This window comes from Sinorhizobium sp. KGO-5, from assembly GCF_036245905.1.
GTDB classification, from domain to species: domain Bacteria; phylum Pseudomonadota; class Alphaproteobacteria; order Rhizobiales; family Rhizobiaceae; genus Sinorhizobium; species Sinorhizobium meliloti_A.
This window is the reverse complement of sequence record NZ_BDIZ01000002.1, coordinates 54,768-109,385: the sequence shown is the minus strand read 5'-3', so window position 1 is coordinate 109,385 and position 54,618 is coordinate 54,768. Positions and strand designations below refer to the sequence as shown.

Here is a 54,618-nt window from a genome sequence, read left to right as displayed (position 1 = left end):
TGCCGATATAGTTCTTGACCTTTCCGGCGGCGCTCCCCTGTTTCCTGCCCATGAACTGCGGGCAGGTTATCTGAGAGCAGATCCAGCCGACCGCGCGGGCCTTGCTGCCGCGATCGCCAAGGCAGCCGGCCTTGTGGGGGAATTCGAAAAGCCTCGCTACATCAATTTTTCCGCCGATCTTTGCGCCCATTCGCGTTCGCGCATCACCGGATGCACGCGCTGCATCAACCTTTGTCCTACGGGTGCGATTGCACCCGCTGGCGACCATGTCGCGATCGACGCTGATGTCTGCGCCGGCTGCGGCAGTTGCGCGGCCGCCTGTCCGACCGGTGCCGCCGCCTATGCTTTCCCGGATGCGGCGGCCCTGCTTCGACGCCTGCGCACGCTCCTGCTCACCTATCACAGGGTAGGCGGCAGCGATCCGATCGTGCTGTTTCACGATGAAGGTCATGGAGAGCCGCTTATCGATGCGCTGGCGCGTTTCGGGCAGGGACTGCCCGCGAATGTGCTGCCGGTCGGTGTGAATGAGATAACGCAGCTGGGGGTCGAGGCGTGGACTGCACCGGCCGCCTGGGGAGCGGTGGCGATCAGGGCCCTTTCTTCGGCGAGGGGGAAACATGACCTGATCGGCCTAGCCAGAAACGTCACCATCGCCAATCTTCTTGGACAATCGCTGGGTTATGGAGCCGATCTCTGCGGCGTGATCGAAGCGGACGACCCCGATGATCTGCAAACGGTTCTCGGGCGGATGGTGCCGCAAGCGGATGCGCGAAAGCCGGTGACATTCCTGCCGGTCGGAGGCAAGCGCAGCTTGCTGAAAAGCTCGGTGATCGGCTTGTATGAGGCCGCTCCGACGCCGGTAGAGCGCACGGCATTGCCAGCGGCCGCGCCATTTGGCGGGCTCGACGTCAATGTCGATGCCTGTACGCTGTGCCTGTCATGCGTATCGGCCTGTCCGACGGGCGCGCTCTCCGACAGTGAAGAGCGGCCAGCTTTGTATTTTGCCGAGAGCGCCTGCGTGCAGTGCGGGCTCTGTGCCGCGACTTGTCCAGAAAAGGCAATCGCGTTGGTACCGCAACTGGATTTCCAGGCCTGGAATGGGCCCCGCCGGGTGATCAAACAGGAAGAGCCGTTCCATTGCATTCGATGCGACACGCCATTCGGAACGAAAAGTACCGTCGAACGCATCGTTGACAAGCTGGAGGGCAAGCACTGGATGTTTTCCGGCGAGAATGCCCGACGCCTCGATGTCGTGCGGATGTGCGATAACTGTCGTGTCGAATCCGTCATGAATGAAGGGTTCGATCCTTACGAAGCGTCGGGCCGTCCCGCTCCACGGACGACGGAGGATTACTTGCGGGAGCGCGACGCAACGACAGACAAATCGTTTGAGTTTAGTCGCGGCGGGTCTCAGCCTGCAAAAAGCGGATCAGCGCTGCACGATCCTCGGGATCGTTGATCGTCTGCTCCGGCATCTTGGTCCCTGGCGTATATATGCTTGGCCCCAGTTCGAAGAGCTTCGACACCGTTTCCGGCGTCCAGACGATATCCATCCGCCGGAAAGCGGGGGAGTAGGGATAGCCGGCAAGCGACGCGATCCTGCGGCCGAAGATGCCGTGCAGCGTCGGTCCGGCGCGATTGCCGTCCTCCGGGCCGAGCGTATGGCAGGCGATGCAGGCACGGAAGACTTCGGCGTCCGGATTGCCGGCATATTCGCTCATGAGATCGGCCTGGATCGCGGCTGAGGTTCCAAGCCGCCTGCCGGTTTCAACATCCCATTCGCTTATTATGTTGTCCGCACCGCCGGCCAGCAGCGTCCGGGCACGGCGTGGAAAGGCAAGGGCCCACACCGGCGCAACGCCGGCACTGCCGAGGGTGTGAACCGGCTTCAGGGTGCGGGAGTCGAGCAACACGATGCCCTCCCTGATGGCCGAGGCGGCGATGTATTTCTCATCAGCCGTAGCCGCTAGTGCGATCAGGGGGCCGGAGGACACCCTGACCTCGGCCACAATCGCGCCGCTTCGGTCGAGCTGGCGCAATGTCCCGTCTGCGCCTGCTGCAAGCAGGCGGTCGCCCGGCATCGTCACGAGGGCGTTGAGTGGCCCCGGCATGGATATTCGCATCGGCGCAGCGTCATGTCTCGGCGGCCATAATATGATGGCTGCGTCATAGCCCGCACTTGCAAGCGTTCCGTCGGACAGAAAGGTGACCGCGTTAACATTGCCATGGTGGCCTTTGAGGATGCGCGGCGCAGCGCCGGAAAGCGGCCACAGACGCACGCTCGTATCCCAGGAGGCAGAAGCGAGCGTAGAGCCGTCGGGCGCGACTGCCAGTGCGACAACCGGCCCCTCATGGCCATGCAACACGGATACCGGCGTGCTGCGTCCGGCCTCCCAGATTGCGATACGGCCGTCGGCCCCGGCGCTGGCGTAACGCCCCCGCGGCAAAGCAGCGACGGCATCGACCTGACTTTCGTGAAACAGCAGCACCTGCTGCGCCTCGCCCGTTTCAAGCGACCAGATAATCGCCTTGGTATCGAAACTGCCGGTGATCGCTGTCTGTCCGTCAGGGGCTATGTCGATTGAACGCACCGGGCCTCCATGGCCGCGCAGTTCCGCCCCATGCGCAGTCGCGCCGAAGAGGAAGGAAGCGGCTGCCACCAGGCAGCGTATAGCGAGCATCGCCTTCATTGCACCTCAAACGGATTCATGCTCGATTGGCGATGGTCTCCGTTCCAGGAACGGAAAGTGCCGGATCGACCTTACTGTTCACTCTGTTCGAGGCAATCATATGATCACGAATATGGAAACCGACCCCTTCAACGTCTCCATGCGCAAGTTCCTCAAGCAGGTCGGGGTGACCTCGCAACAGGCGATAGAGAAGGCAGTGGAGCAAAAAGGTCTGAAAGGACAAGGGAAGCTGATCGTCAAGGCCGTCATCACGTCGGAGGCCGCCGGCCTGAATCATGTCGTGGAAGGCGAGATCGATCTGGGATGAGCCAGCGGATGCTGCTTTGCCCTTTCGACCGAAAGTTGCACGCATTTTAACGGTTCCGATGCTCAGTCAAGGTGTTCAAGCATCCTTTGTCCATTCTCTCAAGAACGCGTAAGCGCTCTACCTGAAGAACCGGATCCGACCGGCCGGGCTTGTATCATACCCGGTAAGCTCGACGGCGCGGTCGGTAAAAACCTTTTGTGGCAAGAAACCTAACAGCGCCTGGAAGGAGGGCTGAAAATAGGTTCGCTGCCGCATGAGCAGGTCGAAATTTTCCCACAGCAGCGGCAGGAATTCCAGCCCAGCAGTGCGAGCGGCGGCGCGTGTGGCAATGCCGCAATCCGCCTGGCCGCTCCGCACGGCGGATGCAAGATCGGGACCGGTCAGGCAGGGCGGCTCCAGTCGATTGAGGTCGCTGTGTTTCGCGCCGAAATCTGCCAGCAACTGAGCAAGCAGCATATCCGCTCCGGCACCGCGTTGACGAACGGCCATCCTCGCACCACTCGTCAGGACGTCATTGAGACCGTTCAGCGATTTGGGATTGCCCGGCTCCAGCAATAGGCCTTGCTCGCGGCGGACGAAGCCGACCAGCACCGCATCGCTAAGCCGTGGCATGGCGGCTACCGCATCGACATTTGCATCGGCTACCGTGCCATGGAAATGGATCGCAGCGGCCGCGACCTCTCCGCGCAGCAGCCGCGCGACACCGTCTTCAGTGCCTTCCGCCAATGTGGCAAGCCCCGAGCCTGACTGACGCAGGCTCCATTCCAGCAGGTCATCCTGGCTCCCCCCAACGATAGGTGGCAGTTCGAGCGATATCATTCCCGCCGGCTGCACGAGCCCCGAAAGGACCCAGCGGTCGAGTTCGTGCTGTGGGAATAGCCATTTGCCTGCCACCTTGCTGCACGGGATTCGCTCCTTCGATATCAACTCGTAAATCTTACGCTCTCCCAAGCGAAGATAGTCAGCAGCCTCGGATGTGGTCAGCAGGATCATCCTGCATTTTTATGCATATTTGCGCGATTGTTCAATAATTTGACATCCAGGAAAAAAAAGCCGGAAATTGCGACAAGGGAAGATGCCTCATGTCGGAAACACTCACTGCATGGCAGCTTATCGCATCCGGAGATGCCACCCTATTTGCGATCGTCGGCCTGTCGCTGGCCGTCAGCCTGACGGCTGTCGTAGCTGCGGGGATTATCGGTTTTCCGCTTGGTGCCATTCTCGCGCTGACCCGCTTCCCCGGCCGCACGGCAATGGTCGTGGTGTTGAACGGTTTCATGGGCTTGCCGCCGGTTGTCGTCGGTTTGAGCGTCTACCTGCTGCTATCGCGGTCAGGGCCGCTGGGAGAACTCGGTCTCCTCTTTACGCCGACCGCCATGGTTATCGCGCAGGCATTTCTGGTGCTGCCCATCATTGCCGCGCTGACGCGCCAGACAGTTGAGGATCTTTGGCTCGAATATCGCGAGGAGTTGGGCGCCATGGGGGTCGGCTGGGCTAGCAGGGTTGCGACACTTTTGTGGGACAGCCGCTTCAGCCTCGTTACCGTCTTGCTTGCAGGCTTCGGCAGGGCCGCGGCCGAAGTCGGCACGGTGATGATCGTCGGCGGCAATATCGATGGCTTCACCCGGACTATGACCACCACGATTGCTCTGGAGACCTCAAAGGGAAATATTGCCCTCGCGATCGGGCTTGGCATCATCCTTATTCTCCTCATTCTGCTGGTAAATGCCACTGCCTGGGGCGTGCGGGTATGGGCCGTGGAAAAGGCCGGTTAGAAATGCGCGCTGCTGCAAGCAATCTTCCCCTTATCTTCGATGACGTGTCGCTGAGCGCCGGTGCGACGACCATACTCGACCGAATAAGCCTGACGATCGGGCTGGGAGCGCCGACGTTTGTTCTTGGCCCCAATGGGGCGGGCAAGACCTCGCTGTTGCGGCTGTGCATGGGCTCGCTTGGCCCGTCGCGGGGGGTCGTGAGCTGGGGTGGCCGGATCGATGCCGGCCCCGAACGCCGAGCGATCCTGTTTCAGAAGCCCGTGATGTTGCGGCGCTCGGTTGCCGCGAACGTTGCGTATGGACTTGCTCACGCCGGTTGCCCGCGCGGCCTGCGCGCCCAGCGCACCGAGGAATTGCTCGACAGTGTTGACCTGAGTGCGCTGGCTTCGAGGCCTGCGCGCCGTTTGTCGGGCGGTGAACAGCAAAGACTGGCGCTTGCGCGTGCTCTGGCGCGCCAGCCGGAAATTCTCCTGCTCGATGAACCGACCGCAAGCCTTGATCCGGCGGCGACGCGCTTCGTGGAGGAAATCATCCTTGCGACGGCCCATTCCGGCACCAAGATCATCATGGCTTCACACGATCTGGGCCAGGTGCGCAGACTTGCCGGAGATGTCGTGTTCCTGGCCCAGGGCCGTCTCTTCGAGCATGCCAATGCAAGGGATTTTTTCGATCGTCCAGCCACGCCGCAGGCTGCAGCCTTTATACGCGGGGATCTCGTCCTTTGATCGACAGAACGGAGATTGAAAATGCCGACCCGCCGATTGTTCTCTGTGGGAATTCTTCTGATCCTGGCCGGCGTGACGCCGGCCCAGGCCCAAACCCGGTCGATCGTCGTTGCATCGACGACTTCTACCCAGGACACGGGCCTGTTCGATTATATTCTTCCGCTGTTCGAGAGAGAGACTGGGATCGATGTCAAGGTCGTGGCGCAAGGCACCGGCCAGGCACTCGACACCGGACGCCGTGGCGATGCCGACGTGGTCTTCGTTCACGCCGAGGCACAGGAAGAGAAGTTCATTCAGGAGGGCTTCGGAGTGAAGCGTTCCGACGTGATGTACAATGATTTTGTGTTGATTGGCCCGAAAAGTGATCCCGCCAGCGTCAGTGGAATGACGGATATCGCGGCCGCCCTAGTTTCGATCGAAGTAAAAAAAGCGCTATTTGTCTCACGCGGTGACCGGTCAGGCACCCATTTTATGGAACTCAGGCTATGGAAAGACGCTGGCGTCGATATCGAGGTTGCAAAGGGCCGGTGGTACAAGGACATCGGACAGGGGATGGGAGCCGCGCTCAACACGGCATCTGCCATGAATGCCTACGTCCTTTCCGATCGCGGCACCTGGCTGTCGTTCAGGAACCGCGGTGATCTTGCTATTTCCGTCGAGGGCGACAAGCGGCTGTTCAACCAGTATGGCGTCATGCTGGTGAACCCGGAAAAACACCCCGATGTCAAGGCGGAGCTGGGCCAGATATTCATCGACTGGTTGATTGCGCCTGAGGGCCAGAAGGCGATCGGTGAGTACAAGATCGATGGCCAGCAACTCTTCTTTCCAAATGCGAGCGGGCAGCGCATCTGAGGTCTGTTGCCAAGGTGCCCGCATCTGTCCCATTATCGGGCGATGATGACAGTGCATCCTCCGACGAGCGCCCTGATAAGCCTGGAAGTGGCGCTTGCGGCGCTTCTCAGTGGTTTGATGCCTATCGCTCCCCGGTCGGAGCCGCTTGACCGGGCGCTTGGTCGTGTCGCCGCGGCGATGCCGGCTGCCTTGCCGGCACTGCCGTTGCGAGACATTGCGACAATTGATGGCTGGGCGTGTTGTTCACTCGACCTCGTGGGAGCGTCCGCCTACTCACCTCTGGCGCTTTCGACGGCCCCGGTCCGGGTGGAAGTGGGCGACGTCATGCCGACTGGATCGGACTGTGTGTTGCAAGCCGATCTGATCGATTGCAGCAGCCCAATCGTTTTTGCCGTCGGCGAGGCTGCTCCCGGTCAGGGCGTGCGCCGGGTGGGGGAGGACATGACCGCACATCGACCCGCGGTTCTCGAAGGCGGGATAGTCGGCGCCGCGGACCTGCTGATCGCTCGCAAAGCAGGGTTGAGCCAGATTCCCGTACGCAGCCCGCGCGTGCGTGTGATCGATGTCGCTTCCGTAAACCATGAGACGTTCTCGACGCGCCTCGTTGCCGAATGTGTGATGACCTCGAATGCGACGATCGCCGCGATAGAGACCGCGCACCGTGATGCAGCTTCGATCGCAGCCGCTCTTGCCGGCGAGGTTTGCGATTTGCTTCTCCTGGTCGGAGGCACTGGTGCTGGCCGCCTTGATGCGACTGCCGAGGCCCTGACGCTTTCCAACGCGTTGATTGCGCATCGTATCGCCATGCGGCCTGGCGATACTACGGCGATCGGCCGGCTTGGCAGTACGCCGCTGGTCGCTTTGGCCGGGGCGCCTGATCATGTCTTTGCCGGCTTTCTTGCATTGGTCCAGCCGATCCTGGACCGTTTATCAGGCCGCTCGAAGCGGATTGGTACAACCTTGCCGCTCTCGCGAAAGATTGCGTCGAAGGTCGGGCTCAGTGAGATTGTCCTGCTCGGCAGAGAGCAGGCCATGTGGACGCCGCTTGCCGTTGGCGATTTTTCGCTGGAGGCCATGCGGCTTGCCGATGCCTGGCTGGCAGTGCCGGGTGATAGCGAGGGATATGACGTCGGCACGTCCGTCACAGCTATGCCTCTTCGCAATTTGAACTGAGCAGCCATCATGATGAAGTCTCCTTCTTCGATCCCGCAAAACACCGACCAGAAGCAATTTCTGACGATATTGTCACGTGAGGAGGCCCTGGCCCGTTTCGAAGCAGCGCTGTTTCCCTGGTCGGTGCCGACTGAAAAATGGAGTTTAGCCGAGGCGCTCGGGCTGGCTCTTGCAGAAGACGTCGCGGCGCAGGTCGACATTCCACCTTTCGACCGTTCCAATGTCGATGGGTTTGCGGTACGGGCAGCAGATCTGGTTGCCGCCTCTGACCTACAGCCTGTTCGATTGATGCTGAACAGGGAAACGATTGCCTGCGGCAGCGTCCCGCAACTTGCGGTATTGCCCGGGACCGCCACAGCCATCGCCACGGGGGGGCCTCTGCCACGCGGTGCGGACGCGATCGTCATGGTGGAATATACTCAGCCAGCCGGGGGTGGGGCCATCGAAGTGCGGCGTGCTGTCTCGCCGGGGCAGTTCGTCTCCACCGCCGGATCGGACATGGCGCGAGGAGAGGTCGTGTTGCGGGCTGGGTCGGTGATCGGCGCGCGTGAGATCGGGATACTCGCAGCCTGCGGAACCCCGCAGGTAACGGTGGCCCGCAAACTCCGCGTTGCTGTTCTGTCCACGGGTGATGAGCTCGTGCAACCGGGCGAACCGCTGCAGCCGGCCGGCATTTACGACGCCAATGGGCCGATCGTTAGTGCGGCGGTCACCGAAAACGGGGGCGAGGCCCATTTTTTGGGCGCGTTTCCAGACGACGAAGCCAGGCTCGAGACCGCAATGCGTGAGGCGCTCGCCTCCCATGACGTTCTGATTTTATCTGGAGGTACTTCCAAGGGTGCGGGAGATGTCAGCTACCGTATTATTGGCCGCCTCGGAAAACCGGGCATCATTGCTCATGGTGTTGCGCTTAAGCCTGGAAAGCCGCTCTGTTTGGCGGTATGCGGCGGCAAGCCGGTTATCATCTTGCCAGGATTCCCGACCTCGGCCATGTTCACCTTCCACGATATGGTGGTGCCCATCCTGCGGCGCATGGCGGGGCTGCCGCCGCGCGTTGATGCGCAGACGAGTGCGCAGCTTCCCTTCCGCGTTCCGTCCGAACTGGGGCGCACCGAGTTTGTCATGGTCTCGCTGGTGCAGGGGCGGGACGGACTGATGGCCTATGCGACCGGCAAGGGCTCGGGAGCGATTACCGCCTTCGCCCAGGCTGATGGCTTTATCCGCATTGACGCCTTCGCCGACCATCTGCCAGCGGGCGCACAAGTGCCGGTGACGCTGTTCACGCCGCAGGTCAGGGTGCCCGACCTCGTTGTGATCGGCAGTCACTGCACAGGCCTTGATCTTGTCGTGGGCAAGATCGCGCGCCAAGGGATTTCGGTGCGATCGTTGGCCGTCGGAAGCCTGGGCGGTCTTGCAGCCGCTAAACGCTGTGAGTGCGACCTTGCGCCGATCCATCTTTTCGACCCTCAGACACAAGTCTACAACACGCCGTTCCTTAGCGAGGGTATCGAGCTCGTGCCGGGCTGGCGGCGCATACAAGGCATCGTGTTCCGCCGCGGTGACGCGCGCTTCGAAGGCCGCAATGCGCCGGAGGCGGTGGAGGCTGCTCTGGCTGATCCAGAATGCATGATGGTCAATCGAAACCAGGGTGCCGGTACGCGCATCCTGATCGACCAATTGCTCGGCCAGACGCGCCCCGATGGCTACTGGAACCAGCCTCGCTCACACAATGCAGTCGCCGCCGCCGTCGTACAGAAACGCGCCGACTGGGGCGTCACGATCGGGCCGGTCGCGCGCGCCGCTGGCTTGGGTTTCATACCGCTGACGCAAGAGCACTTTGATTTCGCGCTAGTTACAGACCGGAAGGAGCGGGTGGCAGTTCAGGCATTCCTTGCCGCCCTGCTGTCGCCTGATATGCAGGACGCGCTGGAGCGGGCGGGATTCAGTCGAGCTCGCTGAATTCGTGTCCCTGATCGAGAAGAGGTAACACTGTTTCGCATGGCTGCGCGAAGGCTGGCCCGGCTCGGGTGAAGGCTATAACGTGCCTCATTTCATAATCCTTGATCGTCCGAAACATCATTGATGGACATTGGTGTTTCGCTTGCCTTCCGCGTACTGAGAGCCTTCGACGAAACGCGCGCCAATCTCAGCCTGTCGCAGATCGCCGAGGAGACGGGGCTCGACATGAGCGCCTCCCGCGCTTCACCCACACCCTGCAAAAGCTCGGCTATCTAAGCAAGAACGGTGAAACCAAGCTCCGTCAAGGCGCTCGATTTCGGCTATCACTACAGCCGGGCCAGCAGCAGCCTGGTCGAACGCGGCCCTACCTCATGCATCTCAGTAAGACGACTGAGGAGACCGTCAATCTAGCGGTTCGTGACGACACAGATATCGTCTTCGTGTCACGCTTCATGAGCCGCCACGTCCTCGACAATGACGTGATTATCGGGACGCGCCTGCTGGCTTATTGTACGGCGCCGAAAATCGCGATCCTGTCGTGCCTGCCGTCGGCGGAGGCGCATACGATCCTCTCCAAATCCAACCTGCACCCGTTCACGCTGCACACCACTGGCATCTCGACGCGCTCAGCGCCAAGCTCACGAAGTCGAAGGCGCAAGGCTACGCCACCGCCTTCGAGGAGTATTGCCACGGCGATCTTTCAGTGGCGGCCCCCATCCTCGATGCATGCGGCGCAGCCTTTGGCGCGATCAATATCGGCGTCCCGCGCAACCGGTACACGTCAGAGGAAGCGGAAGAGCGGTTTACCCCCGCTCGTAATTGCTGCCGCCCATTCCATTTCGCTGGTCAGCGGTGCTCGTCGATAAGTAGATTCGATATAATCCTCTTACCCGCACTTCCATACGTATAGGCCCCAGAAGCGGCAGGTTTTGGTTTTGCCGCGTCCGGGCACATCCGTTATGACCTCGACACCTCCGTAGAAGGGCGGAGAAAGGCGTTTACCCGAGCGGGGGTTGGAAGTCTGGGGAACTGGTGGCCCGTCACTGCGTTTGAGACCTACGGCCGCATGGCGCGACGGGGGCACTACGGAAGCGGTCGCGATTTTACTGGTAGAGGACGAGGGGCTGCTTCTGCTCGATTTCGAACAGACGCTTGTCGAGGCGGATTTGCTGTCTTGCTGTAGAGAGTGGCAACAAGGCATTGAAAATCTTGAGCAATGCATCGACCACCACACAAGGGGTCATCACCGACATGCAGTTTCAGCAGGCTCCCGATGGCTGGGATGTCGCGCGTTTCAGCCGAGAGGTCGATCCCGAAATGCCGGTCGTCTACGTGAGTGGAGACAGCGCTCCCGATTGGGCGTCGAAAGGCGTCCCCAATAGCATCATCTCGGGAAGCCGTTCGCTATGGCACAGTTGGTGGTGGCAATCTCTAAGTTGCTCAACGACAGGCATCTAGGGACGGCCGTGGCGAAACCTCCGTCTGGCAGCTAGGTGCTCTCCCGCGCTGCTCTTGTAGCTCTCCAGGTCTCGTGTCTTTGCGCCCTCGGACGCGTGCCTCGCGCAATTTCGGCTGCGCCATCAGCGGCTCGTCGATGTGTGAGACGGCCGGCCGCATACCCAGCATCAAATGCTTCGCGTGTCCGTGCCATGTCGCGGTTGCATCGGGCAACATGTCCAAGCCCTCGCCACCACTCTTCCCAAGCATCCGTCACTTGCATCTGAACCTCCCTGGCGCAGCTCAAAGGACGCCTTCTGTTGGCAGTTGAGCCGACGGGTTCGTCAGCCGAATAGCTGGCGAAATTCCCTATTCGTCGAGTTGTCCGTAAAACGAGTGTAGGTCGTCTCTGGTTGCCGTACGCTACCGGACGAAGTTCAGCTTAGTGGGGCCCATCATGCGTCGGTGTTCTATTTCTGGTTGTCTTTAGGCGGCGCCGGTGAAATCTTAAATGGCAGAAGGGTTTTTGATAATGACGTGGCGATTTCCGCCAGCTCACCGACCTGCGAAGGAGCACCGGCGGCCTGCTCACCCCGATGGAGACGAGCGGGGGTGCCATGGTCGTGGACGGCCCCGACGAGGTGCGTTTGCACGTCCGCGAGCAGTCCATGCAAGGGGTCGTTCTGATCAAACTACGGCGGGCGGCGGGTGTCTTCACCCTTCAGCCCGCTCGACGTCACCACCTTTACCGAGCCAGAATTGCGGGCCGCCGTGGAAATTGCCGAGAATTGGGGCACCTATGTCGCCGCGCACGCTCTCACTCCGGATGCGATCCGGAAGGCTATCGCTGCTGGTGTGAAGTGCATCGAACACGGCTTCCTCATGGACGGGGCCACCGCCAAGCTGATCGCCGAGAAGGACTTCGCCTTTTTCTCGACACCCTGCGGCCCGCGACGGCAGCATTGTTTGTACCAGGGCGGGCTGGATGCGTATTTTTGCGGGTTCAGAAGAGCGCAGTCATAAGTCGATGGTATTCCGCCTCCGGCTTGCCATAGGCGTCCCGGGCGAACTCTTCGAGGGCCTGCCTGTTCCGGATAATGATGTTGCCCCTGTTCGAGCGAATAAAACCGTAGCCTTCAAGGACGTGGAGCGACGTTGTGACGCTTGGACGGCGAACCGCAAGCATCAGCGAAATGAACTCGTGCGTCAGCGGAATCTCGTCGCCTGGTACACGGTCGTGACACATCAGAAGCCATCTGGCCAATCTCTCGTCCACCCCGTGCAACGCGTTCGAAACCGCAGTGTAGGTAAGCTGAATCGAGAAGGCCTCAATGCATCGGATCATCACTCGGGCGAAATTCCGGTTAAGATCCATCCACTTCCGGAATGCGCTGAACTCCATCCGGTAGCCGTCTCCTTCGATCTGCATGATGATGTCGTGGACGCTGAGCTCTACACCCATCGCAGCAGAAGTCGGAATGTAACCTTCACTTCCGAAGATACCCGCCTCCGCTTTGTTACCCTCAGGCGTCGAGGCGACCAGGGAGCCAATCCCGGACGTGAGATAATAAACATGGTCTATGGGGGCGCCGGCTGTAGCGATCAGAGCGCCTCTAGCCACTTTGACATAGTCGAGGTCAGGCGCAACCTGGTTATAGTCAACCTCCGGAAGCAGGTCCAGCAACTGGTTGTTAACCGAAGCTTGGGGTGGAATCGCCATTGCCTTCCCCTCATTGGGAGCCGGAGCACCGCGGCTCTGTCGGCCGCTTTCTGCCAAGGATTGCGGATCGGTGTTACATGACTCTAGCATGCCGGCTGCCCATCGACTATGTGCAAGCCAGCATGGTTCGGAAGGACAGTCTTCTCCAATTCCGCGGTGATTGTACGGTTCCAGACCCTTTGTCCTTGAGGCGCAGTATTGACTCGCCATGTACACCAAGACGCGTAGACTTTCCCCCGGCACCGAGGCGATCGCGAGGCCCGGGAGGAGAGCTAATGAGACACCAACGAGTATGCACCCTTGATCCACTAGGGCCTGACGAGCTCAAGTTGATCGAGGGCATTTTCCGTCGCGAACTGCAATTGCGGGCATTGCCACTGAATTCCGAGGAGGCTGCAATACTCGCAGCGAGGCTGATCGGTGCCTATCAGTCCGGAATACGCGACGCTGCAGGCTTGACCGCGGCGGCGGAACGTATGTGATGGGCAGCACCTCCCGATCACCTTGGAGCGCACCTGCGCGCCTGCGTATTCACAAGCGTTGCAGGTTACCTGTCCTTCGTTCAATCTGTGCAAGTGCTTTTTACGTCCGTTTTCAACGCCCACGGGACATTCCGGTCACTGATGGCCGGATGCCTGCAAGGACTCAAGGGAGCTGTTCTTCACGAGCCAGCGCCTCGACTGCGACGGCAGGGACGGACGCCAGGGCACCCCGACCTCAACGGCTTCGGCGCGGACGGCTGGATGTTCTTGTGGCTTCAAGACGGCGCCGCGTCGCCCGCGCCGTGCAGGTAGGATTCGTTGCCAATTTCGAGGCGATGGTGGCGCTATAAAGCGATAATCTGGATGAGATCACGTCTCACCCTGTTTGTCGCGCTGCAGGGCGCCGCCCATTCTGCTGCGATGGCAGCGGGAGTGCATGAGCTTCACCCTCCGGGCTCTCAGCTCCAGATCCTCGCTACTACGCGGCCCCGGTCACCGACCCCGACGGATACACGCTTGAGTTCGTCTACAGGAGCTGGCAGCACGGAGGTAAGGCATGACCACCAACCAGCCTTATAGACATGTGGTCGAGCCGCTAATCCGCGCTACCAATTCTTTCGACGCCCAGGCGGCACTGCACCTGTTCGCTCACGACGCCGTCATCGACGATCCGTCGACCCGGGAGCGGTTCGAGGGCCACGCAGGCGTTCGTGACTACATGGACCGGTTCTTCGTCGGGTCCCGCACCGCCACTAAGCTTCTTTCGCTTGAAGAATTGAAGGCGGCCGGGATCCGTGCCCGCGTCGATTTCACCGGAGATTTCCGCCCCGAGATCGGTCGGCTCAATGTCCCACCGGCCCCGACGGCCTCATCGCATGCATCGACGCTGATCCCGAGTAATCGGTGGATCCTCAAGACACGGGAACAACATTACGACGAAACTGATGATCTATGCGCCGCCGACTACACGGGCGAGGCGGGGAGGGACGCCGTTCCTCCGCAGCCTCATCACCTTCTCAGGCTGGGTTCCTCCGCCCACGATAGGCCGCAACAGTCAGCGCTATTGCCGAGACCAGGAAGTAGAAGGCGCCGAAAGCGGCATAAGGAGCGACGTCAAGAATGGTCGGCGGCATGGAACCGAGCGACTGCTTGATCATGAAGCCGCCTGCCAGCATTGACTGCGCGCCGCTCAGGATCATCGCCCACTGCGCTCCAACTGACCGCCAGCGCCGGATGCCGGTGTAGAGCTGAAGAAGTCCGGACAGGATCGCCCAGATGCCGAAGGCTGCCAGAACAGCGTACGTGTCTTTCATCACGGCAAAGAGAACGATGATCGCCATGACTGAACTGGCAAAGACGTTGAGCATCTGTGACCTGTTGGCGGCGAGGCCGCCGTGGGCTCTGGCGTCGACGAGGTTCGCGAGCGCATCCCATGCGGGGTAGATGACGAGAAGCAAGGAGGCGACAGGGGACAAGCTTGCTGCCGAAGTGGCCGCGATCACCCAGAAGATCGAGAAGCCAGCACGGGCATAGTAGTAGGAGCGCAGCCACGTCGACTGCGGTTTAGTTTGGTGATGCATTGGATGCTCCTTGAGATCGAACGATCTACCTACTACTTGGTAGGCCCGTGCACGGTCAATTCACGAAGTCGCGATGTATTTGACGATCATCCTACCAGAAGGTAGATACCGAACATGGAGCTCAGTACCTCGGAAAAAATCCTCGATGTCGCGCAGTCTCTTGTCGTCGTCGGGGGATACAACGGATTCAGCTATGCGGACATTTCCGACGCGATCGGGATTCGGAAGGCCAGCATCCACCACCATTTCCCAACCAAGGCGGCGCTCGTCGCCGTCCTAGTCGAACGCTATGTAGGTCGTGCCAAAGACGGGCTGAACTCGCTTCGAAACAATGTCGCGGACCCCGCCAACCAACTCGAAGCCTATCTCGATTACTGGCAGAAGTGCGTCCTCGACGCCTCGCAGCCCTTCTGTGTCTGCGCAATGTTGGCGAGCGAGATGCAGATGCTCCCGGACGAGGTTGCCGGGCTGGTTCGGCGTCACTTTCAGAACCTGATGGAGTGGCTGGCATCGGTTCTAAGCGATGGGGAAAAGCAAGGCTCGTTTCGACTAGACGCTTCGCCGGAGCAGGAGGCCCAAATCATGATGGCCATTGTGCATGGAGCCCTGCTATCGGCCCGCGCCGCCGGGCAGCCTCGAATTTTCTCGTCAATCGTGGGTCCTCATGTGGCTCGCCTCCGCAGCTAGTCGTTCATGGCGAAGGGCGGTGTGCAGGATCGCGTTGTGATACCTGCTCGAGTCTTGGTAGAGCCGGCGCGGCGCGGCCTGTCGGTGGCCCTTATCGAAAGAGGATATGTCGGTTGCGAACAGTCCAGCCGGAACTGGGGCTGGTGCCGTCGGCAGAACCGCGAGGCAAGCCATTGTTTTCATCGCTTGAAAATAGAACATACAACTACAAATTGTAAAATCAGATAACGCATATTATGGAACTTAAGTCATTGATTTACATGTAAATCCCTTAATTCCCCTGTGCGTACTTAGCGAGTTCAGGATCTCGTTGCATGTCTGCAGGTATCCAAACACCCGCCGCTCGATAACCCGGAAGAATATAGATGCTCGTCCGTCGCCGGCGATGAGCGTGGCGACTGCAGCCACAGGGGTAACGGCCTATGCGCCGGCGAAAAAGCCAGCTGCGGCAGGAATCCAGCATGCCGGATCATCACCAGTTAGGCGAGCCCGATGAGCACACCGCCCATCGCGGAAACAAGAACGACGATCCACGGCGGGCATTTCCAGACTATGAGGAGAACGAAGCAGGTCAGCGCCAGCGCAAATTCGTACGGGCCGACGATCGCGCTCGTCCAGACCGGCTGGTAAAGAGCGGCACCAAGGATCCCAACGACGGCTGCATTTGCGCCGCGCATCAGCGCCTGCGCGGTCGGCCGCGCGCGAAACGCGTCCCAAAACGGAAGGACGCCGATCAGCAACAGAAAGCCTGGCAGAAAGACGGCGATCAGGGCAATGGTTGCGCCGAAAAGCCCATTGGGTTCGGGGGCAAGCACTGCGCCGAGATAGGCGGCGAAGGTGAAGAGTGGGCCGGGCACGGCCTGCGCAGCGCCGTAACCCGCCAAGAACTGATCGGCGGTCACCCAACCGGGCTGGATGACCTCGGCTTCCAGCAGTGGCAGCACAACGTGGCCGCCGCCGAAGACGAGCGATCCGGCGCGGAAGAAGGAATCGAAAACCGCCAAGCCCTGCAACGAAGTTGCTGCCACGATGATGGGCAGACCCAAAAGCAGAACAAAGAATAGCGTGAGGGCGATTGCACCCCCAGCACGTGACACGGGAAAGCTGACATGACCCGTGATTGCATCGCTCTTGGACCGGCAAAGCCACAATCCGGCAAGCCCCCCAAAGACGATAGCTGCGACCTGACCGATCGAGCCGGAAGCGAGGATCACAATCAGAACCGCTGCGAGCGCAATACTGGCGCGTTCCTTATCAGGGCAGAGGTTTTTGGCCATACCCAAGACGGCCTGCGCGACGATGGCGACGGCGACCACCTTCAGCCCATGGATGATGCCGGAGCCGATCGGCCCGCCGAAAGCGGCCGCCCCCAGCGCAAACAGTACCAGCAAGAGCGCCGAAGGAAGCGTGAATGCGGTCCATGCGGCCGCGGCCCCTAGCGGGCCACCACGGAGCAGCCCAAGGGCAAAGCCGACCTGGCTCGACGCCGGGCCGGGGAGGAACTGACACAGTGCTACGAGGTCTGCATAGCCTTTATCATCGAGCCAGCGCCGGCGCACGACCAGCTCATCGCGAAAATAGCCGAGATGCGCGATCGGACCACCAAATGAGGTTAGCCCGAGTTTCAGAAAGGCCGCAAAGACTTCACCCGCATTTCCTCTTGAATTACATTTGCGTGCAGCCGCGTCGAGCGTTGTTTCATTCATGGATCATTGCCTCGCCCGTAAATTCCCGAACCCGTTTCTTCGCCAACACCGGTCCCTCACGTCCCAGATCGGTGATGCGGTAGAGCTTGCGCACGGATCGCCCGTGTCGCTCCTCGCGGCAGGTCAGATAGCCGTCGCGCTGCATCTCGTGTAGCATGGGATAGAGCGTGCCCGGCGAAAACCGATAGCCGTGATGGTCCAGCTCTTCGATCATCCACTGCCCATAGATTTCCTGCTCGGACGCATGGTGGAGCACATGCAGCCTCACCAGTCCCGAGAGCAGATCGCGGTGTTCCATCGCTTTTTGCCTGTCGAAAACGTAATGAACTTCGATATCGGCTATAGCGGCAGCTTCCAATAGGAGTATGACGGCGCAGGCGTTAGCCCCCGTCTTCTGCTTTCACAATCATGTGGTCGAACGTGGCGTCCCCCGCCCCTCCACGCGTCGCAAACGCCGCGCACTCTGGTTCTTCTGCTCATAATGGTCGAATGCTATGGCATCCGCGTTCATCAAGAGGCGCCGAACCCGGCGCCTCAACCGATTAGTCGTCTCATCCGGTTAGCCGATAACCGCGTTGCCTTCGCGCTTGATGGCAACGACGGTCGAGCGTGGGAGCTTGCCTGCTCCGTCCGGGAAGGGTGCGTCTGGATGTTGGATGCCGACGAACATGGTGCGTTTGTCGGCTGACCAGGTCAGCCCGGTGACTTCCGCGCCCTTCGGGCCAGTGAGAAAACGTTCAATGCGGCCGGTTGCCGGATCACCGGCCAGCATCTGGTTGTTGCCTTGGCCCGCGAAATCACCTTCGTTGGTGTCCTCACCGTCGGTCTGGATCCAGAGAAGCCCCGTTGAGTCGAAAATCATGCCGTCGGGAGAATTGAACATGTTGCCGGAGTTGATGTTGGATGAGCCGGCGTAGGTATCCTTATGCACGTCGGGGTTGCCGGCCATGCAGAAGAGGTCCCATTTGAACTTGCCGTTTGCGTGATCCTCGTTTTCGGGATACCAGCGAACGATCTGGCCGTACTCGTTCTTCTCGCGTGGGTTGGTGGCGTTCACGCTCATCTCGTCGCCACCGGCATTAGTCTGCAGCTTGCCGTCCTTCACTTCCCCACGGCGGCTGTTATTCGTCAGCGCGCAATAGGCTTCGATAGCGACCGGATTGATGGCAACCCATTCTGGGCGGTCCATGGTGGTCGCGCCAACCTTGGAGGCGGCCTGGCGGGTGAAGACGCAAATCTCGTCCATCTTCATACCGGTCGTTTCCGGCGTCAGTGCCAGCCACTCGCCAGTACCGTCGTCGGAGAACTTAGCGACGTGGAGTGTGCCTTCATCGAGCAGCCTGGAGGTGTCGCCGCCCGGAACATAGATGCCGTTCGAGACATACTTGTAAAGGAATTCGCCGCGCTCGTCGTCTCCCATGTAGACCACGACGCGACCGTCGCGGGCGACAACCACAGCGGCGTTCTCGTGCTTTATGCGGCCCAGCGCGGTGCGCTTGATCGGAGTGGAGTTGGGGTCGGAAGGATCGATTTCGACGACATATCCGGCGCGGCGCGGCTCGTTGGGGTTCTTCGCCACGTCGAAGCGCTCGTCGAATTTCTCATAGGCATAGCGCGTCTCGGCCGCGATCCCATAGCGCTTGTAATCGTCCGGGAGCGTGAAATTCGTGTCCGTGGTGCCGAAATAGCCGTTAAAATTCTCTTCGCAGGTGAGATACGTGCCCCAAGGCGTCTTGCCGGCGCCGCAGTTGTTAAAGGTCCCGAGACAGTCGACACCGCTCGGATCGGCGGCGGTCTTGACGAGGTCGGAACCAGCGGCGGGGCCGGAGAGCTTCATCGGTGTATTGTGGTGGATTCGGCGGTTTAGCGGGCTATCGAGTACGACCTCCCAGCCCGTATCGCTTTCCGCCACTTCCATGACGGTAACGCCCTGCATGTTTTGGAGGATTTTCACGTCGTCGGCGCTTTTCGGCATGCCCTTGTCGTTGTTGGGCAGATTGACTTCCGTGTTCACATATTCGTGATTGACGGCAATGACCTGACGGTCGCCGACGACGAAGAGTTCCATTCCGTCTGTATTCTCACCGAAGACCTTGTCGGAATTCGCAATGCTGACGCCGGTGGCCGCATCAACATCCGGCACGTTCGAGAAGAGCGGCTGGCCCCATTTGACGAGCGGCTTCCATGAATAGCCTTCCGGGACGTGAACCGTGCCGTCCGTCGCGATCGGGACCGGCTTGAAGGGGAAGCGGGACGTCGCTTCCTGCGCCTGCGCCGAGGTGGAGCTGATCAGGTTGCCAAGCGTGCCCATCGCCGCGGCGGCAGAGCCGAATGCCAGCACGCCGCCGATGAACCCGCGGCGTGAGATCGCCGAATCGACGACTCGATCGAAATCGGTTTCGGCCGGTGGCGGGTTGTGAAGTTCGTCCCATTCGTCCCAGGACAGCTTCGTCTTGTCGATATCGCTCATGGCGCCTCTCCATCAATTTTGGACACTTCGAGAAGGCCATGTAGCGTCACCGAATTACATTCAGATGACACAGAAGAGCGTCAATGATTCCAACTGGGTCTTCCCAGACGCGCGGCGGCGGCTGCCACTCATTTATGGTGCCAAGACCTCGCATGCGGACGCCGGCAGGGACCGGGCTCAATGATCGATGGTCACTGCGAATGAAGACGACCCGACACGCGGTAGAAGCATTAATGTATTCACGAACAAACAGGTCACCATTGTGAGCAGCCGCACGTCGCGGGCTGCCCGCCATATCTGCATCGGAGATAGAGCCTCAGAGTGTGGCAGAAGCTCCGGACCATGAGGTAAGAGCTGCAGGAGAGCATTGCTGGCAGGCGATGTCGCCAGACAATCCTATTCCCATCCCCCAGCAGCGAGCCACAACACTCCGCAGGCTGCAACTGTCGCCGGTGCAAGCTTGATGCAGGTGTGGATGGAAGGCAGCAGCCGCACATCCTTGGCGCCGGGAGGGTTGGCAGCGTATAGTCCGAAGGCGGACCACGCCGTCAGGAACACCACCGCGCCCGCCTGCGCACCGACCTCGAGATCGTCAACAGCCCAGATACCCAGAGTAATGGCTGCCATAAGAGCGATCAGACCAGCCGCGCCGACGATCACGCCTCCCTCTTCACCTCGCCTCGGATCTAGATCCCTCCTCCGGCGCATTCCTTTCGGAAGCCAGTTCATCCGTTCCTCCTTCGGACCAGATCGCTTGCTTGCGCAGTTTCCTCACCGCAGTCGTCACCTTTAACTTGGTCCGGCATGGCGTTTTCGTGTTCCATATGTCGAGAATACTGGAAATGTAGACAGCGGCAAGTCCCGGTGCTAACTCTTTGTGAATTGCGACGAAGGAGGTAGCCTCGTCGGGGGATGACTTCCGTTGGAGGCGGAAGGGTACTGTGCGTCGATGCCGGAGGAGGAAGGATGGCCGAAGACAGCAACGAGCCCCCTCGCAAGTCAGGCAAGTGCGCCTGGCCCTTGACCAGGCGTGTGCTTCTCGGCGGCGCGCTATCATTGACGGCAACGCATGTGCTTGCCGAATCGGCGGAAGGGGGACGCGGAACCGATATTCTGCGCTTCGGTCTGACGCCGGTGTTTCTGTCGAACGACCTGGATGTGCTGGACGAGCTTCAGACGTTTTTGTCACGAAAGACCGGCCGCGACGTGCAACTCGTAACCCAGCGGACGTACCAGGAGGTGACTGCCCTCCTGGTGGCAGGAAGCCTGGAGGCCGCTTGGATTTGCGGTTATCCCTTCCGTAAATTCCGCGACGAACTGACCCTTGTGGCGACGCCGCTCTGGCGGGGCCGGCCGCTCTACCAGTCCTATCTGATCGTCGGTGAAGAGCGCGGAGCTACGTCGCTCGAGGATTGCAGGGGAGACATCCATGCCTTCTCGGATCCCGACTCGAACTCCGGATATCTGGTTACGAAGGCTTATCTCGCCGAGCGGCATCTGAACGAGGCGTCTTTCTTCCGCCGAACATTCTTCACCTACGGCCATCGCAACGTGATCAGGGCGGTTGCTTCCGGACTGGCGAACTCCGGAAGCGTCGACGGCTATGTTTGGGAGGTGATGCGGAACATAGAGCCGGAACTGGTCACGCGAACGAAGGTCCTCGTCAAGTCTTCCTGGCACGGCTTCCCTCCTGTCGCAGCGCCGGCGAAGCTCAAGGGAACGACAGTCCTGGAAAGCCTGCGGTCTGCTTTTCTCGACATCGCGTCGGATCCGGTCGGCCGCTCGGTGCTGCAACGGCTGCAACTGGATGGCTTCGTGGATGCGCCCCCTTCGACCTTCGACAGCATAGCCGCCAATATCGATCTCGTTCGGAGGCTAGGATGAGACTTCTCCGGCAGTTGCAGCGCATTCCCCTGATCTTCCGGGTTCCGGCGCTGGTCGCAACCCTCATGGTCGTCATCAGCGTCATAATTTCGGAACGCGTGCTGAGCAGGCTTCACGAAACCCAGGAGCAGCACCTGTCGGGGGTGGTGGGCACCTATCTGGATGGGCTTTCGACCGCACTCATTCCCCCGGTTCTCCGGGACGACGTCTGGGAAACCTACGACATCCTCGACAGGACGCGCTCCGTCTACCGCGCCCTTTCGCCGCTGGAGACGATCGTGACGGGGCGCGATGGAAGGGTGCTTGCCTCAAGCAATCCTAGATCGGTCGCTCCCTTGGCCGAGCTGCCCGAGCAATACGCGGATCGTCCCCCGTCGAGCAATGGTGTGCAGATCGACTGGGGCAAGCACACCGGTTTCGGTAAACGAGCGCTTGTCTATCAGGGCAAAACAGTCGGAGCGGTCCATGCATCCTTCGACATCTCCCACCTGATAGCCGAACGCCGCCAGGTGTTGAACACGTTGCTGGCCACGAACGCAGCGCTTGCTATCGTGTTCGCAAGTGTCGGATACGCACTCACCAGGCGCATGGTGCAGCCCGTGAAGACTCTGGCCGACCACATGCGGTCCGGTGCCAACGCTGCTCCGCGTCCCATCGCGTTGGAAGAGTTCCCGAGGCGAGAGGGTGAATTCGCCGACCTGTTTCACGGGTTCAACGCGCTCGTAGAAGCCGAGGCGGAACGGAGGACGCTCACCATTAAGCTTGCGGAGGAGGAGAAGCTCGCGAGCCTCGGTAGGCTTGCCTCCAGCATGGCTCATGAGATCAATAACCCACTAGGTGGACTCTTCAACTGCATCGACACGCTGAAGAGCCATGGGACGGACGGAAGCGTCAGGGAAAGCAGCCTAGCCCTGCTCGAGCGCGGCCTCGTAGGAATCCGGGATGTTGTGCGCGCCGCCTTGGCTACGTACAGAGCCGACCGCACGGGCCGGCCGCTGACCTTGGACGACCTCAACGACGTGCGTCTGCTGGTTGGTCCCGAGATTGCTCGGCGGCGGCAGACGCTCGTCTGGGGCCGATGTCCCGAGTCGGCCTCGCTTGCCGCACTTTCCGGCGTCGCGGTCAGGCAGGCACTTCTCAATCTCGTTCTGAATGCCAGCGCCGCTTCCGGCGATGGGGGAAACGTCACCGTACAGACGCGGATCGACCACGAGGCGAACGTACTTGTGCTCACCGTCGGAGACTCCGGACCTGGATTGCAGAAACCCGCCCTCGACGTGCTCACGTCGGCTGATCCTGGCCCGGCGAACCGCACGGGCGGTCTCGGATTGTGGATGGTCAGGAAGATGGTGGACGAGGCTAGAGGACTGATCAGGATAGGTCAAAACGGCGGTACCGGAGCGTTGATAGAGCTGCAATTGCCGCTGGATAGTATGTTGGAGGTTGGCCATGCCGCGTGACACGGGACGGATTGGGCTGCTCGAGGACGATCCCATTATGGGCGAGTCACTCGTGCAGCGCCTCTCGCTCGAAGGGTACAAGGTACAGTGGTGGACGCGAGGAGAGCAGGCTTTGCGCGAACTCTCCAGTCATGCGGGTGAATTCGATCTGGTGGTCTGCGATATCCGCTTGCCAGATATGGATGGCGAAGACGTCTTCCGTCAGAGCTCCCGCGAAGCCTCGACACCGTTCCTCTTCATGTCGGGCTTTGGTGACATCGATCAGGCGGTCCGCCTCATGCGAAGCGGTGCCGTAGACTTCATCACCAAGCCCTTCGACATGGCCGGTTTGCTTGACCGCATCGCTACGAGCCTGAGATTCGCCCCCAGTGCTCCCGTCGAAGCGGAGCTGGGCATCTCTCCTTTCATGCGGAACGTGGAGATGGTGCTCGGACGGTATGCGGCGCACACGCTGCCCGTCCTCATCCAGGGCGAAACTGGAACGGGCAAGGAGATCTGTGCACGGTATCTCCACCAGATTTCTCCGCGGGCGGCGTCGCCGTTCATGGCCGTGAACTGCGCTGCGATCCCGTCGGAACTGCTGGAGAGCGAACTGTTCGGTCATGAGAAGGGGTCATTTACCGGGGCGCATCAGCTTCATCGTGGCTATGCAGAGCGCGCTGGCGACGGCGTCCTCTTTCTGGACGAGATCGGCGACATGCCCCTCCCCCTGCAGGCAAAGCTGCTGCGGCTGATCGAAGACGGCCACTTCCACCGTCTCGGAAGTGAGAAGCCAATCCCCTTCAAGGCGCGCATAGTTTGCGCCACCCACCAAGAGGTCGAGGGCGAGCGCGGCACTGGTTTTCGCCAAGACCTTTACTTCCGGCTCTCCGCCCTGCCGCTCACGCTAATGCCGCTGCGTGACCGGCCCGAGGACATCCTCTGGCTGGCCGGGCGTTTCTTGGACGAGATTACCGAGTCGCGCGAGACGCCCGTGCGCGGCATCAGCGCGCTGGCAGAGGATGCAATGCTGGAACACGCATGGCCGGGCAACGCCCGTGAGCTCCGAAATCGTCTCGAGAGGGCGGCCGCGCTTTCCGAAAACACGCTGCTGATGCCGGTCGACCTCTTCCCGGAAAGGCGGTCCAGCCTAGCCGCCTCCCCAGTTGAAACGCTCTCTGCGGCGCGCGACGCCGCGGAGCGCAGGCAGATCCTGAAGGCGCTGAGCATGACGAATGGCCAGATATTACAGGCGGCGCGGCAGCTTGGCGTCTCCAGGACGACGCTTTGGGAAAAGATGACGCGCTTCGGAATCGAAGGCGGCGCCCGTTCGGAAAACTGAACCTCAGCGCACTGATATGTCCGGATTTCCGGACGACACACGGCTGCTGACCCAGCAAAGGGCGGCGGGGACCGCGAGATTTTGGGCCTTTCGCCGGATGGCACGTCACTTGCAATCGAATTCATGACGTGAACATCCGAAAAAGGGAGGCTTGAATGTCACGCTGTCGAAACATGGTCGATATTGGCCGGAGGCAGTTCCTGCGGGGTAGCGCGCTTGCCGCCGCAAGCGCGACGGTTGCCGCCGCCGGAGCAGGAATGCCACAGGCGCAGGCGGCCGTGCCGTCCGCCAGAGTGGATTATCCGTCGAACCGCTTGGCCAACGTCTCGGAACTCGCGCTGAACGAGCCGCTCGATGTCACCTATCCAGACGAAGACGCGGCAGGCGTCCTGCTGAAGCTCGGCACACGGGTAGAAGGCGGCGTCGGACCTGACGGCGATATCGTCGGGTTCTCGACCATCTGTCCGCACAAGGGTTTTCCTCTGAGCTATTCCGCGGACCAGAGGACCTTCAACTGCCCCGGACACTATTCAGTGTTCGATCCCGAAAAGGGCGGACAGCAGGTCTGGGGACAATCGACCCAGAACCTACCGCAGTACGTCCTGCGTGTCGCCGACAACGGCGACATCTTTGCCGAGGGGGTAGATGAACTGCTCTACGGCCGCCTGTCCAACGTGCTCTGAGGGAGATGGCAATGGCCTACAAACGTAACATCGACCGTCTGCCGATCATTCCCGCAGATGCAAAGCATCACAACGTCACCTGTCACTTTTGCATCGTTGGCTGCGGCTATCACGCCTATACATGGCCCGCGAACAAGCAGGGAGGAACCGAACCCGACCGCAACGCCTTCGCCGTCGACCTCTCGAAGCAGCAAGAGGCGGAGACCGACGCCTGGTACTCGCCATCGATGTACAACATCGTCAAGCAAGATGGGCAGGACGTTCATATCGTCATCAAGCCGGACCACGAGTGCGTGGTCAATTCGGGCCTTGGCTCCGTCCGCGGCGCGCGTATGGCCGAGATGAGCTACTCCGAGGCCCGCAATACACAGCAGCAGCGCCTGACCGATCCCCTCGTATGGAGATACGGACAGATGCAGCCGACGAGTTGGGACGACGCATTGGATCTAGTGGCACGCGTGACGGCGACAATAGTCAAGGAAAAGGGCGAGGATGCCCTCTACGTCTCGGCCTACGACCATGGCGGCGCGGGCGGTGGCTACGAGAACACCTGGGGTACGGGCAAGCTCTATTTCGAGGCGATGAAAGTCAAGAATATCCGTATCCACAACCGCCCTGCCTACAACTCCGAAGTCCACGCCACCCGGGACATGGGCGTCGGCGAACTTAACAACTGTTACGAGGATGCCGAACTAGCGGACACGATCTTCTGCGTCGGTGCTAATCCCCTTGAGACACAGACGAACTATTTCCTCAACCACTGGGTCCCAAACCTGCGGGGATCGACTGCGGACAAGAAGAACGAGCAGCTTCCAGGTGAGGAGCATCCGCCAGCACGCATCGTGTTCGTCGATCCACGACGCACAGTGACCATCAACGCAGCCGAAGCCGATGCGGGCCTGGAAAACGTCCTGCATCTCGCGATCAACTCTGGCACTGACCTTGCTCTGTTCAACGCGATCTTCACGCACATCGTCGAGAAGGGCTGGATCGACAAGGCGTTCATCGACGCCAGCACAAGCGGATTCGACGCTGCCGTCAAAGCGAACAAGATGACGTTGCAGCAGGCCTCCGAGATCTGCGGCGTCTCAGTAGCGGACATCGAAAAGGCGGCACAGTGGATCGCCGAGCCGAAGGCCGACGGCAAGCGCCGCCGCACGATGCTCCCCTACGAGAAGGGCCTGATCTGGGGCAACGACAATTACCGCACGAACGCGGCTCTGGTGAACATCGCGCTCGCAACCGGGAACATCGGCCGTCCAGGTGGGGGATGCGTCCGCCTCGGCGGCCATCAGGAAGGCTACTCCCGTCCTTCTGACGCGCACGTCGGCAAGCCTGCGGCCTATGTGGATCAGCTTCTGATCTCCGGCCAGGGCGGTGTGCATCACATCTGGGGATGCGATCACTACAAAACGACCCTGAACGCTCACGAGTTCAAGAGGGTGTACAAGAAGCGCACCGACATAGTGAAGGACGCGATGAGTGCCGCCCCCTATGGAGATCGCGAGGCAATGGTCCGGGCGATCGTCGATGGGATCAACCAAGGCGGCCTGTTCGCCGTGAACGTAGACATTATTCCCACCAAAATCGGCCAGGCATGCCACGTGATCTTGCCCGCGGCCACTTCGGGCGAGATGAACCTTACGTCGATGAACGGCGAGCGCCGCATGCGCCTGACCGAGCGGTACATGGACCCGCCCGGCCAAGCCATGCCCGATTGCATCATCGCCGCGCGAATCGCCAACAACATGGAGCGCGTGCTCCGCGAGATGGGCGACTCGGCCGCTGCCGACAAGTTCAAAGGCTTCGACTGGAAGACCGAAGAAGACGCCTTCATGGACGGGTACCATCAACACGAAAAAGGCGGCGAGTACGTGACATATGCCCGTCTCCGCGCGATGGGCAACAACGGGTTCCAGGAGCCGGCGGTTGGTGTAGGGGATGAACCCGTGGCCGCGGGCAGCTCGCAGGGTGGAACCACCACTGGCGCGCAGCCAGGGATGGTTGTCGGCGGCCCGGCCATCGAAGGTGCCCGGGGCAAGGAGCCGGTCCAGCAGACGGATGCGAACGCAGCGGCCGCTCCCGTTGCCGACGGAGGCGCGGAGCGCATCATCGGCACCAAACGCCTTTACGCCGACGGCAAGTTCAACACCGAAGACGGCAAGGCGATCTTCAAGGACGCCGTCTGGCGGGGTCTGCAGGCACCAGGCAAGCAGGCGCAGAAGGACAAGCACAAGTACCTCATCAACAACGGACGCGCCAACACGGTCTGGCAGTCGGCCTATCTCGACCAGCAGAACGAGTTCGTCATGGACCGTTGGCCCTATCCATTCATCGAGATGAACCCGGAAGACATGGCGGAGGAAGGCATCAAGCAGGGGGATCTGGTCGAAGTCTACAATGACGCGGGCGCGACCCAGGCCATGGCCTATCCCACCCCGAGCGCACGGCGTGGCGAGACGTTCATGCTTTTTGGATACCCGACAGGCGTTCAGGGCAACGTCGTGAATGCCGGGACCAACGAGCTGATAATTCCCAACTACAAGCAGACATGGGGTGACATCCGCAAGATCTCGGACGCGCCGAAGAACGTCGCCCACCTGTCCTTCAAGCCGAAGGAATACCGCTCGGCCTGATCTTCGCTGGAGGGCGGCCGGACCGCCCTCCCCCTCCTGAGCAATACGGAAACCGAAATGCAGAAATCTCTCGCAATCGCATCACTCTGTCTTCTCCTTGCATCCCCTGCGCTCGCCGACGGCGACGCCGAAGCGGGTGCCGCCGTTTTCAAGAAGTGCGCCGCCTGCCATGCTGTCGGGCCTGGAGCAAAAAACAAGGTAGGTCCTGAACTGAACGGGATCATTGGCCGGAAGGTCGCAGCCGTCGACGGGTTCAACTACTCCTCCGCCTTCAAGGCCAAGGCGGAGGAAGGCTGGAACTGGGACGACACCCATCTATCCGAGTATCTCGCCAATCCGAAGGTTTATATCAAGGGCACGAAGATGGCGTTCCCCGGCCTGAAGAAGCCCGATGAGATCGCCAACGTCATCGCTTACCTGAAGACGTTCTCGGCGCAATGACGAAACATACATTGGGTGGACGACCCGGCTGCCCATGAACGCCCGGGGGTAACAAGGACGCAACATGAACATCGACCTGCAAAGGTGGGGTTCGCCTGCGGCGGACTGCGGCGCGACGGCACACCAAATGTCAGTTGAAGAGGCCGTGCGTACCGTAGTCGGCGCCGCCATTCCTGTGACCGAGAGCGAAAGCGTGGATCTCCTTTCCGCCTCGGGCCGAATCCTCGCCCGACCAGTGTTCGCGGGATACGACCTTCCGAGATTCGACCACTCGGCGATGGATGGCTATGCGGTGCGGTGCGCCGATTTCACCGGCGCTGGGCCGTGGACGCTTTCTGTCGTGCGCAGTCTCGTTGCCGGAGACAACACAATGGGCGTGGCGGCAAAACCGGGCACTGCTATGGCGATCTACACCGGGGCGTCTGTTCCTTCTGGTTATGATGCGGTCGTCATTGCCGAACGGTGCCTGCGCTCGGGCAATTCGGTGGTAACAAGCTACCGCCCGCGAGCCGGCGAAAACATCCGGGTGGCGGGCGAGGATCTTGCGGCTGGATCAAGAGCCGTGGATTGTGGCGCTATGATAAGCACTCATGTGGCCGCCATGCTGGCTGCACTTGGAATGGCCAGAGTCGATGTTCTGCGACGAATCCGGGTGGCGCTCGTAACCAACGGAACCGAGCTCAGGCAGCTGGGAGAACCTCTCGATAACGGTCAGATCTACGACTCCAATAGATATCTGGCTCGATCGATGCTGAGCCTGCCGTGGATCGAGGTCAGTGACGCCGGAACGGTCAGGGACCGCCTTGACGAACTCAGCGCGGCTCTGTTCGAACTCTCGCTGACTCATGATGTCGTGGTCTCTACAGGAGGCATGTCCCATGGTGGCGCGGACTTTGTGCGGGCGGCGCTTGTGGCCTGCGGCGCTTCCCTGGGTGTGCTCAAGGTCGCGATGCGGCCAGGAAAACCTGTCACTATCGGCCGTCTAGGCGCGGCGATGTTCATCGGTCTGCCGGGAAATCCGATGGCGGCGGCCATCGCCCTGAGGCAGATTGCCATGCCCGCGATCCGGGCGACTTCAGGCTTGGATTGGTTCGAACCTCTGTGGTTCCCCGCCACCTCGGGGTTCACCTATTGCAAGCGGCAGGGCCGCACGGAGTTCGTTCCCGTCTCAGTAGTGGGTCGCGATGACCATGACATACCTGTTCTAAACATTCTTGGAAGGGGGTCGTCCGGAAGCCTGTCCCCGCTGGCACGCGCCGATGGAATCGCCGTTCTTCCATCTGAAGTCAGCGAAGTACGCCAAGGTATGCGGTTGCGATACGAACCATTTTAGACGGAATGAGTGGTCTCCTTCTAACCGCTGGTACGCATACTTCGAAAATCATCGAAATACTCATTGACATCCGTGGATGCGCATAGCTATTAATATTTCCATGAACGTGGAAATAGCAGCATCACAACTCGAATCTCTCGGCAATCCGACGCGTTTGCGCATTTATCGGGCGCTGGTGCGTGCAGGCGTTGATGGCCTCCCCGTCGGTGGACTGCAGCAGAAGCTCGACATTCCTGCAAGCACGCTTTCGCACCATTGCCGCAAGCTGATCGACGCCGAGCTGGTGACCCAGGAACGAAACGGGACGACGCTCATCTGTCGGGCCAACTACAAGACGATGAATTCGCTGATCGGCTACCTCGCTGACGAATGCTGTGCCGACGGAGCGTGCGAACGCAGGGATGTTGCGGAGGCCTGATCCCTTTTTTTACGCTATAATTTCGAAGAAACTAGAAAGATCGAAGGATACGCGCATGTACCACTATTCCGAACTTCCGGTCGCAGTGATCGGCGCGGGGCCCGTCGGCCTCGCTGCAGCCGCCCATCTTCTCGAACGTGGGTTGCAGCCGGTCGTATTCGAGCGCGGAAAGGGGCCTGGCTCCTCGCTTGTCGAGTGGGGCCATGTTCGCGTGTTTTCGCCATGGCGATACGTCTTCGATAAAGCTGCTTTGCACTTGCTCGAAGAAAGCGGCTGGATCCAGCCCGACCCCGATACCCTTCCGACCGGATCGGAAATCGTCCAGCAATATCTGATCCCGCTAGCACGCCTGGTGGCGCGGCACATAAAGTACGGAGCGACGGTGCATTCCATCACCCGCCTCGGCCTCGACAAGGTGGCCAACGATGGTCGCGACCGGGCACCTTTCATCATCCGCTACCGTGATGACACGGGCACGGAAAGGCGTCTTACGGCGCGGGCGGTACTAGACGCTTCCGGAACTTGGCTCCGGCCGAATCCTATGGGCGTGGACGGGTTGCCCGTCCTAGGCGAATCCCTGGCGGGCGATCGGATCTGCTACGGCATCCCGGACGTGTTGGGGCGGGAACGCAGGCTGTATACGGACAGCAACGTATTGGTGGTCGGAAGCGGGCACTCCGCGATAAATGCGGTTCTGTCGCTGCTTGAGCTTCAGAAGGAACACCCGAAGACCTCCGTCCTGTGGGCGCTAAGGCGCAACAAGATCGACAAACTGCTCGGAGGCGGCGTAAACGACCAACTGCCGGCCCGCGGGGCGCTCGGCTTGGCGGCCAAGGACGCGATCGAAAGCGGTCGCCTGAAGCTGTTGGCACCCTTCTCCGTCGAATCCATCGAGTCGGGAGGTGAAAGCCTCAACGTCGAGGCATTGGTGAGCGGCCAACCCGAAACCCTGCGCGTCAACCGCATCATCGTCGCAACAGGCTTTCGTCCGGACCTCAGTATGTTGAACGAACTGCGTATCGACGTCGATGTGGTCGTGGAGTCACCGCGCCGACTTGCGCCGATGATCGATCCCAACCTCCACTCCTGCGGAACTGTGCCCCCTCATGGAGTCGAGGAGCTTGCCCATCCCGAACGCGATTTTTTTATCGTCGGTTCGAAGTCGTATGGGCGCGCACCGACGTTCCTCATGGCCACGGGCTACGAGCAGGTACGCTCTGTCGTCGCGGAACTTGCGGGCGATCACGTGGCTGCGCGGCAGGTCCAACTCGTGCTACCCGAAACCGGGGTGTGCACTGTCACCCTCCCCGGCAGCAGAGACAAGACGTCGGCCTGCTGCGGAGGCCCTTCCGCAAAGGTTGACGCCTGCTGCGTGCTGGACGCGAGCGTGAAGTCGGAAGGCAAAGCCGGGTGCGGCTGCGGGGCTGGGATGACACGCGAGATGGAACCTGCCAAATGAGCGAAAAACGTGCGCCCGCGAGTGTGATCTGGGCGCCTCGCCCTGACCCAAATCATCGCCTACGGCACGCTCCACTATTCGTTCAGCATTCTCGCGCCAGCAATGGCGCGGGACTTTTCCATCCGACGGGACCCTATTCGGTCTGCTGTCGCTGTCGCTGCTATTCGGCGGCCTGGTCGCTCCGAAGGCAGGGAGTTTTGCCGATCGCTTCGGCGCGGGCGGTGTCCGAAAGTCGCCCATAGCAGCGTTGCGGCATTTTCGGCCACTCTAGTAATCGCTCAGTGCATAGCCGGCGCCTCGGACTGTGCGGATGACATTGTCAGCCTTGCCGAACCCGATGCCCTTCCTAAGGCGTCCGATATGAACGTCGATCACCCGCTCATCGACAGTGGCGTCGTCGCCCCAGAGCGACGCACGCAGCTCTGACCGGGAATAGACCTTTCCCGGAGACCGCATGAGAAATTCGAGGAGTTTGAATTCTGTCGGCCCGAGCCTCACCTCGCGCTGCTGGCGGTGGACCCGATGCGACGCCCGGTCGAGCGTCAGGTCGCCGACCTTGATCATGTGGCCAAGTACGGCGGGGTTGGTGCGGCGAAGCAGGTTCTTCACCCGGACGACGAACTCCATGGTGGAGAACGGCTTGACGAGGCAGTCATCTGCCCCCGCTGCGAGCCCGGCGATACGCTCGTCCTCGTCCGCAAGGTCGGTCAAGAGTACGATCGGAAGCGAGATTGCTTCGGGGCGGCTCCTCAAGCGGCGGCAGAGGTCAATGCCGGAAATGCCGGGCAAGGTCCAGTCAAGCACCAGGATGTCGGGAAGCGATTTTTCGATCCGGGCTTCGGCTTCGTCGCCCCGCGAAAGTCCCTCGACTGTCAGGCCTTCTTTGCGGAGGTTCTGTTCCAGTATCAGACGCAGCGGCTCGTCATCCTCGACGATAACAATTCGCGCTCCCATTCAGTTATCACTCCCTTATTGTGCTTCCAGCGAGTACCCAGCCCCCCGCACTGTCCGGATTACATCTGGCATATTGGAAAAATTCAGAGCCTTCCGAAGACGGCCCACATGAACATCGACGGTGCGCTCATCAACATAGATGTCGTGCCCCCATACGCCATCCAAAAGTTGCGCTCTCGAAAAGACGCGCCCCGGCGAAACCATGAAGAACTCCAGTAGGCGGAATTCGGTCGGCCCTAGCCGGACCTCGCGGCTATGCCGATGGACGCGATGAGTCTCGCGGTCGAGTTCGATGTCTCCGGCCTTCAATACCGACGACAGAACCTCAGGCTTCGCGCGCCGCAGCATCGCCTTGACGCGGGCCATCAATTCCGGAGTCGAGAATGGCTTCACGACATAGTCGTCAGCGCCGGTGGACAGTCCCCGCACACGTTCACTCTCTTCGCCCCGCGCCGTCAACATGATGATCGGCAGACGCTCCGTTTCCGGTCTCTGACGCAATCTGCGGCAAAGCTCGATTCCCGAAACACCGGGCAGCATCCAATCGAGGATCAAGAGATCAGGTAGACGCTCCTGAAGCCGGATTTCTGCTTCGTCGCCGCGAAGTATGGTGTCGACGTCAAATCCCTCCGCTTCGAGATTGTAGCGCAGGAGGATGCTCAGCGCTTCCTCGTCTTCAACAACAGCGATTCTGGGTAGCATTCAGCCAAAACTCCGTGATGCTCGATCTCGCCGGGCCTGGAAGCACTAAGCTCCTGAGGCTCCCACCGAAGTCGTCGTATCGTCCTTCGGGCGTTCGCCCTCGAGCTGCGAACCGGTGGTCATGTAGTAGATCGTCTCGGCGATGTTCGTTGCATGATCACCAATGCGCTCAATGTTCTTGGCACAGAACAGAAGATGCGTGCAGGGCGTGATGTTACGCGGGTCTTCCATCATGTAAGTGAGCAGTTCACGGAAAAGCGACGTGTAGATCGCGTCGATCTCCTCATCCCGCTCGCGGATGCTGTTTGCCTTTTCCGGCGAGCGCGAGGCGTAGACGTCCAGAACTTCCTTGAGCTGCACCAAAGCCAGCTCGGCCAGATGCTCGAGCCCGCGCGCGAGTTTGCGCGGGATGCCGGAGCCGGCAACAGCGATCACACGTTTAGCATTGTTCTTACCGAGATCGCCGACCCGCTCCAGGTCGGCGGCGATACGGATCGACCCCATAATTTCGCGCAGGTCAGAGGCCATCGGCTGCCGCTTGGCGATGGTGACGATCGCCTTCTCGCCGATCTGGCGCTCGGCATCGTCAAGTATCACGTCGTCGGAGATGACCTTCTGGGCCAGCGCGAGATCGGAGTTCACCAGAGCGCGGACCGATTCGGCGACCATCTGCTCGGCGAGACCGCCCATTTCCGAGATGCGGCGAGAGAGGTATTTCAGCTCCTCGTCGAAGGCTGTCATGATGTGTGCGTGGGTCATGTTCGATTCCTCGAAGGAGATGCTCTGTTCGGATGGTCGGTCGGTCAGCCGAAGCGGCCCATAATGTAGTCCTGGGTGCGCTGATCATCCGGATTGGTGAACATCTTGTCGGTATCGTTCTCCTCGACGAGATTGCCGAGATGGAACATGGCGGTGCGCTGCGAGACGCGTGCGGCCTGCTGCATTGAATGCGTGACGATAACAATCGTGAAGTTCGCGCGCAGTTCGTGGATGAGTTCCTCGACCTTGGCGGTTGCGATCGGGTCTAGTGCCGAGCACGGTTCGTCCATCAGGATCACCTCCGGGCCGACGGCGATGGCACGGGCGATGCAGAGGCGCTGCTGCTGGCCGCCGGAAAGTCCGGTGCCCGGCTCTTGCAGCCGATCCTTCACTTCGTTCCACAGGCCGGCCTTCTGCAGACTGTTCTCGACCACCTCGTCGAAATCGGCCTTGGAGCGGGCAAGACCGTGAATGCGAGGCCCGTAGGCGATATTCTCGTAGATGGACTTTGGGAACGGGTTCGGCTTCTGGAATACCATGCCGACGCGCGCTCGCAGCTCGACGACATCGATTGACGGATCGTAGACATCGGCCTGGTCAAGTGTGATTTGGCCGGTTACGCGGCAGTTCTCGATCGTGTCGTTCATACGGTTCAAGGTGCGCAGGAAGGTCGACTTGCCGCAGCCCGAAGGTCCGATCAGCGCCGTGACCGTGTTCTTGCGGACATTGAGGTTCACGTCGAACAGGGCGCGCTTTTCGCCGTAATAGACGGACACGTCCTTGCCGACCATCTTGAACTGTGCGTCACTCATCTTCTGTTCCAACGCCTTTTCGACTGCTGCTTCCGACATGATGTTCATCTTTATCTCTCCTACCACCGGCGCTCGAAGCGCTGTCTGAGGAATATCGCGATACCGTTCATCAGCACGAGAAATGCCAGCAAGACGAGGATCGCAGCGGAAGTCCGGGACACAAATCCGCGCTCCGGGCTGTCCGCCCAGATGTAGATCTGCGTCGGTAGCGCGGTCGAGGCGGCAAACACGCCGTCGGGCGGGCTGGTGATGAAGGCGTTCATGCCGATCAGAAGCAGCGGCGCTGTTTCACCGAGAGCGCGTGCCAACGAGATGATGCTCCCGGTCATCACGGTGGGCATGGCGAGCGGCAGGATATGGTGGAAGATTGCCTCGTGTTTCGAGGCGCCGATCCCGAGCGCCGCTTCGCGGATGGACGACGGAACGGACTTCAGCGACACCCGGGTGACGATGATGAGGGTCGGCAGAGTCATCAGGGCGAGGACGAGACCGCCGACCAGCGGCGCCGAACGCGGCAGGCCCATCCAGCCCAAGAACACGGCCAAACCGAGAAGACCGAACACCACTGAGGGCACGGCGGCCAGGTTGTTGATGTTCACTTCGATGAGGTCGGTCACCCTGTTCTTCGGCGCGAACTCCTCCAGGTAGATCGCGGCGGCGATTCCGATGGGGAAGCTGATTGCGAAGCATACCAGCAGCGACCAGAAGGAGCCCGAGATCGCTCCGGCCAGGCCGGCGAGCTCAGGGAAACGGCTGTCTGCGTTGAAGAAAAGACCCCAGTTAAACGGCGTCGAGATGACGCCCTTCTCGACAAGCTGGTCGTACATGCCGATCTGTTTGTCGTTGATCCGGCGCTGGCTTTCGGGCACGTCCCTGCTGATTTCGCCCTTCGCAAGCTGATCGACCGGGTCGGCCATCGGAATGGCGAAGCGGCTCACTCGGTTCAGCCGGCTCGGATCGGCGACGACGGCGTCGCGCACCAGGAACTGGCCCGAAGAGGTGAACAACTCGAAGAACTTTCGTTCGTCGCTTCGCGAGAGCCCCGGCATCTGCTTGCGGAGCGCCCCACGGACGATGCCGCGCCAGTCGGCGTCGCCGATGTTCGCTGGGTCAATCTTTGCCTGTGACAGGTCGATTTCGACAGTCGCGACGGTCTGGGTGAACGCCTTGTGCCCGGTGAAGGTCAGGGAACCGACCAGGATCGCCAGAAAGCCCAGTGCGAAGGTGATCGCGACGATACCGTAGATCTGGAGCCGTCTGTCGGCCGCGTACCGGGCTTTGCGACGTGCCTTCATCTCCTCAGAGTGCCAGTCGACGCCTGATTTCGGCATGACCTCTGTAAATGCGGCGCTGGACATCAATATTTCTCCCGGTACTTCCGCACGGTGTGCAACGCGATGAGATTCAAGATCAGGGTCACGATGAAAAGGATCAGACCCAGCGCGAACGCAGCCAGCGTCTTCGGGTTATCGAACTCGGAGTCGCCGATGAGAAGCGTGACGATCTGCACAGTTACCGTCGTTACCGCATCGAACGGGTTGAGGGTCATTTTCGCTATCAGGCCCGCCGCCATGACGACGATCATCGTCTCGCCGACCGCCCGGCTGAGCGCGAGCAGAACGCCGCCGACGATGCCGGGCAGCGCCGCCGGAAGCAGCACCTTCCGGATGGTTTCGCCCTTGGTAGCGCCAAGGGCAAACGAACCGTCCCGCATGGCCCTCGGCACAGAGGCCAGAGCGTCGTCGGAAAGCGAGGAAATGAAGGGGATGATCATGACGCCCATCACTGCTCCGGCAGCGAGCGCGCTGTTTGGCGAAGACACGATGCCAAGGCTAAGTCCAAGACTCCGAACTGCCGGGGCGACCGTGAGTACCGCGAAGAAGCCGTAGACTACGGTCGGAACGCCGGCGAGGATTTCGAGCAGTGGCTTGACGACCGCGCGGAACCGCCTGTCCGAGTACTCCGTGAGATAGATCGCAGAGAGGATGCCGGTGGGGACCGCCACGATCATCGAGATCAGCGCGATCACGAAGGTGCCCCAAAGCACAGGGATGACACCGAACGCGCCCTGCCCTGCCACCTGGTCGGCACGAATTGCAATCTGAGGCTCCCAGCGCATTCCGAACAGGAACTCAGTAATAGGCACCTTGGAAAAGAATTGCATGGCTTCGAAGACAAGCGAAGCGATGATGCCAAGCGTTGTAACGATGGCGACCAGCGATGAGAACATCATGAAATAGGTGACAGAGCGCTCCACACTGTGGCGCGCCCGGAAACGATTGCCGATCACCCGATAGCCTAGGAACGCGCCGATCGCCATCGCGGCCGCCACGACGGCCACCATAGCAATCGAGGAGAGATGCTGAAGCGATTTCAAATGCTCGACAGCGGCCTGGATCTGAGGGGTCGGCTCCTTGAAGACGTTTCCTGCCGCGACCTGCCGCACTTCGCTCATCACAAGCGAGCGGGCGGTCCCATCGAGGCTCTCCGAGCCCGGAAAGGTGGCGATAACGAGCTGGTCGATCACGCTGTTCTGCCCTGCGAGCCACAACAGCAGAAAAATGAAGGCCGGTACCCCGGTCCAGATCGCCGCATTCAGGCCGTGGTAGATCGGTCGGGAATGCGTCTTTTCAGAAGCTCCGTTCTGCGTCGCTCTAGCACGCGCAGAGCCGACGAAAGTCATGACAAGCGCGGCGAGCGCCAATGCAGCCAACAAATATCCGGACATTATAGCCCCCAGAACAAAAGACGGGGCTGCCTACCATATGCGGCAGCCAGCCCCAATGCCTGAAGTTACGAACCGAGCTTCTTCGCCTCGGACACAGCCTTCTGGACTTCCATGCGCTTGTCATCGGCAAGCGGGGTCAGGCCGCGTTCGGCGAGGTAGCCGTCCGGGCCCAGCGCGCTGTCGGAAACGAACTCTTCCAGGAACTCCTTCATGCCCGGAATGACGTCGCGGTGTGCGTTCTTGATGTAGACGAACAGCGGGCGGGCTACCGGATACGAACCGTCGGCGATCGTGTCGAATGTCACTTCGACGCCGTTGATTTTGACGTCCTTCAGCTTGTCGGAGTTCTCGTAGAGGAACGAGTAGCCGAAGATACCGACGGCGTTCGGGTCCGACTCGAGACGCTGAACGATGAGGTTGTCGTTTTCGCCAGCTTCCACGAAGGGGCCGTCCTGACGCATGCGCGAGCAGACTTCGGTCCACTTGTCCTCGTCAGCCTTCTTGAGGTCGGCCATGCCGGGAAGGTTCTTGCAGCCGTCGTGCATGACCAGCTCGACAAAGGCATCACGCGTGCCGGAGGTCGGCGGCGGTCCAAAGGCGACGATGTTGGCATCCGGAAGCGAGGCGTCGATATCCGACCACTTCTTGTTCGGGTTCGCGACGAAACCGCCCTTGCCGTCCGGCAGTTCCGCGGCGAGCGCCTTGAAGATCTGTTCTTCGGTCAGGTTCCAGTCGGCCTCGTTCGCACGCGAAATCGCGATCGAAAGACCGTCATAGCCGATCATTGCTTCGGTGATGTCGTCGACGCCATTGTCTGCGCAGAGCTTCACCTCTGAATCCTTGATTGCGCGCGAAGCGCCGGTGATGTCAGCGAAGCCTTCGCCCACGCCGCCGCAGAAGGCCTTGAAACCACCCCCGGTGCCCGTGGATTCAACGACCGGTGCAGTTGTTCCAGTTTTATTGGCAAACTCTTCAGCAACCGCCTGCGTATAGGGGAACACGGTCGAGGAGCCAACAATCTTGATCTGATCGCGAGCGACAGCGACGCCAGAGGTGCTCAGCATGATCGCGACGAGCGCGCAGCTTCCTAGATACTTCTTCATGGATTTTCTCCCTGGAATTCGGATTGACGCTTCGGCGTCGCCACCCCTTTAGCCCCTGGGCATAACAGTTTTGTGACAGATTTGTTTCACATACGAGACCCGGCAGTTTTTGGGGCCTTTGCAGCCGTGGAATCGCTCACCGGGCCCGGAGGAAATGGCGAGCGCGAGCTCTCTCCCGGTAATTTTGAATGAGACGCGCAGGCCGCTACCAGCTGATTGGTAAATCGCTCGCCGCCTGTGTGGTCGCAATCGTAACCTGCGATCGCGCTTCCTGTGCGTACTGGAAGAGTTTTCTCGCCCCTTTGGAGAATGCTCTGGGAACTGCTTGTCAAGGCCGCATCATACAGGCGAGCGGGCGGCAAAGCCCTGCCAGTCGCTAACGCAAAGACGGCAGCCACAGCAAGGTCAAGACGACCGATCCGGATCGCCCGACGACGATCGATTGGCGAGAAGCGATAAGGAAGAATATTCAGCCAATCGCATCGACTCGGCAGTGAGGCGCTGCGAGCATTCCGCTGCCGGATACAGACGTCGTGGAGATAGAACTGGACAGCGGTACGAAATCGAGCTCGGGCGCTTCTGAACGCATCGTTGAAGTGCACTCACTCGACCTCAGCGCGCAGTTGCTGTGAAATTCGGTTTAACGAAAATTACACAAAACTGACATTGCGCGGTCATGCGCACAGCCTAGAGAGCCGTCCACGTCAGGCATGATGGGGACAAGGATGCTCACACTCAAATCCGTGACACGCCGTTTCGGCAAGCACGCGGCGGTCAACTCCGTCGACATAACAATCCCGCAGGGGCAGATGATCGGCGTCATCGGCCGATCGGGCGCAGGCAAATCGACCCTGCTCCGTATGATCAACCGCCTCGTCGATCCAAGCGAGGGCACCATCGATTTTGCAGGGCAGAAGGTCTCGGCATTGCGGGGATCAGCGCTGCGTTCGTGGCAGCGTGATTGCGCCATGATCTTTCAGCAATTCAACCTCGTGCCGCGCCTCGACGTCCTGACGAACGTCCTTCTCGGCCGCCTCAATCATCGATCCACGGCGCTCAGCATTCTCAACGTGTTCACGCGTGAGGAGCGGATCATGGCGATCTCGGCTTTGGAGCGTCTTGGCATCGAGCAAACCGCGCTGCAGCCTGCCGGCACCCTCTCGGGAGGACAGCAGCAGCGCGTCGCGATCGCCCGCGCACTGATGCAGCAGCCGAAGATGCTGCTCGCCGACGAACCGATCGCCTCGCTCGACCCGCTGAATGCAAAGATCGTGATGGACGCTCTGCGCGACATCAATGAACGCGAGGGCATTACCGTTATCACCAACCTGCACACGCTCGACACCGCACGCAGCTACTGCGAACGCATCATCGGCATGGCCGCGGGGAAAGTCGTGTTTGACGGACGGCCGGACGATCTGACCAGCGCGGCAGTCCGTACGATCTACGGTTCGGCTGCCGATGGCAGTGAGATCGACGAGACCATGACCTCTACGAGCATAGATGGCGCGGCCGCCACGTCAGATCATGGCAGTCCGATGAAATCCGCCAGCTCGAAAGCATTGGCATTGGCGGGCGTCTGACGCCCGCCGGATCGACCGCCCGCGTGAAGGGCAATTCGTAGACCTGAACATCATCCGGCGCGGCCGGAGAACGGGAGAATTTCATGCTGAAGAATGCTCTTTTGGGCGCTGTCGCCCTCCTCGCCCTCGTCGGCCACGCCGCTGCCGAAGACCTCAAGGAATTCCGCGTCGGGATTCTCGGCGGCGAGAACGAAGCCGACCGCCTGCGCAACTTCCAGTGCCTGAGCGAAAAGCTTCCGGCTGCGATCGGCGTTGAAAAGGTCTCCTTCTTCCCGGCCGCCGATTACGACGGTGTCGTTCAGGGCCTGCTCGGCGGCACGCTCGACTATGCCGAACTTGGCGCTTCCGCCTACGCAAAAGTCTACCTCGCCAAGGCGGATGCGGTTGAGCCGATCCTGACGACCGTCCAGACCGACGGCTCTACTGGTTATCATTCGATCATGGTTGCCCGCAAGGATTCGGGGATGACGAAGCTCGAGGACATGAAAGGGAAGAAGCTCGGCTTTGCCGACCCTGATTCCGCTTCTGGCTACCTTGTCCCGCTCGTCACTTTGCCGGAATCCATCGGCGGTCCGGTCAAGGAATATTTCAGCGAAACCGGTTTCGGAGGCGGTCACGAGAACCTCGTCCTCGAAGTCGTAAAGGGCACCTTCGCCGCTGGCACGACGTGGGGTTCTGGCGTCGGCGAGTTCAAGGACGGCTACAGCTCGGGCAACCTGCGCAAGATGGTCGACAAGGGCATCCTGGACATGGACGATCTCGTCGAGCTGTGGCGCTCACCGCTCATCCCGAACGGCCCAATCGTCGTCCGCACGTCGCTCAGCGACGACGTGAAGGCCAAGTTCAAGCAGTTCATGGTCGACCTGCCGAAGACGGACCCGGCATGCTTCTCCGCCATTCAGGGCGGTGACTTCACCGGCTACACCGAAGTCAACGAGGAGTTCTACAAGCCGATCATCGACGCCCGCAAGGCAACCATCGGCGGCTAATCACAAGCCGTTCCAAGCCAGCCTGGAGCGACCTCGCTCCGGCTGGTGCATCCCCCCGACATCCCAGGCCTCCAGTTCGGAGCTTCCATGGCTTCCTCGATCAGCAATGTTTCACTCGGCGAGAGCGGCAGGCTCGTCGAGCGCCACTGGCAGGAACTTAACGCGCGGCGTCGCATCTACACCGTGCTCGGGCTGGCGCTTCTTTTCGTCGCTCTGTCCGCATCGCTCTGGTTCGCCAACGAGACGAACGCGGGCAAGTTCTTCGATCGCCTGCCTTTTTTCTTCGACTTCATCGAGGACCTGCTTCCACGGGACGCGATGGAGATCGTGCGAGCGCTGTTCGACCTGCCATCGCCCTACGACGACGGCAGCTTTAAGTTCAACTACCCCGACGGCCGCCTCTATCTGACGGAAAATCTCTACATACCCGAGTATTTTCACAAGATGCTTGAGACGATCAACATCGCCGTTCTGTCGACTATGATCGGGCTCGCGTTCGGTTTCGTGCTGAGTTTCCTTGCAGCGAAGAACGTGATGCCGAACCGCTGGATCCGCTGGCCGGTGCGCCGTTTCATGGAGGTGCTCCGCGCATTCCCGGAAGTGGTCATTGCGGGCTTCTTTCTCGCAATCCTTTCGCTCGGGCCCGTGCCCGCCATTATCGCCGTGTCGGTTCACACCGTTGGCGCTCTGGGAAAGATGTTCTTCGAGGTGGTCGAGAACGCTGACATGAAGCCGGAGGAAGGGCTGCGTGCCGCCGGGGCCAACTGGATCGAACGTGTTTGGTTCGGTTTCGTTCCTCAAGTCATGCCGAACTTCATGAGCTACTTCCTGCTCCGGCTCGAAATCAACGTTCGCGCATCAACGATCATCGGAGCCGTCGGCGGCGGAGGAATCGGCGAGCTTCTCCGCCTGTCGATCGGACAGGGCCACGAAGCCAAGACACTCGCAATCGTCCTGCTGCTCTTTACGACAATCTTTGCCGTCGACCAGTTTTCCGCATGGCTGCGACGCCGCCTCGTCGGCGAGCAGGCCTTCAACAGCGTCTCCTGAGGACCCTTCGATGAACAAAATGCATCCGCAGGAAATGGAAGCAATCGCCGAGCGCCATAAGGATGTTCTGGAGAAATCGAACGGCAACCGCCTTCGTCGTCTCGTGATCTGGTCAGCCGCGGCGCTTTATCTGATCTCGTGCTGGTGGATGTTCTCGATCGGCGACGTTCTGCGCGGCGCCAACTGGTCAATCGCCGGCAGCTACCTCGCAGACTGGGTTTCGTACGAGGTCAGGCCTGAACTCGAGGTCGAGCCGGACGGCACCATGACGATCGATTATGGACGGTTTTCGCCACTGGGCGCAAACCCATCCCCGGCGTGGGTGGAGCTTCAACACGACGTTATTCAACGGGACGCGCCGCGCTCGGAAGCGCAAATCAGGCAGCCAAAAACGTCGTCGTCTATCAGCTTCATGGTCGCGCCCGCTGTCAAGGACGAGGGGGCTGCCTCAATTGCGGAACCAGCGCAGCCTTCCGGTTCCCTTTCGGAGGAAGTGGTCATCCGCGCCGCCGTTTCCCTCGGCGGAGGCACGAACATCGTGGTCGCCAACAAGCAGGTGCGTGTCGTCCACGCCGGCGAAACGCTCGTCGCTGCGGTCGATGGCCGCGGCACGACTACCCCGGAAGGCACGTTGCCCAACTGGGCGGTTCAAAAGAGGGCGGGTGAGAAAATCACCCTCTCGTTCGGCACCAAAGGCTGGGCCGAAATCGATGGCGACGAAGTCAGCATCCGCAGGCGCTTCTTCGGATGGGCGAACTTCATCTTCGACACCAATTCCCCATTCTTCGGCAAGGGCGCGCGCGAGGTTCTGGCGTTGGTAACGAGCGGTGAAAGGGTAGACCCCTCACGGTCGAACCTCTCGCTTGCGTGGAGCAACTTCCTGTACAATGCCGAATGGCAGCACCTTGACGTGTGGACGAAGCTTCTCCAGACGGTTGTGATGGCCTTCGTGGGTACGCTGTTTGCCTCGCTGCTGGCGTTTCCGCTGTGCTTCCTCGCCGCCCGCAACATCACCCGGAGCGGTCTGCTGAACCAGGTGACGAAGCGGATCTTCGACTTCCTTCGTTCCGTGGATATGCTCATATGGGCGCTGTTCTTCACTCGAGCGTTCGGCCCTGGCCCGCTTGCGGGGATCTCGGCCATCTTCTTCACTGACACCGGGACCTTCGGTAAACTTTATTCCGAGGCACTCGAGAACATCGACGAGAAGCAGCGGGAAGGCGTCAAGTCCGTGGGGGCGCCGGCATTAGCCGTGCAGCGTTTCGGCGTGCTTCCGCAGGTGCTCCCGGTATTCGCCAGCCAATCCTTGTACTTTTGGGAATCGAACACGCGCTCGGCAACAATCATTGGAGCAGTGGGTGCAGGTGGGATTGGGTTGAAACTATGGGAGGCAATGCGCACCAACTCGGACTGGGAGAATGTCGCCTACATGGTGCTTTTGATTTTGATAGTCGTTTTCATTTTCGACAGCATCTCCAACGCGTGCCGATCTCGTCTGATGGGAACTCGCTGAACCCACGGACTTCCCGCTCCGCATGTGACTTTCGGTGAGCTCAGCGCCAGAGGAAATACCCTTACTAAGATCCGCAGATGTTTGCATTTTCGGGCGGGACTGAGAGTGATCCTCTCAGTACCCCCGCGTGATCGCCCGGCGGTTGCCGAAAGACAGCCTTGCAAGATTTGTACAGCTGATCAGTGCCGGCGGCGCTATTCCCGGCGCTGCGGCCAAAATCGAAAAGCGCCTCCTGAACGCAAAGGCTCTCGTCTATCTAGAAAGCGGCGGAAGCGCGCCGGCCTCAAGAAGCCGATGCCGATGGCCAATCGCGAGGAGCTTCCAAGACGGAATTCATTTCGTTGGCGTTCAGGGTCCCCCGTGTCGCAATCAGGTATGCCGCTAAATAGGTCAGCTTCAGTCTTGATTCCCGCGAAATCGCGCGGCCTGTAATTAACGATCGCCAGTCGGGCAGCTTCTTCGTCTCGTGCAACATCCAACAGTCTATTTGGATAGGCAATGCTCGTAATCTCTCCCGCCTTGCATTGTTCCCAGGCACGAACGGCATTTGCGGTCGCCAGACGAGCCGCGATATGCCGATCAATCAAGTCACCAAGGGAAACCGCAGTTTCCGTCGTACTCTCAGAAGCTGACGCACTCAGAGCCGAGCTCGAGCGCGGAGAAATGGAGCCGGTACCACGGTATGAACCCGAACTGGATGACGACAACAATAGCATGGTGGAATGCCTCACCGATCAAGTTGCAGTTGCGGGCGTTAAGACCATTGATTGAAGCTGAAGGCACGATAGGATACGAAACGAAACGAAATCTGGGCCTTTAAGCCATTGGAGAAGAACGGAAAGATTTTTGTCGCACCCCCCAAGGAACGGGAGCGACTTCAAGGAGCTGTTCCAGCAGTTAGCAGCTGCGGGAGCAGGCCGGCCATTAGGAAGTGACGGCTTTCCGCAAGGCCCTTGGACGCCCGAGCTTCTGACAGAGGCGATTTCACAGATCGATTCCAACCGCGTCGGCGTTGATTTGCGGACGGTCCAGCTCTGGTTTCAAGAAAACGACAAGGGGATTAGCCCCTCCAATATTCGTTGGCTGGCTCGGGTCTTTGGCTGCGATGATCCGGATGCGACGAGCGCATGGCAGACCGAGCTTAGCGCCGCGCAATCACGACTAACCGCGAAGAGGCGAGTTTCAAAGAAAGAGGGAAACAAGCATTTTCTGGGGGTTCCGGATTTTGCATTGGCCGAGGCCAACAGTGAGACGACATCGGTTGTCTATGCGGCCCAGGGCATTGAAGTCACCCGGCGAAGACACGGCTTCAGCTTGGCAAGAAAATCGGAGGCGTTGTTTAGCCACGGATCGCCCTTGAACCTGCCCGCGTCGATATTCGCAGGTGCTTCCGCTCTCGGGTTCTTGTCGTATATCCTGGGGATCCACAGCGCCACCTATGGCCGGCCTGATGGTGTCGTGAAGGAAGTCGGCTTTCTCTGGGCTCCGAACTGGACGTTCCTCTTCATGGTGCTCTTGCCGCTGTTCTTCGCGATCGTGATCGAGCTGCTGGTGTTTTGGAAACAGGATGCGCGGCTGAAGCTCTTAACGCAGGTCGCCCGGCTGGAGAGCGACAATGCGTGGACGCGCAACGTTGAAGCGTATTCCTACACCTATTGGGCGGTCTTCTTGATCTGCGTGCTGTTCGCGGGTCTGTTTCAATGGATCGGCGTGTGTTTGATCCCGCTACTAGAAGGCGGAGATGACTATGCGCCGAGTTGGGGCACGATCGCAATTGTGCAGCCTGACGTCATATCCGTGCCGGCAGAGATCGGGTTTACGGCGCTCGCATATCTTTACATGTGCCTTTGCTTCTATCTTTTTTTCGCAGGCCTCATTCTGCTTCATACGATCATCCACGATCTATGGAAGATCGAAGAGGCAGCAGCGACGCGGCCGGCAGAATATCGGCGCGAGAGTGGCGAAATCGGTCTCAGGGTCATGCGGGGGATCTTCCGGTGCACCGTCCTCGGTGTTCTTGTAGCAATATGCATGAAGGTACAAAGCGCCTACCTCGCCTCGACCGGCGAAGATATCGTGGCCTGGATGGCCCACGATTTAGCTTCAGCCCTTTATGAGCATCACGGCGCTGCAAATACCCTCACCTATAGAATGCCCACGCATTACAGCAGTCTCCTTGTCGCGATTTCGACCTTGATCGTTTTTCTATACGGCTCAATCCGCTTGGGCGGCGCAAAGCGGTTTCGCGTGCCTCTTTAGAGAATGTCTGCCGTGGTGGGCCTGCTCTTTACGAGCTACCTTTTGATCGACGTTTTCGAGGGCTTCTCGATCCTCCTGAGCGTTTGCGTGCTGGTAGCGACATACGGCCTCTTTGATCCGGAGTTCGGGCGATGGCGCGAGAGCGAGATAGGAGCCAACCAGAGTGTTTCATGAATGGCTTGATCGTTGGGACGAGCGACGGGCGCAGCGCGGCGAAGCAGCGAAGAAGGTAACGGCTTGCGTCCTCGACGCCGGCCGCGCCTTCCCGGGCGGGCCGAGAACAGACACCATCGACGAGTTTTGTGCTCTTGCGGGCCAGGCCCTCTCCGATCCGAGCTTTTATGAGGGTCCGGTCGGACGAGATCAGATCTTTGAGAGGCGCGACGAGTGGCTCCAGTTTCCTTCGGACATTTCAAACGACGTCGAAGAGAACAACGTCGTTTGGGCAAAAATTACCGAAAGCGTCTCGCACGATCGGGCCTTGGTGATTTTCCATCATTGGAATGCCAGCAGCCGAAATCGTCAGATGGCGAAGTTCTTCTCACTGCGCGGAATCACTGTGGTCGAGATTGCAATGCCTTATCACTTCGAGCGCAGCCGCCCCGGCTCGCTCTATGCCGATTACATGCTCAGCTCCAACCTCGGCCGAACGATCCAGTCTGTGAGGCAGGCGGTATTGGATGGGCGCAAGCTCATTCGCTGGTTGAAGGGCGAGGGCTACCGTGAGGTTTCGGTTCTCGGCATGAGTCTTGGATCCTGGGTTGCGGGATTGATCGCGGCGCATGAGCCAGCCGTGTCAAAGGCCTCATTGTTTTTGACGGCGGGTAGTCTCGCTGACATGGTTTGGTCGGGACGCGCGACCCGCTCGATACAGAAGAGCCTTGAGCCTGTGATTGGGCTCCCTGATCTGCGAACGGCTTGGGCTCCGCTGAACTTGGAGAATTATGCGCAGAGTCTAGCGCGGCCCGATCTCCAGCTTCAGATCGTGATTGCCACGAGGGATCAGGTGGTGCTTCCCGATCAATCGAGACGCTTCCTTCAGAGGCTGAAGGACGCCGGAGCCAGCCCAAGTGTTCTGGAACTGAACTGCGGGCACTATTCGCTCGCTATGCCACCGTACATTTTGTTGGCGGGCTGGAGCTTGAAGAGGTTTCTATTGAGTGCTGACGGGCCCGGATGACTCTTCTCGTAGAGTTCATATCTGTCGTTTAAAAAATAGGTGGCGGGCACTTGCAACGCATCTGCTATTAGGAGCAGCCGGCGTGCGCTGACGCGCGCGGGTCCCACCTCATACTGTTCAATCTGGCGGTTCGTCACGCGGACGATCTCGCCTAGCGCTCCCTGCGACATCGCAGCTAGGGGTCGGTTTAGGAATTGAGCGACGACAGCTCGAACACCGTCGCATTGTCCTCCCGTACCCCCTTGAACGAAGCGTGCCGAACCTTGCCGCCCGGAATTGGTCAGAGCGACGTGTTCTAAACACGAGCTTTTGCCCCCAGGAGAGAGGGCTAATTTGCTGCAAGCCCTGATACACAACGCTTTGCGGCATGTCCAGAAGATCAGTTCGGGAGTTATTTCGGGACTGGGTGACTCGGTTTTGCATTTGCCGTTCTCGGCCACCGCACACGGTCATGACAGCATTTTTACTGGACTTCAGGTTGTATTTTTGCTTGAGAGCAATCCCACAAGAGGAGACCGGAATGACAGACTCGGAAATGCGCGCCACGGTCCAAGCCACCTTCATGATGCTCCAGCGCTTGATAGTCGAAGTCGCCGCAGCGAAAGGAGATGAAGGTTCTGCTTGGATCGACGCCTTCCGTGATGACCTCACCTCAGAAATGAAAAAGGTCGAGGAACTGCAGAAACGCCGTGCAGATACTGAGCGCTCCGCAACATCACGGATGCTGATCGAGGGCGTAGCGTTGATGGCGAAGCGCGAGCTTGAACAGCAACGTTCTTCTTCGATCAGCTAGGCTGACTGGACTAACGAGCTCCGCCGGTCTTGGTGCCGCTTTGCGAATTGCCCGCGCCGGGACCGCCCTGTGAAACGCCACCGCCATGGGAGCTGCCCGGGTTCGTTGGATCTGGGCCGTTGCCCCAGCCGTTGTTGCCTTTAACTTTCCCGCCGCCGCCCCCGCCGCCAGACTTGGCGATTGCATTTGACGTCAGGCTGGTTGAAAGCAGCATCGTTACGGTCGGAGGTGTCACAATAGCGAAACGACCGCAATTTTTTAGAAATTCCCGCCGATCATCGTCGCTCTTCGACGGCACTTCGCTTGGCATTTCGGGCATGAACGCCTCTCCCCTACTTATCGATGAGACGCGTAAAGTTTGCCACTACAGGGTGTCGCTGGATATATATCGTTCTCTATAGGAGAGCGAAGAACCGCAGCGGCCAATTTGCTATTGGAGCGCAAATATCGCATTGCGCTAGAGCAGTACCCCCTTTGGGCGGCACCTCTAATCCTTGACTGCAACCCGCGTTGTGAGACCCTAAATCCCTCTTGGTTGTACTGCGTTAGGGACGTCGAAGATGACCTTTGACAATGACGTTGAGCTGGCGCTCGCTACCGCCTGCAAAGAGCTTGAGATGACGCGACAAGAGATGATCCGCCTGATCATGCGCGAATGGCTGGAGCAGTTTGGTTTTCTGCCGTTCCGAGAGTTGGACGAGGGCAGCGAGACGAGGGGGAATGCGTTGCCCCACGGGCACTAGGCCATTCGCGTCACGTTATTAGAAACACCCCTGCATCATCCGCCTTCTCCCTGATCCCCTTGAACGAGGCGTGCCGTAGCTTCCCGTCATCCGTCCAGGCGCGATATTCGACCTCGGCAACGAGAACAGGCTCGACAAAGACGGCGCCTTTCCTTCTCAAGGTCACGGCCGGCGCTTTTGTCGCCATCCCCTCGAGCAGCTTGCGCAGCTCTCGCGACAGCTCGTTTGACCACCCCGTACCGCAGCCGCCAACATAGACGAGCTCGTCATCTTTGAGCGCCGCCAGCAGTAGCCGGCCGAGATGACCCGGCACGGTGGACGGCTCGAAGCCGACGATCACGAAGCTGTCGCGCCGCTTGCAGGTGATCTTCTGCCACCAGTCGCCTCGGCCGGAGCGATAAGGCTTCTCGATGTGCTTGGCGATGATGCCTTCGAGGCCGTGCGCGCAGGCCACGCGGAAGAACTCGTCGCCATCAGCCTGGACCTCCTCCGAAAGACGGACAGCCCCTTCCCGGCCGGCAATGAGCGGCTCTAGCAACCGCCGGCGTTCGCGCAGCGGCAGCCGCCGAAGATCGCGGCCGTCGAGAAAGAGAAGATCGAAGGAGAGGAAGGCGATGGCGCCGGCCTCGATCGCGGACGGCAGGCGACCGAGCGCCCGCTGCAGCATGCCGAAATCAGATCGGCCATGGTCGTCGAGAACGACCGCCTCGCCATCGAGGATGGCCGTCTTCACCGCCAGCCGTCGGGCGTCGTCGACGATCGACAGAAAGCGCTCGGTCCAATCATAGCCGCCGCGCGTGAGCACCCTCACCCGGCTTGGCTCGATATGCACGGCCAACCGGTATCCGTCCCATTTCACCTCGTAAGCCCAGTCTGGCCCCTTTGGCGGCTTGTCGACCAGCGTCGCAAGACAGGGGTCGACGCGAGCGGGCATAGGATCTGATGGAGGGAGATCGCGGGGCTTCTTTGATGATGCTCTGGCCATAAGCCATTAACGCACAGGCCTGCAAAAAGCCGAATTGACTCTTTCGGCGTATAGAACATAATAAGAACATTCATCGGCGACGCGGCCGCCATCTTGAAAATGCTGAGGCAGATGCCCGTGCTTGCACGGGAAGGAGGAACTATGCTCGCCGCGAAGAACGCATGCGAAATTAATCAAACCGATCAGGAAATCGACGACGTTGCCGCAGCCTTGGGATGGCACGACGGTGACGCTGAGGCGACCATCCGCACCCTGCTGGCCGACTGCAAACACCTACGCGAACAGCTCGCGCTTGCGGAGATCGCCATGAGCCTCGGCTACACGCGGGGCTGGAGACCCGCTTGCATCGGCGGAAGCGAGGCAGAGCAACCATGAGCGATGAGCAAGGGGCAGTTCGCCAAAAGGACTCCAGCGTCTACGTCCACTACTGCGAGCATCCCGGCTGCAAGAAGTGGGGCAGCTTCGGCTTTTCTTTCGGAAAAGAGGAGCCTCAGTGGTTCTGCGCCGAGCATCAGCCCGAGTGGAAGTTGAAGCATGCCTAGAGGCGGAGCCTGGTGGCTTTCGGAGTTTCTGGCCTGGACGAAGATCCGCATCAAATGCGAGTGCGGGGTAAAGAAGCAATACGACGCGCGACAGCTTTTCGATCGGATCGGCGACCGGAGCATGCCGGGGCTGCTCTCCGAATTCTCAAAGGCGCTCGGTTGCCCCAAGAGCGGCAACATCCAACGCGATCGCTGCAGGCTCACATATGACATGCCATCGGGAGAGCCGCCCGTCTCTCGAAGGATCCGGCTGGTGATGCGGCCCCAGCCGGCGTTCCTCAAGAGATCACTTTCGCGAACCTTCCCGAATGGTGCGACGTTCTTTGCAAGTGCCGGCGCTGCGGGCACGTTGCCCGGGTTGACCGGCGGTCGCTGACAGTACGCTTTGGCAAGAGGCAGAGCGTTCTTCGGCTCGCACCGAAAATGCGTTGCGGGAAGTGCGAAAATCGTGACGGAAACGCCATCTTGATAAGGGAGCCTCGGCGCTAGGAGGTGAGGCATGCGCCACCGACGCGGGATAGACTTGATCCCTGAGAAGGGCGTCATCGATCCGGATCTCGGCATTGGTCATCTGCGCCTGGCAGATCTCGCGGATGATCAACTGCTCGGCGCGCGCTGCTCCAAGTGCGATCATAACCAGTGGATTGACCGCTGGGGCCTCGCTGGCAAGTATGGTCACGAAATCACGTTCGATCAGCTGCGGCCTCTGCTCAGATGTACCAGGTGCGGGAACACCGATGGCAATGGCTTCCGGATCGGCAGGGCACACCGCGATGGATGAGAGGGAAGTATGTGCAATCGGTACCGGATAGAAGTCGAGTTCGATGAGCTCTGGCACACGGCGCGGCCGCAGAGCGATATGACGAACCGAGCGAACCCGACGACGGAGGTGTTTCCCGACAAGCCAGGGCCGGTGATCCGCAACAGCCTCGATGGCGATCGCGAGCTGATCAACCTGACCTGGGGCATGCCGTCACCGCCGTCGGTCACTAACGGCAGGCCGGATTACGGCGTCACCAACATTCGCAACCTGGATTCTCCCCATTGGCGCGGCTGGACAGGCGTCAAGAACCGTTGCCTCGTACCCTGGACCGCGTTCTGCGAATATGAGGACACGAAGCCGAAGAGGACGGCCCGCTGGTTCGTGATCGATGACAAGCAGCCCCTCGCCTTCTTCGCCGGCATCTGGACGCCATGGAAGGGCGCCCGCGGCTCGATGAAGAACCCGCGCGTCGGCGAGCACGAGCTGTTCGCCTTTCTCACTTGCGAGGCCAACTCGATCGTCAAACCGATCCATCCGAAGGCGATGCCGGTCATCCTGACCGAGCCGGAGGAAATCGAGCTATGGCTCACGGCCGATTGGAAGGAGGCCAGAACGCTGCAAAGGCCATATCGAGCCGAACGCATGACACTTCTTCCGGTCGAAAGCCCGTCGGAGCCATTGTTACTTTGAGCCTGGTGCACGCGGGAACAAACGCGCTCGCCGAGGAATTATCATGATGCCGAGCAATTCGGCATTCAGGTCCCCCACCTGTTAGGAAAGTGCCCGCGACCGCACCTGGCGCGGGCACTCGCTTAAGCGCGGTACCAAATGCTCTAAATTCGGGTCTTTACATTGGCGTGCTGGTTGGCCGGACCTGTTTCTGTGGCCGGTGTTTTAGTTTCCTCTCCCGTGAACGGACTTCCCTGGCCTGGTGCCAGGGCACCGCTATGGCCGGCGCCGTTGGCCGTGAAAGCGTGCGTGTTCGAAGACGCCGTACCGCCTGATTTCAGCCCGTTCTGCTGCGCCTGAAAGAGGTGATCATCCGCTTGAGTAACGCTGCCCGGAGAAAATCAGCAGGATTGCCGCGGAGGTCATCAAAAGATGTGTATTCATAGCGAAAACTCCACTGTTGTTGCCCCTGTGCATAGGACACACTCAGGGTCAGCGATATTCCGCCTGTGCATGAAGACGTTGACCTTCCGAGGAGACGACCAATGGCCGACGCACTGAAAATGAAACAGCTGATCTGGGATTGTCAGAAAGACATTGCCGCATATCTTCCCGACGAGAGCGGCATTTCGGAGCACGAACTCGTGCAGATGCTCATCGCCCGTCTCGACGGTAGTCAGGCGAAGGAAGCGCTCGATGACGACTGGCAAGGCTGGTGGCCAGATGACGATGGTTGCGGTGGAGGCGACAGTCCCCTTCCCCAGCAGCCGCTACCGGAGCCGGCCTGAAATGGCCAACCTTAGGAACATTGATCCGGAACATTCCCGCCAATGCGCTGTTTGGAAGACATTCCTCGTTCAGAAGGGTGTTCTCGTCTAGAATTTCGACTTGCGGGCAATCGCACATGTCGGACAACTGCAGCGCTCCCTTTAGTTTTCGGGAGCGCCGCTTTTTGTTGGGGTTAAGATCCCGTTAGATCAGCTGTTGAATCCCCAGAAAGCCATAGATCGCGGTTACGAGCATGACGACGACCAACAAAAGAACTATTATCGTCGAGCCTCTCTTGGACATTCCAGTGAAATAGGCGCGTACAACCGGTATGGAATAGAACTATACCAACGAGTTGCTGCACGGCCTGTCGGTGTGAGGACCGCGAAGGCTACTCTTCAGGAACCAACCAGATCACGACGAGTAAATTGTCGTCGGCACTCCTCCGACATGTCGATCATGTTTACCGCATGGACTGGATCGACATCTGGCAGCGCCCCAAGATCCTCCCGGGGCGCTGCCGTCGCACGAAAGCCGCTCTTCACGATCGGAGGACATCGAGGCGCAGTTTCACGCCCTCACCCACTTCCCCGACCGGCGCCGCGCGAAGACCGAGCTTGCTGACCTGGCCGAGCGACTGAACCAGTTCGCCGTCTATGTCGTGGAGCTTTGGGATAAAGCCGCCGTTTATCACCGGCCCTGCCCGCTTCCCTGTCGCCCGCAATGGAAGGCGCATGAAGATATCCGACGCACGCCGCGCCGATCTGAAGGCGCACGAGGCGACGGCCAGGAAGGCAGCCAAGCGGAAGGCGTTCCCGCATGGCACGGACGATGAGCCGATCCTTTCCGGCGATCCGGCCGCCTTGGAGCGGATCATGACGCGCATCGAGGAGACGGCGCTTTCCATCGACCGGTTGAAGGCCGCGAACGCGATCATTCGGCGTATGGAGAAAGACCTTGCAACGGAAGAGGACATGATTGCAGCCGTTGCGGCGAACACCGGCCTTTCCCCGAGGCCGCAGCCAGAGGCATCAAACTAGCGCCGTGGCAGTCCCGACGCGGATTCAGCACGACCAACAGCCGCCCCGAACTCCGCCGCCTGCAGCAGCGCCTTGCGACCCTGGCAAGGATGAAGGAGCGCGGCACCCAAAGCCACGAGGTCGAGACGAGCGCCGGAGCCGTCGAGATCAAGGAAAACGCCGAGATCGCGCGTATCCAGTTGATCTTTCCCGGGAAGCCCATGACCCGACGCGGCGCGTGTTGAAGGCCAACGGCTTCCGCTGGTCACCGTCGCAAGGCGCATGGCAACGGCATTTGAACGAGGCCGGGCGTTACGCCGCGCAATGCGTCCTGAAAAGGATCAGCGGCGCCGACGCCGCCTGATCTTCTCCCTTCGAAGGAAGGACATTCCAATGACCCAGGCAATCTATTTCGTCATGGAGTTTCACGGCACGTGCTCTATAAAACCGAGGATGGCGGAAAGACATTCATCAGCGCTGCCGACGCGCAGCGCGCGAAATTGGTCATGGCCTATTATCCGACCATGACAGAGGCGGAACAGGCTGGAAGCGCAGCAAGCACACGGAAAGGGCGGATTTCCGCCCTTTCGGCCAAGCTCCGGCCCGAGGTGCCGACCGGGCAGATTTCATGGATTGTCGGCAATAAGCATGTCGGTGAGCACGATAGCGAACTTTGCAGAAGATATGGCGGACAGGGCGAAACGCGCGGGTGCGGCCGATCCGGACATGGTGGCGCAGATCGTCGCCTATGCCCTAGCCTGCCACCGTGCCAATCAGGCGCTTGTCGCTCATTTCAACCTGTAGGGAGCGGACATGCGACACCAGCGCCGCAACATCGAGGTCTTCGATACGCCGTCAGGCATGGGTGGAAGCTTCACGGTTCCATTGTCCGCCTCCGGGCGCAGTATCTCGGCTTGCCGATACCCCCGAGCTGTTCTCTACTTCGACTCCGAAGCTCCTACTGCACCCTTTTTGCCTTTTTCAGGTTGGCGCGAGGCTAAACGGTTTGCTGTTTCAGATTCCAATGCTGTCGGCGCGATGAAGAGCTCCATATTCTGCCTCGACAGATCCCAGTGTTCGAACACTAAGTCTACCATCAACGCCTCGTTACGTTCAGTAAGAGCCCTGATCATTTCGTCGTGGTGGGCGCATGATTTCGTCAGGTTCGCCTCCATTTCGACCGTGGCGGGCCGAAAGAAAGTGTGGCCTATTCGCGCGTGATCGATGAGAAGACGGTTCAGCGAAGGCTTCAGGAACGCACTATTTGCCATCTCGCCGATGAGCTCGTGAAACCTGTTGTTCTCCACCACCATCTTCTCCGGATCGCGTTCCGCAATTGCCGCGCGGAACCTTTCCTGACAGGCCTTCAGCGCTTCGAGCTGGTTTGGCCGGAAGTTCTGAACTGCAAGACGACCGACCGCTTCATAGATCATCGGTGCGATGAGGAAAAAATCCCGCAGAGTGGAATGATTCATCGGAACCACACGCGCGCCGCGATTCTCGCGA

Annotated in this window: 56 protein-coding genes and 5 pseudogenes (2 of these 61 running past the window's edge); 40 read left to right on the top strand and 21 right to left on the bottom strand. The window is 60.1% G+C overall.

The genetic code is table 11. The features are described 5' to 3' along the window. Positions 1-1,459, top strand: partial view of a 4Fe-4S binding protein gene (locus tag BHD07_RS09725; protein ID WP_338279552.1) — the 3' portion only. The gene continues 647 nt to the left of window position 1, outside the view; only the last 1,459 of its 2,106 coding nucleotides appear in the window; the start codon falls outside the window, past its left edge; it ends in the stop codon at positions 1,457-1,459. Here BHD07_RS09725 and BHD07_RS09720 read toward each other — a convergent pair. Continuing rightward, the gene (locus BHD07_RS09720; protein WP_338279550.1) at positions 1,395-2,690 is read right to left on the bottom strand and encodes a hypothetical protein; all 1,296 of its coding nucleotides are present in this window, start codon (positions 2,688-2,690) and stop codon (positions 1,395-1,397) included. The two genes, BHD07_RS09725 and BHD07_RS09720, sit on opposite strands and share 65 nt — an antisense overlap. Positions 2,691-2,790: 100 nt before the next feature. Here BHD07_RS09720 and BHD07_RS09715 point away from each other — a divergent pair, with 100 nt between their 5' ends. After that, a complete protein-coding gene (locus BHD07_RS09715; RefSeq protein ID WP_018099301.1) occupies positions 2,791-2,997 on the top strand; it encodes a DUF6494 family protein in 207 nt (68 codons plus the stop codon). A gap of 117 nt (positions 2,998-3,114) precedes the next feature. Here the strand turns inward: BHD07_RS09715 and BHD07_RS09710 are convergent, their stop codons facing one another. Further along, on the bottom strand, positions 3,115-3,990 hold the full coding sequence (locus BHD07_RS09710; protein ID WP_338279548.1) for a helix-turn-helix transcriptional regulator: 876 nt from the start codon (positions 3,988-3,990) through the stop codon (positions 3,115-3,117). Between the two features lie 89 nt (positions 3,991-4,079). On the opposite strand from BHD07_RS09710, the gene BHD07_RS09705 reads away from it, so the two are divergent. From BHD07_RS09705 to BHD07_RS09675, 8 genes and pseudogenes are all read left to right on the top strand, one after another. Further along, positions 4,080-4,772, top strand: coding sequence for an ABC transporter permease (locus tag BHD07_RS09705; protein WP_338279547.1), 693 nt, complete (start codon positions 4,080-4,082; stop codon positions 4,770-4,772). A gap of 2 nt (positions 4,773-4,774) precedes the next feature. Continuing rightward, on the top strand, positions 4,775-5,497 hold the full coding sequence (locus tag BHD07_RS09700; protein WP_338279545.1) for an ATP-binding cassette domain-containing protein: 723 nt from the start codon (positions 4,775-4,777) through the stop codon (positions 5,495-5,497). A gap of 21 nt (positions 5,498-5,518) precedes the next feature. Continuing rightward, entirely contained in the window at positions 5,519-6,349 is an 831-nt protein-coding gene (locus tag BHD07_RS09695) for an extracellular solute-binding protein (protein ID WP_338279543.1), read from the top strand. Positions 6,350-6,394: 45 nt separating this feature from the next. Next, a complete protein-coding gene (locus BHD07_RS09690; protein ID WP_338279541.1) occupies positions 6,395-7,522 on the top strand; it encodes a molybdopterin-binding protein in 1,128 nt (375 codons plus the stop codon). 9 nt (positions 7,523-7,531) lie between these two features. Beyond that, positions 7,532-9,481, top strand: coding sequence for a molybdopterin biosynthesis protein (locus BHD07_RS09685; RefSeq protein ID WP_338279540.1), 1,950 nt, complete (start codon positions 7,532-7,534; stop codon positions 9,479-9,481). A gap of 123 nt (positions 9,482-9,604) precedes the next feature. Then, positions 9,605-9,757 (top strand): helix-turn-helix domain-containing protein, encoded by a 153-nt coding sequence (locus BHD07_RS09680; protein WP_338279538.1) that lies wholly within the window; start codon positions 9,605-9,607, stop codon positions 9,755-9,757. Positions 9,758-9,852: 95 nt separating this feature from the next. After that, a pseudogene (locus BHD07_RS31860) lies at positions 9,853-10,032 on the top strand (IclR family transcriptional regulator domain-containing protein); the annotation flags it as partial. After that, a complete protein-coding gene (locus BHD07_RS09675; protein ID WP_338280899.1) occupies positions 10,020-10,391 on the top strand; it encodes an IclR family transcriptional regulator domain-containing protein in 372 nt (123 codons plus the stop codon). The pseudogene BHD07_RS31860 and the gene BHD07_RS09675, both read left to right, overlap by 13 nt. Positions 10,392-10,584: 193 nt before the next feature. Here the strand turns inward: BHD07_RS09675 and BHD07_RS09670 are convergent, their stop codons facing one another. Continuing rightward, positions 10,585-10,734, bottom strand: coding sequence for a hypothetical protein (locus BHD07_RS09670; RefSeq protein WP_338279536.1), 150 nt, complete (start codon positions 10,732-10,734; stop codon positions 10,585-10,587). A gap of 723 nt (positions 10,735-11,457) precedes the next feature. Between BHD07_RS09670 and BHD07_RS09665 the strand changes: the two are divergent. After that, positions 11,458-11,839 (top strand): annotated as a pseudogene (locus tag BHD07_RS09665) (amidohydrolase family protein); the annotation flags it as partial. An 82-nt stretch (positions 11,840-11,921) separates the two neighbouring features. Here the strand turns inward: BHD07_RS09665 and BHD07_RS09660 are convergent. Continuing rightward, positions 11,922-12,638, bottom strand: a complete 717-nt coding sequence (locus BHD07_RS09660) for a Crp/Fnr family transcriptional regulator (protein ID WP_102763346.1) — start codon at positions 12,636-12,638, stop codon at positions 11,922-11,924. Positions 12,639-12,913: 275 nt separating this feature from the next. On the opposite strand from BHD07_RS09660, the gene BHD07_RS09655 reads away from it, so the two are divergent. Both BHD07_RS09655 and BHD07_RS09650 read left to right on the top strand, forming a co-directional pair. Next, entirely contained in the window at positions 12,914-13,120 is a 207-nt protein-coding gene (locus tag BHD07_RS09655) for a hypothetical protein (protein ID WP_324765345.1), read from the top strand. 556 nt (positions 13,121-13,676) lie between these two features. Next, positions 13,677-13,859, top strand: a pseudogene (locus tag BHD07_RS09650) (nuclear transport factor 2 family protein); the annotation flags it as partial. A 277-nt stretch (positions 13,860-14,136) separates the two neighbouring features. On the opposite strand, the gene BHD07_RS09645 reads toward BHD07_RS09650, so the two are convergent. Further along, positions 14,137-14,700 carry a DUF308 domain-containing protein gene (locus BHD07_RS09645; RefSeq protein ID WP_324765344.1) on the bottom strand — a complete coding sequence of 188 codons (564 nt, stop codon included), beginning with the start codon at positions 14,698-14,700 and terminating at the stop codon, positions 14,137-14,139. Between the two features lie 114 nt (positions 14,701-14,814). Between BHD07_RS09645 and BHD07_RS09640 the strand changes: the two genes are divergently transcribed. Further along, positions 14,815-15,387, top strand: a complete 573-nt coding sequence (locus BHD07_RS09640; RefSeq protein WP_324765343.1) for a TetR/AcrR family transcriptional regulator — start codon at positions 14,815-14,817, stop codon at positions 15,385-15,387. 479 nt (positions 15,388-15,866) lie between these two features. Here BHD07_RS09640 and chrA read toward each other — a convergent pair whose 3' ends face one another. The 4 genes from chrA to BHD07_RS09620 form a co-directional block, all read right to left on the bottom strand. Next, positions 15,867-17,093, bottom strand: coding sequence for a chromate efflux transporter (gene chrA, locus BHD07_RS09635; RefSeq protein WP_338279529.1), 1,227 nt, complete (start codon positions 17,091-17,093; stop codon positions 15,867-15,869). Continuing rightward, the gene (locus BHD07_RS09630) at positions 17,086-17,391 is read right to left on the bottom strand and encodes a PadR family transcriptional regulator (protein WP_338279527.1); all 306 of its coding nucleotides are present in this window, start codon (positions 17,389-17,391) and stop codon (positions 17,086-17,088) included. Before BHD07_RS09630 ends, chrA begins: the two co-directional genes overlap by 8 nt. Before the next feature lie 261 nt (positions 17,392-17,652). Beyond that, positions 17,653-19,563, bottom strand: coding sequence for a PhoX family protein (locus BHD07_RS09625; RefSeq protein WP_338279525.1), 1,911 nt, complete (start codon positions 19,561-19,563; stop codon positions 17,653-17,655). A 396-nt stretch (positions 19,564-19,959) separates the two neighbouring features. After that, on the bottom strand, positions 19,960-20,292 hold the full coding sequence (locus tag BHD07_RS09620) for a hypothetical protein (RefSeq protein WP_338279523.1): 333 nt from the start codon (positions 20,290-20,292) through the stop codon (positions 19,960-19,962). A 237-nt stretch (positions 20,293-20,529) separates the two neighbouring features. Here BHD07_RS09620 and BHD07_RS09615 point away from each other — a divergent pair, with 237 nt between their 5' ends. From BHD07_RS09615 to BHD07_RS09570, 10 genes and pseudogenes are all read left to right on the top strand, one after another. Next, the gene (locus tag BHD07_RS09615; RefSeq protein ID WP_338279521.1) at positions 20,530-21,447 is read left to right on the top strand and encodes a substrate-binding domain-containing protein; all 918 of its coding nucleotides are present in this window, start codon (positions 20,530-20,532) and stop codon (positions 21,445-21,447) included. Next, a complete protein-coding gene (locus BHD07_RS09610) occupies positions 21,444-22,907 on the top strand; it encodes a sensor histidine kinase (protein ID WP_338279519.1) in 1,464 nt (487 codons plus the stop codon). The genes BHD07_RS09615 and BHD07_RS09610 overlap by 4 nt, the downstream gene beginning before the upstream one ends. Beyond that, positions 22,897-24,228 carry an arsenic response regulator transcription factor AioR gene (gene aioR, locus BHD07_RS09605; protein WP_338279517.1) on the top strand — a complete coding sequence of 444 codons (1,332 nt, stop codon included), beginning with the start codon at positions 22,897-22,899 and terminating at the stop codon, positions 24,226-24,228. The genes BHD07_RS09610 and aioR overlap by 11 nt, the downstream gene beginning before the upstream one ends. A 155-nt stretch (positions 24,229-24,383) precedes the next feature. Continuing rightward, positions 24,384-24,911: an arsenate reductase (azurin) small subunit gene (locus BHD07_RS09600; protein WP_338279515.1), complete on the top strand. Its 528-nt coding sequence runs from the start codon at positions 24,384-24,386 to the stop codon at positions 24,909-24,911. Between the two features lie 11 nt (positions 24,912-24,922). After that, entirely contained in the window at positions 24,923-27,547 is a 2,625-nt protein-coding gene (locus BHD07_RS09595) for an arsenate reductase (azurin) large subunit (protein WP_338279514.1), read from the top strand. Between the two features lie 57 nt (positions 27,548-27,604). Next, positions 27,605-27,988: a c-type cytochrome gene (locus BHD07_RS09590; RefSeq protein ID WP_338279511.1), complete on the top strand. Its 384-nt coding sequence runs from the start codon at positions 27,605-27,607 to the stop codon at positions 27,986-27,988. A gap of 64 nt (positions 27,989-28,052) precedes the next feature. Continuing rightward, on the top strand, positions 28,053-29,321 hold the full coding sequence (locus BHD07_RS09585) for a molybdopterin molybdotransferase MoeA (RefSeq protein ID WP_338279509.1): 1,269 nt from the start codon (positions 28,053-28,055) through the stop codon (positions 29,319-29,321). A gap of 100 nt (positions 29,322-29,421) precedes the next feature. Further along, on the top strand, positions 29,422-29,739 hold the full coding sequence (locus BHD07_RS09580; RefSeq protein WP_338279507.1) for an ArsR/SmtB family transcription factor: 318 nt from the start codon (positions 29,422-29,424) through the stop codon (positions 29,737-29,739). Positions 29,740-29,794: 55 nt separating this feature from the next. Next, positions 29,795-31,198 carry an FAD-dependent oxidoreductase gene (locus BHD07_RS09575; protein ID WP_338279506.1) on the top strand — a complete coding sequence of 468 codons (1,404 nt, stop codon included), beginning with the start codon at positions 29,795-29,797 and terminating at the stop codon, positions 31,196-31,198. Between the two features lie 42 nt (positions 31,199-31,240). Continuing rightward, a pseudogene (locus tag BHD07_RS09570) lies at positions 31,241-31,424 on the top strand (arsenite efflux MFS transporter ArsK); the annotation flags it as partial. Between the two features lie 41 nt (positions 31,425-31,465). Here BHD07_RS09570 and BHD07_RS09565 read toward each other — a convergent pair. The 7 genes from BHD07_RS09565 to BHD07_RS09535 form a co-directional block, all read right to left on the bottom strand. Then, positions 31,466-32,152, bottom strand: coding sequence for a winged helix-turn-helix domain-containing protein (locus BHD07_RS09565; RefSeq protein WP_338279504.1), 687 nt, complete (start codon positions 32,150-32,152; stop codon positions 31,466-31,468). A 15-nt stretch (positions 32,153-32,167) separates the two neighbouring features. Then, entirely contained in the window at positions 32,168-32,854 is a 687-nt protein-coding gene (phoB, locus tag BHD07_RS09560; RefSeq protein WP_338279502.1) for a phosphate regulon transcriptional regulator PhoB, read from the bottom strand. A 45-nt stretch (positions 32,855-32,899) separates the two neighbouring features. Continuing rightward, entirely contained in the window at positions 32,900-33,613 is a 714-nt protein-coding gene (gene phoU, locus BHD07_RS09555; RefSeq protein ID WP_338279501.1) for a phosphate signaling complex protein PhoU, read from the bottom strand. 44 nt (positions 33,614-33,657) lie between these two features. Continuing rightward, the gene (pstB, locus tag BHD07_RS09550) at positions 33,658-34,473 is read right to left on the bottom strand and encodes a phosphate ABC transporter ATP-binding protein PstB (protein ID WP_338279499.1); all 816 of its coding nucleotides are present in this window, start codon (positions 34,471-34,473) and stop codon (positions 33,658-33,660) included. Between the two features lie 11 nt (positions 34,474-34,484). Further along, positions 34,485-35,783: a phosphate ABC transporter permease PstA gene (pstA, locus tag BHD07_RS09545; protein WP_338279497.1), complete on the bottom strand. Its 1,299-nt coding sequence runs from the start codon at positions 35,781-35,783 to the stop codon at positions 34,485-34,487. Continuing rightward, complete coding sequence (pstC, locus tag BHD07_RS09540; protein ID WP_338279495.1) at positions 35,783-37,153, bottom strand: phosphate ABC transporter permease subunit PstC; 1,371 nt, start codon at positions 37,151-37,153, stop codon at positions 35,783-35,785. The genes pstA and pstC overlap by 1 nt, the downstream gene beginning before the upstream one ends. 65 nt (positions 37,154-37,218) lie before the next feature. Continuing rightward, entirely contained in the window at positions 37,219-38,256 is a 1,038-nt protein-coding gene (locus BHD07_RS09535; RefSeq protein WP_338279493.1) for a PstS family phosphate ABC transporter substrate-binding protein, read from the bottom strand. A 725-nt stretch (positions 38,257-38,981) separates the two neighbouring features. Here BHD07_RS09535 and phnC point away from each other — a divergent pair. The 6 genes and pseudogenes from phnC (at position 38,982) to BHD07_RS09500 (ending at position 46,830) form a co-directional block, all read left to right on the top strand. After that, positions 38,982-39,839: a phosphonate ABC transporter ATP-binding protein gene (gene phnC, locus BHD07_RS09530; protein WP_338279491.1), complete on the top strand. Its 858-nt coding sequence runs from the start codon at positions 38,982-38,984 to the stop codon at positions 39,837-39,839. Between the two features lie 83 nt (positions 39,840-39,922). Next, complete coding sequence (gene phnD, locus BHD07_RS09525) at positions 39,923-40,828, top strand: phosphonate ABC transporter substrate-binding protein (protein WP_338279489.1); 906 nt, start codon at positions 39,923-39,925, stop codon at positions 40,826-40,828. A gap of 87 nt (positions 40,829-40,915) precedes the next feature. Further along, positions 40,916-41,878 carry a phosphonate ABC transporter, permease protein PhnE gene (phnE, locus tag BHD07_RS09520; RefSeq protein ID WP_338279487.1) on the top strand — a complete coding sequence of 321 codons (963 nt, stop codon included), beginning with the start codon at positions 40,916-40,918 and terminating at the stop codon, positions 41,876-41,878. Between the two features lie 10 nt (positions 41,879-41,888). Next, positions 41,889-43,391: a phosphonate ABC transporter, permease protein PhnE gene (gene phnE, locus BHD07_RS09515; RefSeq protein WP_338279485.1), complete on the top strand. Its 1,503-nt coding sequence runs from the start codon at positions 41,889-41,891 to the stop codon at positions 43,389-43,391. Between the two features lie 824 nt (positions 43,392-44,215). Beyond that, a pseudogene (locus tag BHD07_RS09505) lies at positions 44,216-45,824 on the top strand (RcgA family putative transporter). Continuing rightward, positions 45,814-46,830, top strand: a complete 1,017-nt coding sequence (locus tag BHD07_RS09500) for an alpha/beta fold hydrolase (RefSeq protein WP_338279483.1) — start codon at positions 45,814-45,816, stop codon at positions 46,828-46,830. Before BHD07_RS09505 ends, BHD07_RS09500 begins: the two are co-directional and overlap by 11 nt. On the opposite strand, the gene BHD07_RS31855 is transcribed toward BHD07_RS09500, so the two are convergent. Further along, positions 46,746-47,000: a helix-turn-helix domain-containing protein gene (locus tag BHD07_RS31855; RefSeq protein WP_445190478.1), complete on the bottom strand. Its 255-nt coding sequence runs from the start codon at positions 46,998-47,000 to the stop codon at positions 46,746-46,748. The genes BHD07_RS09500 and BHD07_RS31855 overlap by 85 nt on opposite strands. Before the next feature lie 350 nt (positions 47,001-47,350). Here BHD07_RS31855 and BHD07_RS09495 point away from each other — a divergent pair, with 350 nt between their 5' ends. Then, positions 47,351-47,623, top strand: a complete 273-nt coding sequence (locus tag BHD07_RS09495) for a hypothetical protein (RefSeq protein ID WP_324765340.1) — start codon at positions 47,351-47,353, stop codon at positions 47,621-47,623. A gap of 10 nt (positions 47,624-47,633) precedes the next feature. Here BHD07_RS09495 and BHD07_RS09490 read toward each other — a convergent pair whose 3' ends face one another. Continuing rightward, a complete protein-coding gene (locus tag BHD07_RS09490; protein WP_338279479.1) occupies positions 47,634-47,942 on the bottom strand; it encodes a hypothetical protein in 309 nt (102 codons plus the stop codon). Positions 47,943-48,183: 241 nt separating this feature from the next. On the opposite strand from BHD07_RS09490, the gene BHD07_RS09485 reads away from it, so the two are divergent. Then, positions 48,184-48,366, top strand: coding sequence for a hypothetical protein (locus BHD07_RS09485; protein WP_338279478.1), 183 nt, complete (start codon positions 48,184-48,186; stop codon positions 48,364-48,366). Between the two features lie 10 nt (positions 48,367-48,376). Here BHD07_RS09485 and ligD read toward each other — a convergent pair whose 3' ends face one another. Continuing rightward, on the bottom strand, positions 48,377-49,351 hold the full coding sequence (ligD, locus tag BHD07_RS09480; protein ID WP_338279476.1) for a non-homologous end-joining DNA ligase: 975 nt from the start codon (positions 49,349-49,351) through the stop codon (positions 48,377-48,379). A gap of 141 nt (positions 49,352-49,492) precedes the next feature. Between ligD and BHD07_RS09475 the strand changes: the two genes are divergently transcribed. From BHD07_RS09475 to BHD07_RS09450, 6 genes are all read left to right on the top strand, one after another. Further along, on the top strand, positions 49,493-49,726 hold the full coding sequence (locus BHD07_RS09475; protein WP_338279474.1) for a hypothetical protein: 234 nt from the start codon (positions 49,493-49,495) through the stop codon (positions 49,724-49,726). Further along, positions 49,723-49,893, top strand: coding sequence for a hypothetical protein (locus BHD07_RS09470; protein ID WP_338279472.1), 171 nt, complete (start codon positions 49,723-49,725; stop codon positions 49,891-49,893). Before BHD07_RS09475 ends, BHD07_RS09470 begins: the two co-directional genes overlap by 4 nt. Next, positions 49,886-50,269: a hypothetical protein gene (locus BHD07_RS09465; RefSeq protein WP_338279470.1), complete on the top strand. Its 384-nt coding sequence runs from the start codon at positions 49,886-49,888 to the stop codon at positions 50,267-50,269. Before BHD07_RS09470 ends, BHD07_RS09465 begins: the two co-directional genes overlap by 8 nt. Positions 50,270-50,392: 123 nt before the next feature. Beyond that, positions 50,393-50,674: a hypothetical protein gene (locus BHD07_RS09460; protein ID WP_338279468.1), complete on the top strand. Its 282-nt coding sequence runs from the start codon at positions 50,393-50,395 to the stop codon at positions 50,672-50,674. Between the two features lie 9 nt (positions 50,675-50,683). Continuing rightward, positions 50,684-51,346 (top strand): SOS response-associated peptidase, encoded by a 663-nt coding sequence (locus tag BHD07_RS09455; RefSeq protein ID WP_338279466.1) that lies wholly within the window; start codon positions 50,684-50,686, stop codon positions 51,344-51,346. Positions 51,347-51,870: 524 nt separating this feature from the next. Further along, entirely contained in the window at positions 51,871-52,113 is a 243-nt protein-coding gene (locus BHD07_RS09450) for a hypothetical protein (protein ID WP_338279464.1), read from the top strand. 521 nt (positions 52,114-52,634) lie between these two features. On the opposite strand, the gene BHD07_RS09445 is transcribed toward BHD07_RS09450, so the two are convergent. Then, on the bottom strand, positions 52,635-52,829 hold the full coding sequence (locus BHD07_RS09445) for a hypothetical protein (protein WP_338279463.1): 195 nt from the start codon (positions 52,827-52,829) through the stop codon (positions 52,635-52,637). On the opposite strand from BHD07_RS09445, the gene BHD07_RS09440 reads away from it, so the two are divergent. Together BHD07_RS09440 and BHD07_RS09435 are read left to right on the top strand one after the other, a co-directional pair. Next, the gene (locus BHD07_RS09440; RefSeq protein WP_338279461.1) at positions 52,828-53,133 is read left to right on the top strand and encodes a hypothetical protein; all 306 of its coding nucleotides are present in this window, start codon (positions 52,828-52,830) and stop codon (positions 53,131-53,133) included. The two genes, BHD07_RS09445 and BHD07_RS09440, sit on opposite strands and share 2 nt — an antisense overlap. 627 nt (positions 53,134-53,760) lie before the next feature. Then, positions 53,761-53,916, top strand: a complete 156-nt coding sequence (locus tag BHD07_RS09435) for a hypothetical protein (protein ID WP_338279460.1) — start codon at positions 53,761-53,763, stop codon at positions 53,914-53,916. 134 nt (positions 53,917-54,050) lie between these two features. On the opposite strand, the gene BHD07_RS09430 is transcribed toward BHD07_RS09435, so the two are convergent. Next, positions 54,051-54,618: the 3' portion of a GntR family transcriptional regulator gene (locus BHD07_RS09430; RefSeq protein ID WP_338279458.1), read on the bottom strand. Its footprint extends 173 nt past the window's final position; the window shows 568 of its 741 coding nt (coding positions 174-741); its start codon lies beyond the right edge, outside the window; it ends in the stop codon at positions 54,051-54,053.

Excerpts from the sequence above, each read along its gene's own strand:
- BHD07_RS09630 (WP_338279527.1), bottom strand. The coding sequence starts at position 17,391 with ATGGAACACCGCGATCTGCTCTCGGGACTGGTGAGGCTGCATGTGCTC.
- BHD07_RS09455 (WP_338279466.1), top strand. The coding sequence starts at position 50,684 with ATGTGCAATCGGTACCGGATAGAAGTCGAGTTCGATGAGCTCTGGCAC.
- BHD07_RS09660 (WP_102763346.1), bottom strand. The coding sequence starts at position 12,638 with ATGGCGATTCCACCCCAAGCTTCGGTTAACAACCAGTTGCTGGACCTG.
- BHD07_RS09670 (WP_338279536.1), bottom strand. The coding sequence starts at position 10,734 with ATGTCGGTGATGACCCCTTGTGTGGTGGTCGATGCATTGCTCAAGATT.
- BHD07_RS09700 (WP_338279545.1), top strand. The coding sequence starts at position 4,775 with ATGCGCGCTGCTGCAAGCAATCTTCCCCTTATCTTCGATGACGTGTCG.
- BHD07_RS09645 (WP_324765344.1), bottom strand. The coding sequence starts at position 14,700 with ATGCATCACCAAACTAAACCGCAGTCGACGTGGCTGCGCTCCTACTAC.
- BHD07_RS09715 (WP_018099301.1), top strand. The coding sequence starts at position 2,791 with ATGATCACGAATATGGAAACCGACCCCTTCAACGTCTCCATGCGCAAG.
- BHD07_RS09595 (WP_338279514.1), top strand. The coding sequence starts at position 24,923 with ATGGCCTACAAACGTAACATCGACCGTCTGCCGATCATTCCCGCAGAT.
- BHD07_RS09640 (WP_324765343.1), top strand. The coding sequence starts at position 14,815 with ATGGAGCTCAGTACCTCGGAAAAAATCCTCGATGTCGCGCAGTCTCTT.
- BHD07_RS31855 (WP_445190478.1), bottom strand. The coding sequence starts at position 47,000 with ATGTCGCAGGGAGCGCTAGGCGAGATCGTCCGCGTGACGAACCGCCAG.
- phnC (WP_338279491.1), top strand. The coding sequence starts at position 38,982 with ATGCTCACACTCAAATCCGTGACACGCCGTTTCGGCAAGCACGCGGCG.
- BHD07_RS09580 (WP_338279507.1), top strand. The coding sequence starts at position 29,422 with ATGAACGTGGAAATAGCAGCATCACAACTCGAATCTCTCGGCAATCCG.
- phoB (WP_338279502.1), bottom strand. The coding sequence starts at position 32,854 with ATGCTACCCAGAATCGCTGTTGTTGAAGACGAGGAAGCGCTGAGCATC.
- BHD07_RS09690 (WP_338279541.1), top strand. The coding sequence starts at position 6,395 with ATGACAGTGCATCCTCCGACGAGCGCCCTGATAAGCCTGGAAGTGGCG.
- phnE (WP_338279485.1), top strand. The coding sequence starts at position 41,889 with ATGAACAAAATGCATCCGCAGGAAATGGAAGCAATCGCCGAGCGCCAT.
- pstC (WP_338279495.1), bottom strand. The coding sequence starts at position 37,153 with ATGTCCGGATATTTGTTGGCTGCATTGGCGCTCGCCGCGCTTGTCATG.
- BHD07_RS09615 (WP_338279521.1), top strand. The coding sequence starts at position 20,530 with ATGGCCGAAGACAGCAACGAGCCCCCTCGCAAGTCAGGCAAGTGCGCC.
- BHD07_RS09575 (WP_338279506.1), top strand. The coding sequence starts at position 29,795 with ATGTACCACTATTCCGAACTTCCGGTCGCAGTGATCGGCGCGGGGCCC.
- BHD07_RS09495 (WP_324765340.1), top strand. The coding sequence starts at position 47,351 with ATGACAGACTCGGAAATGCGCGCCACGGTCCAAGCCACCTTCATGATG.
- BHD07_RS09620 (WP_338279523.1), bottom strand. The coding sequence starts at position 20,292 with ATGAACTGGCTTCCGAAAGGAATGCGCCGGAGGAGGGATCTAGATCCG.
- BHD07_RS09490 (WP_338279479.1), bottom strand. The coding sequence starts at position 47,942 with ATGCCCGAAATGCCAAGCGAAGTGCCGTCGAAGAGCGACGATGATCGG.
- phoU (WP_338279501.1), bottom strand. The coding sequence starts at position 33,613 with ATGACCCACGCACACATCATGACAGCCTTCGACGAGGAGCTGAAATAC.
- BHD07_RS09565 (WP_338279504.1), bottom strand. The coding sequence starts at position 32,152 with ATGGGAGCGCGAATTGTTATCGTCGAGGATGACGAGCCGCTGCGTCTG.
- chrA (WP_338279529.1), bottom strand. The coding sequence starts at position 17,093 with ATGAATGAAACAACGCTCGACGCGGCTGCACGCAAATGTAATTCAAGA.
- BHD07_RS09535 (WP_338279493.1), bottom strand. The coding sequence starts at position 38,256 with ATGAAGAAGTATCTAGGAAGCTGCGCGCTCGTCGCGATCATGCTGAGC.
- BHD07_RS09695 (WP_338279543.1), top strand. The coding sequence starts at position 5,519 with ATGCCGACCCGCCGATTGTTCTCTGTGGGAATTCTTCTGATCCTGGCC.
- BHD07_RS09460 (WP_338279468.1), top strand. The coding sequence starts at position 50,393 with ATGCGCCACCGACGCGGGATAGACTTGATCCCTGAGAAGGGCGTCATC.
- pstA (WP_338279497.1), bottom strand. The coding sequence starts at position 35,783 with ATGTCCAGCGCCGCATTTACAGAGGTCATGCCGAAATCAGGCGTCGAC.
- BHD07_RS09470 (WP_338279472.1), top strand. The coding sequence starts at position 49,723 with ATGAGCGATGAGCAAGGGGCAGTTCGCCAAAAGGACTCCAGCGTCTAC.
- phnE (WP_338279487.1), top strand. The coding sequence starts at position 40,916 with ATGGCTTCCTCGATCAGCAATGTTTCACTCGGCGAGAGCGGCAGGCTC.
- pstB (WP_338279499.1), bottom strand. The coding sequence starts at position 34,473 with ATGAACATCATGTCGGAAGCAGCAGTCGAAAAGGCGTTGGAACAGAAG.
- BHD07_RS09435 (WP_338279460.1), top strand. The coding sequence starts at position 53,761 with ATGTCGGTGAGCACGATAGCGAACTTTGCAGAAGATATGGCGGACAGG.
- BHD07_RS09600 (WP_338279515.1), top strand. The coding sequence starts at position 24,384 with ATGTCACGCTGTCGAAACATGGTCGATATTGGCCGGAGGCAGTTCCTG.
- BHD07_RS09485 (WP_338279478.1), top strand. The coding sequence starts at position 48,184 with ATGACCTTTGACAATGACGTTGAGCTGGCGCTCGCTACCGCCTGCAAA.
- BHD07_RS09585 (WP_338279509.1), top strand. The coding sequence starts at position 28,053 with ATGAACATCGACCTGCAAAGGTGGGGTTCGCCTGCGGCGGACTGCGGC.
- BHD07_RS09680 (WP_338279538.1), top strand. The coding sequence starts at position 9,605 with ATGGACATTGGTGTTTCGCTTGCCTTCCGCGTACTGAGAGCCTTCGAC.
- BHD07_RS09590 (WP_338279511.1), top strand. The coding sequence starts at position 27,605 with ATGCAGAAATCTCTCGCAATCGCATCACTCTGTCTTCTCCTTGCATCC.
- BHD07_RS09465 (WP_338279470.1), top strand. The coding sequence starts at position 49,886 with ATGCCTAGAGGCGGAGCCTGGTGGCTTTCGGAGTTTCTGGCCTGGACG.
- BHD07_RS09720 (WP_338279550.1), bottom strand. The coding sequence starts at position 2,690 with ATGAAGGCGATGCTCGCTATACGCTGCCTGGTGGCAGCCGCTTCCTTC.
- BHD07_RS09610 (WP_338279519.1), top strand. The coding sequence starts at position 21,444 with ATGAGACTTCTCCGGCAGTTGCAGCGCATTCCCCTGATCTTCCGGGTT.
- BHD07_RS09440 (WP_338279461.1), top strand. The coding sequence starts at position 52,828 with ATGAAGATATCCGACGCACGCCGCGCCGATCTGAAGGCGCACGAGGCG.
- BHD07_RS09450 (WP_338279464.1), top strand. The coding sequence starts at position 51,871 with ATGGCCGACGCACTGAAAATGAAACAGCTGATCTGGGATTGTCAGAAA.
- phnD (WP_338279489.1), top strand. The coding sequence starts at position 39,923 with ATGCTGAAGAATGCTCTTTTGGGCGCTGTCGCCCTCCTCGCCCTCGTC.
- BHD07_RS09705 (WP_338279547.1), top strand. The coding sequence starts at position 4,080 with ATGTCGGAAACACTCACTGCATGGCAGCTTATCGCATCCGGAGATGCC.
- aioR (WP_338279517.1), top strand. The coding sequence starts at position 22,897 with ATGCCGCGTGACACGGGACGGATTGGGCTGCTCGAGGACGATCCCATT.
- BHD07_RS09445 (WP_338279463.1), bottom strand. The coding sequence starts at position 52,829 with ATGCGCCTTCCATTGCGGGCGACAGGGAAGCGGGCAGGGCCGGTGATA.
- BHD07_RS09625 (WP_338279525.1), bottom strand. The coding sequence starts at position 19,563 with ATGAGCGATATCGACAAGACGAAGCTGTCCTGGGACGAATGGGACGAA.
- ligD (WP_338279476.1), bottom strand. The coding sequence starts at position 49,351 with ATGGCCAGAGCATCATCAAAGAAGCCCCGCGATCTCCCTCCATCAGAT.
- BHD07_RS09655 (WP_324765345.1), top strand. The coding sequence starts at position 12,914 with ATGAGACACCAACGAGTATGCACCCTTGATCCACTAGGGCCTGACGAG.
- BHD07_RS09685 (WP_338279540.1), top strand. The coding sequence starts at position 7,532 with ATGATGAAGTCTCCTTCTTCGATCCCGCAAAACACCGACCAGAAGCAA.
- BHD07_RS09475 (WP_338279474.1), top strand. The coding sequence starts at position 49,493 with ATGCTCGCCGCGAAGAACGCATGCGAAATTAATCAAACCGATCAGGAA.
- BHD07_RS09710 (WP_338279548.1), bottom strand. The coding sequence starts at position 3,990 with ATGATCCTGCTGACCACATCCGAGGCTGCTGACTATCTTCGCTTGGGA.